Source organism: uncultured Friedmanniella sp., assembly GCF_964244005.1.
Lineage (GTDB): Bacteria > Actinomycetota > Actinomycetes > Propionibacteriales > Propionibacteriaceae > Microlunatus.
Map to the genome: position 1 here is coordinate 1 of NZ_CAXTHG010000037.1, position 42,182 is coordinate 42,182.

Below are 42,182 nucleotides of genomic sequence, written 5' to 3' on the forward strand. Positions count from 1 at the left end.
GGTGTCACTTGCGCCAGAGGCGGTGTCACTTGCGCCAGAGGCGACGATCGTCAACCCCGCTGGGGGGTTGCGCGGATGATCATGGTCAGTTGATCATGGTGGCCCGAGCGCCGTTTGCTCCTCTGACTCATGCGGGAGGGCGGTCATCAGCACAGGAGGCGGCGGTGTCGGACACCCTCACCAAGGGATCGCGCATCACCGGAGCCGACCGGACCACGCTCGGCGCGTCGCTCGCCGAGCGCTACCAGGCCGGAGAGAGCATCCGTGCCCTCGCCGAGGACATCGGTCGCTCCTTCGGCTTCGTGCACGGGGTGATCACCGAAGCCGGGGTGCCGCTGCGCGGCCGAGGTGGGCCGACCCGGGGCGCTGCGGCCACCGCGAGCGCGTCGGCCGCGACGACGACCTCGACCCGCCCGGCCCCGACGAGGAAAGCTTCCGCAGCGGCCACCCCGGGGCCAGGCCCAGCCGACCGCACGGCCCCGCCCGCCGAGCCGTCCCCAGGTAAGAAGGCGACCGGCAAGAAGGCGACCGGCAAGAAGGCGACCGGTAAGAAGGCGACGGGCAAGAAGGCGACCGGTAAGAAGGCGACAGGCAAGAAGGCGACCAAGAAGTCGGACGGCGAGACCACGAAGGCGGACAGCAAGAAGTTCGCCGGCACGAAGGGCCGCCCCTGAACGCGTTGGCCGGTCTGGGCCCCGACGGCGCCGGCGCCCGCCGGTTGCCCGGCGGGGTCACGGTGGTGACTGGTGCCCGCGTCACGGCCGTCTGGCTCGACCGGCCGGAGGTACGCAACGCCCAGACCTTCAGCACCTGGGCGTCGCTGGCTGAGGTGTGCGCCACGATCCCGAACAGCTGCCAGGTCGTCCTGCTGCGTGCCACCGGTCCCGACTTCAGCGCGGGGCTCGACCTGCGGCAGCTGCGACCCGACGGGACCGACGAGGGCTCGGTCCCGGCCCTGCTGGCGGGGTCCGACGGCCAGGTCGAGGCGGCGATCGCCCGGTTCCAGGAGGCGTTCATCGGCTGGCGTCGGCTGCCGGCCGTCGTGGTCGCGGTGGTGCAGGGCCGCGCCATCGGGGCCGGCCTGCAGCTCGCCCTGGCTGCGGACCTGCGGGTCGTGAGCGCCGACGTCGCGCTCGTGGCCGCGGAGTCCCGTCTCGGTCTGGTCCCCGACCTGGGCGGGACCATGCGGCTGGTCGAGCTCGTCGGCTACCCGACCGCGCTCGACCTCTGCCTGACGGCGCGCCCGGTGGGCGCGGAGGAAGCCGTCCGGCTGTCCCTGGCGTCGCGCCGGGCCGAGCCGGACGCGCTGGACGCAGGAGTCGACGCCCTGGTGGCGGAGCTGCTCGCCCTCCCGCTGGCGGTGAGCCAGGCCACCAAGCAGCTGCTGGCCAGGGCGTCCGGCCAGTTCGAGGAGGAGCAGCTCGCGGCCGAACGCGAGACCCAGGTGAGCCTGCTGCGAGCGGCTCACACGGTCACCGGTCGCTGGGGCGCCACGTTCTGACGGTCACGGCCACCTCGACCTCGAGCGGGTCCGGCAGCCGGTGCACCTGCTCGGCGAGCCGGTCCGCGTCGGCGTGGAACGCGTTCGGGCCCATCGCGACGAGGTCGATGAGCACGTCGGCCGGCCAGCCGGCGCGTTGCTGGATGCGACGTTCGTCGAGGGGGTCGAACCAGGGGGCCAGGGCTGCGCCGAGCCGTTCCTGCTTGTCCTCCACCACCGCCATCAGACCCAGCGACTCCCGAAGGCCGGCGAGGTGGGTCGGTAGCGGGCTGACCACCGCCAGCACGCCGTCCGGCCGCAGGACGCGAGCGAACTCGGCCGGGTTCCGTGGAGCAAAGACGCAGGTCAGCACGTCGAGGACCCGGTCGGCAACCGGCAGCGGCTGCCAGGTGTCGGCGACCACGGCCGCGATCCGGGGCGAGGTCCGAGCCGCCCGGCGGGCGGCGGCGACCGAGATGTCCAGCGCGACCCCGCGGCCGGGTAGTGCGTCCAGCAGGGTCTGCAGGTAGTAGCCGGTCCCGGCCCCGACCTCGAGCACGCTGAGCGGGGCCAGCGGATCCGGTCGTCCACCCCGGAGACCAGCGTGGACGGCCTCGACCAGCCCGTCGGCGATCGCGCGGTAGTGACCGCCGCCGAGGAACCGTTCCCGGGCGGCCACCATAGCCGGGGTGTCCGCGTGCTGCGGCGGTCGGCTCTGCAGGAGGTTGAGGTAGCCCTGCCGGGCCTGGTCGAAGGTGTGGCCCTGCGCGCACCGCACGCCGCCCTCGGTGGGGGTGAAGGGCTGCCGGCACACCGGGCAGCACAGCAGGTCCAGCACCCGGCCGAGGCTCACCGCGTTCGCCTTGGGCGGCTCACAGCCAGGGCCCTGGGAGACTCACAGCGAGCGCAGCGCGCCGCCCTCCACGGGCAGCACGCACCCGGTGAGGTAGGAGGCCGCCGGGGACAGGACGAAGGCCGCGACCCGGCCGAACTCCTCCGGCCGGCCGGACCGGCGCAGCGGGATGGTGGCCTCGGCGGCCGCTCGGGCGGCGGCCGGGTCGTCGCGCAGCGAGTCGAGGTGTCGGACGCGGTCGGTGTCCACCCGGCCCGGCATCAGCCCGACCACCCGGGTGCCGTCCGGCCCCAGCTCATCGGCCAGCTGCTTGACCAGCAGCCCGAGGCCCGGCCGAAGTCCGTTGGAGGCGGCCAGACCGCCGACCGGCGACTTCACCGAGGTGGACAGGACCCAGCCGATCGCCAGGTCGGCGGCGGTCCCGTGCTCGACCACGGCGCGGGTGACCCGGAGCGCCGGCAGGAAGACCGACTCGAAGGCCCCCCGCCACTGCTCCTCGGTCGTCCCGAGGGCGCTGCCGGCCGGCGGACCGCCGACGCTGACCAGCGCCCCGTCGAGTCGGCCGAAGGACTCCAACGCGGCCGTGCTGGCTGCTGCTGCGGTCGTGGGTTCGGCAACGTCGGCGGTCAGGGTCACGGCGCGAAGGCCGTCCGGCGGGTTGAGCTCAGCGGCGGCTTCGGCCAGCACGTCGGCGCGACGCGCCACCAGCACGACGCGAGCCCCCTCACCGACCAGGGCGACCGCGGTGGCCCGGCCGAGACCGCTGCTGGCGGCGGTGACCACGAACACGCGGTCCTGCAGACCCAGATCCATGCCGTGATCCTGACACACCAGCCCAGGTGGGTCAGGGGCCGGCGGACACGGGCTCGGCCGGGACGACCGGCGTCGCGGCCGCCTCCTGCTCCTCCTTGCGGGCCCGCAGGTCTCCGCGGATGAACACCACGACCCCGGCCAGCCCGATGCCGGCGAACATGAACCACTGCACCGCGTACCAGAAGTGCGGGCCGTCGGAGATCTCCGGCAGCACGACAGGGACGAAGCCGCCGGTCTGGAGCGGGTCGACGGTGAGCAGGCCGATGTAGCCGTTGACCACCGGGTACGGCAGGGTCGGCCCGATCGCGTCGGAGCTGATCAGCCGCATCTGGCCGTCGACCGGTTGCGTCGCCGACGAACGTCCGCGCTCGTTGCGGCGGACGTGACCGACCACGGTGACCGTGCCGGTCGGCGGGGCGGGGGCCGCGGCGGGGATGGGCTGGCCCTGGTCGAGCTTCACGAAGCCCCGGTCGACCAGGACGTTGCCGACCGACGTGCGCAGCGGGGTGACCACCTCATAGCCGTCGGCGCCACCGTTGCTGCGGTAGCGCAGCAGATACTGGTGGTCGGCATCGAAGGTGCCCGTGGCCTGTACCCGCTGCCATTGGTCAGGATCCCCGATGGGGTGGGTGAACACCTGGTCGAAGCCGATCACCGGGTTCCGCTCGTTGGTGACGGTCGAGACGTTGCGCTGCTGGCGTTGGTCCAGCCGCCGCAGCTGCCAGTCCCCGAGGTTGACAAACGCCGTGCCCAGGACGGCCACGAAGAGGATCAGACAGGTCCAGCGGACCCACAGGCGACGCACGAGACCAGGCTAACCGCCGGGCCCACGCCCCGCCTCCTGCTCAGGCCGGTTCGTCCAGCAGCGCGACCACACCTGCGGCCGTGGCGGCAAGCTCAGCGCCGCGACCCACGGCCACGCCCGCCAGGAACGTCGTCAGCGGAGCCGCCACCCGTTCGACCCCGTGCGCCGCGTCGCCGGCCAGGGCCAGCAGGGTCGCCACGGCCGGCTCGTCGAGCTGGACGTCCTCGACGCCCAGCTCCCGCGCCACGGCTGCCAGCCAGGTGGGGAGGTCCATGTCAGGATGATGGCATGGGACGTGTCACCCGGCTGCACCCGGTTCTCCGGCTGGGGCCTGACCAGGCCGTACGCCGCAGTGACACGCTCGCGGTCGAGGAACCGCTGGAGATCCGGCTCGGCGGCGAGCCGTTCGTCGTCACCATGCGGACGCCGGGCGACGACGTCGACCTGGTGCACGGCCTGCTGCACAGCGAGGGCATCGTGGCCGACGTCGAGGACATCGTCGGAGCCCGGTACTGCGAGGGCGAGGGTCCGGACGGGCTGAACACCTACAACGTGCTGGACGTCACCCTGGCCTCCGGCGTGACGCCGCCGTCGGCCGACCTGCGACGCAACGTCGTGACCACCAGTGCCTGCGGGGTCTGCGGCACCACCAGCATCGACCAGGTCGTCCGCCAGACCAGCCACCCGCTGGAGGCCGGGCTACGGATCCCGGTCGAGCTGATCTCGGCCGCACCGGACCGGCTGCGGGAGCAGCAGCGCACCTTCGCGAAGACCGGCGGTCTGCACGCCGCCGGCCTGATGACCCCGGACGGGGTCCTGGTCTGCGTACGCGAGGACGTCGGTCGGCACAATGCGGTCGACAAGGTCGTCGGCTGGGCCATCCGGCAGCAGATGCTGCCGCTCGGCCAGTTCATCCTGGTGGTCTCGGGCCGCGCCTCGTTCGAGCTGACCCAGAAGGCCGTGCTGGCGGGGATCTCGATGATGGTGGCCGTCTCGGCGCCCAGCTCGCTCGCCGCCGAGCTCGCCGAAGAGGCGGGGCTGACGCTGGTCGGCTTCGTCCGGGGCCAGACGATGAACGTCTACTCCCACCCCGAGCGGGTGTTGACCCCGGCCGCGGAGGCCTGAGCCCTGCTCGGCTAGCCTCGGGCGAACGACGACGCCGTCGGCGACGGCGAAGACGAAGCACGACGAGGAGGACCTCCCATGGGTAAAGCAAGTGACGTCGGTCTGCTGATCATCCGGCTCGGGGTGGGCGCCGCGTGCGCCGCTCACGGAGCCCAGAAGCTGTTCGGTTCCTTCGGTGGCGGCGGCATCAAGGGCACCGGCGCGTTCTTCGACTCCGCCGGCTTCGTCCCCGGTGAACGCAACGCCCAGCTCGCAGGCCTATGCGAGGCGGGCGGCGGCGCCCTGCTGGCGCTGGGTCTGGCCGCCGGGCCGGCCGGTGCTGCGTTGGCGGGCAACATGATCGTGGCGAGCTCGACCCACGGGCCGAACGGGTTCTTCAACATGGGCGGCGGCTACGAGCTGCCGGCCACGTACGGGCTGGTCGGTGCGGCGGTCGCGGTCGGCGGTCCCGGCCGCTACTCGATCGACGCGCTGAGCGGTGACGTGCTGAACAAGCCGTGGATGCGGGCGGTCGCGCTGACCTCAGCCGTCGCGGCGGCCTACTACCTCATCGGGCAGCGCGCCAGGGTGCTCGCCGACCGCGCCGCCGCCGCACCGGCTGAGGAGCCCGAGGAGGCCTGACCTCTGCGGCCCGAGCCTGTCGACGCGACGTCGACAGGCTCAGGCCCTTCGGCCAAGCCGGGGAACGGGTCAGCCGCCCGTACGGACCGAGGCTCCGTAGACGGCGGCCTGGGTCCGACGCTGCATGCCCAGCTTGGTCAGCAGGATCGAGACGTAGTTCTTCACCGTCTTCTCGGCGAGGAAGAGCTTGTCGCCGATCTGCCGGTTGGTGTAGCCGTCGGTGATCAGGTCGAGGATCTCCCGTTCCCGCGGGGTGAGAGCGTCGAGCTTGGACACCTCACGGATCGGGTTGCGGAGCCGGTCCAGCAGCTTCTGGGTGACGGCGGGGTCGATCAGCGAACGACCCTCGGCGACCTGCCGGATCCCGGCGACCAGGCTCGAGCCGCCCACCTCCTTCAGCAGGTAGCCCGAGGCGCCCGCCATGATGGCGGAGAAGAGAGCCTCGTCGTCGTCGAAGGACGTGAGGATCACGCAGCGGATCTCCGGGTTGCTCGACCGGATCTCGCGGCAGACGTCGATCCCGCTGCCGTCGGGGAGCCGCCCGTCGAGCAGGGCGACGTCAGGATGGGTGCTCGGGATCCGACGCAGCGCCTCGGCGGCGGTGCCGGCTTCACCCACCACGGTGATGTTCGGCTCGGACTTCAGCAGGTCGACCAACCCGCGGCGCACGAGCTCGTGGTCGTCCATCAGGAAGACGCGGATGTCGGTGTGTTCGGTGGTGCCGTCCGCGTCGGTGGTGGTCACAGAGGAATCGCCCATGAGAGGGTCAGGCCTTTCGGTTTGTTGTCGATGCTGAGTCGACCCCCGTACCGCTCCGCCCTGCGGCTCAGATTGTCCAAGCCGCTTCGTCGTGCGCTGTCTTGCATGCCGATCCCGTTGTCGGCAACCGTGATCTCCAACAGACAGCCGTCGGTGACCACCCGGACCTGGACCTGCGTGGCCCGGGCGTACTTGCGAACGTTGGTGAGGGACTCGCGCAGCACGGCCTCGACGTCACCGGAGAGATCGGCGGTCGCCGGGAGGTCGAGTGGTCCGTCCAGGTCCAGGTCCAGGTCGAGGTCGAGCACCGGGGCGACGTCCTCGACCACGCCGAGCACCACCTCCTGCAGGGTGCGCATCACCGGCCCGGGGGGCACCAGGCTGAAGATCGAGGACCGGATCTGCCGCACCGTCTCGTCGATGTCCTCGACGTTCTGCAACAGCCGCAGCCGGACCGGCTCCTTGAGCACGCGCTGCGCGATGGCCTCGACGCTCAGCCCGATCGCGAACAGCCGCTGGACCACGTGCTCGTTGAGCTCCCGGGCGATCTGGTCGCGCTGCTCCATGCCGCTCAGCCGCTGCTGGTCGGCGCGGGCCTCCACCAGCTGGATCGCCACCGCCACCTGGCCGGCGAAGGTCTCGGCCATGTCCAGGTCCGCCTGGGTGAACGGGCTGACCCCGGGGCGGCGGATGGTGAGGATCGCTCCGTGGCAGTGGTTCTCTCCGCGCAGCGGCAGGATGAGCATCGCCCCCATCGGCACCAGCATCCGCAGCTCGGCCTCGGGTCCCTCCGGTACCCGTTCCATGTCCTCGTGCAGACCGTGGCCCAGCTCCATCGCCCGCCAGGCGATGCTGTTGCGGGTGGGCAGCCGCAGCCCGAGCAGGTCCCGGCTGCCGCTGCCGTCGGCCGCCACGATGGCCAGGCTGGTGTCGACCTCGTCCGGGACCAGCACCGCCACCGTGTCGGCGTGGAGCAGCTCGTGCACGATGGCGGCGGTGCGCTCCAGCACCGTCATCACGTCCTTCTCGCTGCCCAGCAGGTCCCGGCTCAGCCGGGCCGCGGCCCGCAGCCACTCCTGGCGACGGCGGGACTCCTCGTAGAGCTGGGCGTTCCCGATCGCGATGCTCGCCGTCGCCACCAACGCCTCGGCCAGCTCTTCGTCCGCGGCGGTGAACGGGCGGCCCGAGACCTGGTCGGTGAGGTAGAGGACGGCGTAGAGCCGGTCGCGCTCGAAGATCGGCACGCCGAGGAAGCTGGTCATCGGCGGATGCCCCTCGGGCAGGCCGCAGGAGTGCGGGTCCGAGGTGATGCTGGTCCGCCGGGTGGTAGTGGGGTGGTCGATCATCATGCCGAGCACGCCGCGTCCCTTGGGCAGCTCGCCGATCTCGGCGGCCGTCTCGGCGTCCACCCCGCTGTGCAGGAAGGTGTCGAAGTGGCCGTCCGCACCCACCACGCCCAGGGCGGCGTACCGGGCGCCGACCACGTCGCGGGAGACGTCGACGATCCGTTGCAGCAGGGTGCTCAGGACGAGCTCGCCGACGATCTGCCCGTACGCCTCGTGGAAGCGACGCAAGCGGTGGTGGGACTCGGCCACCTCGGAGGCGTGGTCCACCAGCTGCGCGATCAAGGTCTCGATCGGCAGATGCGGCAAGTCTGGCTGGCCCCCGGCAGCGAGCGTGCCGATACCTGTGGTGCTATCGGGGGAGCTCATCCTGGGCTGAGGATATGTCCTAATTCCAACCGCCGCCAATTTTTCGTACCGATTGTTGCCGATTTCCTGTGTGGGCTGAATCGCCTTCAACGGGGCCTTCCGCCGAGGGGCTCGACGGCGTGCTCCCGGGCGTGCGTTCCGCGCCGGGCGGTGGGGGGTCGGGCGCCGCTCCCACCACGCAGACGACTCCGGCACCGGGGGAGGTTCCCTCGGTACCGGAGTCGGGCTGGCCGTGCGGGTGGGGGCCGGTGGGCCCCCGGTGGGTCAGCTCTGGGCGGCGCGGGCCCAGGCGCCCAGGTTCTTGACTCCGGTGGGCTGACCGGCCTTGGCGGCGATGTCGGCCGGGGCGGCCATGGCGACGGTGGCGGCCTTGGCGGCGATCGAGCTCTTGGGGGCGTAGGTGCTGTCGACCGGGCTGGTCATCAGCGGGTTGATGCTGGTCGACTCCTGGCCGGTGGCCCCGCGGAAGTCGTCCAGCAGGACGAAGGCGTAGGGCTGAGCGCTCTTGCGGGCCCAGACGGCGGCGGAGTTCGGGATGCCGAGAGCCGGCTGGGAGTAGACGTTGCCGTTGGAGGCGATGTTGAGGTCGTTGGCGTTGAAGGCCAGCTCGTAGGACTCGACGGCGAGGACGGCGGTGGCGTCGGGGCCGGCGGCCATGATGTTGTTGACGATCGTGGAGTTGCCGATCACCCAGGGCATCGTCAGGTCGGGCTGGGTCCGGCGGGGGTCGTGGCCGGCGACGCTCAGCTGCTGGATGCGGCGGGAGTCCTGGGCCATGGCCACGGCGCGGCGGTTGTTGACGATGGTGTTGTTCCAGATGTTCACCTTGTCGGTGTCGGCGATCATGATGCCGTCGTAGGCGTTGTTGGCGACGATGTTGTTGACGATGGAGGCGGTGGAGGAGATCTCCACGAAGATCCCGTAGCGGTCGCCGTCCATGATCTCGTTGTTGGCGACGGTGATGTTGTAGGCGGACTCGTCGGCCCAGAACTGGTTGCCGACCGAGCGGCGGATCTCGCTGTTGGAGAAGACGACGTTGCGGGTGGTGGTGATCTTGACGCCGCCAGCCGAGGGGCCCGGGTTGAAGTGCTCGTCGTTGCTGTCGGTGACCGAGACGTTGTTGATGGTCAGGTTGTCGGCCTTGCTGGCCTGGATGCCGATCTGGCCGCTGCCGTCGACCGTGGTGTTCTTGATGGTCGTGTTCGGCTTGAAGAAGCCGAGGCCGGCGGTCGCGCTGTCCAGGATGGTCATGTTGTCGAGGGTCTGGTTCTCGTAGTAGCTGGTGATGGCGCCCTGCTGGTAGACCGAGTCAGCGAAGCGGCGGACGCCGAACCCGCGGAGCACGGTGCCGGGAGCGCGGAGCGAGAAGGCCCACTGCAGGTCGGAGGCGCGGACCGTCTTGCCGGTCGGGTCGCTGCCCAGGTAGAGCTTGCTGTTGGCGTCGTCGACGTAGAAGGTGCCGGGGACGACCAGGCTGCGGCTGGCGACCTCCTTCTGCTCGGTGTTGTTGAGGAAGATCATGTCGGGGTGTGACGCCATCGGGTAGGCCGGGTTGATGAACTGCCAGCCGGCGGCGGTGCCGTCCGGGGCGCCCTGGGTGTAGGTCGGGCCCGAGTCGAGCTTCAGGTCGTAGTTGGCGGACCAGGCGCCGCTGGAGGCGGTGAAGCCGTCGAGGACCTTGGTGCCGTCGAACCAGACGGCCTCGTTCGGGTAGGGCTGGATGGTGGCCGCGTGGTTCGGCGGCACGACGACCTGCTCGTGGTAGGTGCCGGCCCGCAGGACGATCGTCTGGCCGTTGGTGTTCTTGGCCAGCGCCTTGGTGAGGGTCTTGAAAGGGCTGGTGATGGTGCCGGTCCCGGTGTCGCTGCCGGTGGGGGAGACGTAGAGCGCGTTGGCGGGGGCCGGGTAGGTGGCGCTGCCGACGGCGCCGGCGCCGTGCGGGACGTTCAGCTCGGTGGTGCTACCGCCGTCACCGGTGCCGGTGCCCGGGTCGGTGGCGGCCGCGGTGACGTCGGTGGTGGTGAAGTTCTGGGTGGTGACCTCGACCGTCGGGTTGGACGGGCCGTTGTAGAAGGTGAGGCCGGTGTAGCCGGGCACCTTGACGGCGTTGGCCGCGCTGTCGAGCGCCGTGGTCTGCCAGGACGGCTCGGCGGCGCCGGTCGCGTAGACCTTGCCCTGCACGACCACCGGCGAGTCGCCCTTCGTCGAGATCTTCATGGTCAGCTTCTGGCCGACGGCCACCGGAACGGCGTCCATGTAGGAGCCCTTGAGCAGGGACAGGGTGCCCGCGGAGTTGCGCAGCAGCTCCAGCGAGAGCTTGCCGGTGCTGTCGATCCGGATCCGCGCCACGTAGGAGGAGCCGTCAGCCTGCTTGCGGGACTCGATCGTGTACTGGAAGTCCTTGGCCACCGGGAGGGTGAAGTCGACCCGAACCTCCGCGTCCTCGGCGGAGACCGCGGCCTGGTAGGCGCGGAAGGTGCGGCCGGCGACGACCCCGGACACCTTGGCCTCACTGTTGGCGACCGACATCGTGGTGTAGGCCGGGACGGTCCAGGCGCCACCCGTGCTCGCCGTGCCCCAGCCGGAGGCGACGGTGCGGTCGAAGCCGTCGACCACCAGGGGGGTGTCAGCGGCGGCCTGGCCGGGGACCAGGAGCGGTGCGGCGCCGGCGGCGAGGGCCAGGGCGGCGGTGACGAGGATCTTGGCGGAGCGGCGGAACGCGGTCATGGTGGCCTTCTCGGGGGAGGTGGGGGAAGCCGGGGAAGTGGCGGTGCGAGTGGCGTTGCGAGACATGGCGAACTCCTTGTAGGCGTGCGACAGCGCTTGAGGGGGGTGTGCGGTGTGGCCGTCGACCGGCCTGCGGAGATCAGCGCCGGGGAGGCGCTGGAAGCTGATACCTCAATACTGTCGAGACCCGGCTCGGGCTTGCAGGGGAGAAAGAACCGACCCCCGCGGGCGAAAGTCCTGTCCTCGCCCGGCCGCCCGGACCGTTGGTCCCAGGACCTTTGCGTCCAACGGACCCGGGCCGATCCGGGCCCTGACCCGGGTCAGATCCGGGCAGCGTCCGGGTGCCGCCGCAGGGCGGCCAGAGCCGGCTGTGCGTTCCGGGAAGGGCTCAGACGCTGACCCCTAGACTGAACGGGTGACCACTCTGCTGGGGATGCCCGTGCTGCGGCGCCCCACGACCGGCTCGGGGCGCGGCCCGCTGGCCGACCGCTTCGGTCGCGTCGCCACTGATCTGCGGCTCTCGCTGACCGACAAGTGCAACCTGCGCTGTACCTACTGCATGCCGGCCGAGGGTCTGGACTGGATGCCCTCAGCCCAGCTGCTCGCCGACGACGAGGTGGTCCGGCTGGTCCGGGTGGGGGTCGAACGGCTCGGCATCACCACCGTGCGGTTGACCGGCGGCGAACCGCTGCTGCGGCGGAACCTCGAAGGGCTGGTCACCGAGCTGGCCGCGCTCAGCCCGCGCCCGGTGCTCGCCCTGACCACGAACGGGATCGGGCTGGCCGCGCGCGCCGAAGGACTCGCGGCTGCGGGGCTCGACCGGATCAACATCTCCTTGGACACCTTGCAGGCCGAGACGTTCGTGCAGCTGAGCCGGCGTCGCCGGCTGGCCGACGTCCTGGCCGGCGTGCGCGCCGCCCGCGAGGCCGGACTGGACCCGGTCAAGATCAACACGGTGCTGCTGCGCGGCGTCAACGACCACGAAGCCGTGCCCCTGTTGGAATGGGCCATGGCCGAGGGGGTCCAGCTGCGCTTCATCGAGCAGATGCCGCTGGACGCCCAGCACGCGTGGCAGCGCCGCACCATGATCACGGCGGCGGAGATCTGGGCCCGCCTCGATGCGCACCACCGGCTGGTGGAGGACCCCGCGGACGCCCTCGCCCGGGGCAGTGCGCCCGCCGAGCTGTTCCGGGTGGCCGGGACCTCCCACACCGTCGGCATCATCGCGGCCGTGACCAAGCCGTTCTGCGGCAGCTGCGACCGGGTCCGGCTCACCGCGGACGGCCAGGTGCGTACCTGCCTGTTCTCCCAGTCCGAGACCGACCTGCGCGGGGTCATGCGCGCCGGGGCCAGCGACGGCGACCTCGCCGACATCTGGATCACCGCCCTGCGGGGCAAGCAGGCCGGGCACGGCATCGACGACCCGTCGTTCCTGCAGCCCGACCGGCCCATGTCCGCCATCGGCGGCTGACGCGTCCCGAGCGTGTCGAGGGCCTCGAAGAGGTTGCGATCGGCCTTGCTGACCCGCAGCGCTACCCGGGGTCAGCCGCCCCGCTCGCTACGCCGGCAGGTTCGCGGTCTCGCGCAGGAAGCCGCGGGCGGACAGGAAGCTGCTCAACGAGCCGCGGTGCTCGTCGCAGGCCAGCCAGTGCTTGCGCCGGTCGGCGGTGTGGATGGTGGGGTTGTTCCACTGCAGGTCCGTCGTCGCGTCCGTCCGGCAGCCCTTGGCCGAGCAGACGAGTCCGTCGGGACCGGTCGGCAGCGGGTCGACGCCGTGCCGAGGTGCGGTCTGGTCCGGGTCAGGCAACGCGGCCCTCGGGCTCCTCGTCGCCGTCGGGCTCGGTGACGACGGTGCCCTCGATGATCTCGCCGGGGATGAGGTCGACCGGCTCGCCGGTGGTGAGCTGCGGCGCGTCGGCCGGGGCGCCGGGCTCGACGGTGTGGTTCTTGGTGCGCTGGTCGGACTGGTTGGCCAGCACCACCGCGATGTAGGGGAGGAAGACCGCAAAGGCCAGCAGCGCCCAGCGGAACCACCCGTGCACGAACAGCATGCTGAGGAAGCAGGCCATCCGGAAGGCCATGGTGATCGTGTAGCGGCGTATCCGCTGGCTCATCTCGGCGCTGGTCGCTGAGCGAGCGTTCGTGATCACCGCCCGTGAGCCGCGGGAGGAGGACGATCCAGGCTGCTCACGGTCCCGAGGATCCTCATCGGGGCCGCGCGTCGGGTCTACCACCGCGCCAGGGTACGCCTGGCACAACACCGTCAGCCGTGACCACTAACGTGAGGGCCGTGACGACCGATCTGCCCGCTGTGCCGCCCGCCCCGACCCCCCGGACCGTGCTGGTCACGGGGGGCAGCAAGGGCATCGGTGCCGGGGTCTCCGACCGACTGGCGCGGGCCGGCCACCGGGTGGCCGCGACCTACCGCAGCGGCGGGGTCCCGGACGGCGTGCTGGGCGTGCGTTGCGACGTGACCGACCCGGAGCAGGTCGACGCGGCGTACCGTGAGGTCGAGGCAGCGCTGGGTCCGGTCGAGGTGCTGGTGGCCAACGCCGGCATCACCCGGGACACGCTGGTGATGCGGATGTCGGATGACGACTGGGACGCGGTGCTGGCCACCAACCTGACCGGCGCCTTCCGGGTGGCTCGACGGGCCGTCCGACCGATGGTCAAGGCCCGCTTCGGACGACTGATCTTCATCTCCTCCGTCGTCGGCCAGCTCGGCTCCGCCGGTCAGGTCAACTACGCCGCGTCGAAGGCCGGGCTGGTCGGGATGGCCCGCTCACTCGCCCGCGAGCTCGGGTCGCGGGGCATCACGGCGAACGTGCTCGCTCCCGGCTTCATCGAGACCGACATGACCGCCGAGCTGGCTGAGGAGACGGTCAAACGGTACGCCGCCTCGATCCCGCTGGGCCGGCTCGGGGCGGTAGCCGACGTGGCCGGGGCCGTGGAGTTCCTCGCCTCCGACGCCGCCGGCTACATCACCGGCGCCCTGCTCCCGGTCGACGGCGGACTGGGCATGGGACACTGACCGCCGCCTCAGCCATCCGTACGGCCGCGGCAGACCGACCCGATCACAGGAGCACGCAGTGGGAATCCTCGAAGGCAAGACCATCCTCGTCGCCGGGGTCACCCTCGACACCTCGATCGCGTTCCACGTCGCCCGGGTCGCGCAGGCCGAGGGGGCGACCGTGGTGGTCTCCAACTTCGGTCGGGCGATGAGCCTGACCCGCCGGGTGATCAAGAAGCTCGACCCCGTCCCGCCGCTGCTCGAGGTCGACGTCACCAACACCGACCACCTGAGCGGCCTGGCCGAGACGCTCGGCCAGCACGTGGACCACCTCGACGGACTGGTCCACTCCCTCGCCTTCGCCAACCCCGAGACCGCGCTCGGCGGCAAGTTCCTCTCCACCCCCTGGTCGGACGTGGCCACCGCGCTGCAGGTCTCGGCCTACTCCCTCGCCTCACTCACGATGGCCTGCAAGCCCCTGCTGGCGCCGTCGTCGTCGGTGGTCGGGCTGACCTTCGACGCGCAGGTGTCCTGGCCCGTCTACGACTGGATGGGAGTGTCGAAGTCGGCGCTGGAGAGCACCAGCCGCTACCTCGCCCGCTATCTCGGGCCCGAGGGCGTCCGGGTGAACCTGGTGGCCGCCGGACCGCTCGAGACGTTGGCCAAGCGGGCGATCGGCGGGGCCGACACGTTCAACGAGGTCTGGGGCTCCCGGGCGCCGCTGGGCTGGGACCCGCGCGACATGGAGCCGACCGCCAAGGCGGTGGTGGCCCTGCTCAGTGACTGGTTCCCCAAGACGACCGGTGAGATGGTGCACGTCGACGGCGGCCTGCACTCCACCGGCGCCTGAGCAGTCCCCGACCAGTGTCTCCGCCGGTGTCGGTGACCGAGGGTCCGCCTCCGACCTCGCTCGTGGAGCTGAGGCTGCTGACCGGGCCCAACCTGTACTTCCCGCGGCCGGCGATGAAGCTGACGCTGGACATCAGCGCGTTGCTCGGGCTGCCGACGGACCGGGCGCAGGAGCTGGCGGCCGGCCTCGGCCTCGGCGGCGCTCGACCGGGACCGCCCGCGTCCTCGTTCCGGCAGCGCTTCGCGGCGCGCTGGGTCGGTCGGCTGGTCCGGCGGCTGGCCGCAGCCGCCGGGGTGTCCCGACTGGCCGTACGCTCACGGCCCGGCTCCTCGACCGCCGAGCTGGTGGTGGCGTTCCCGTGGCGGCACTCCGGCCGGGCCGAGGCGCTCGGCGAGGCGGTCGTCGAGGTGCTGGACGCGCTGGCCGGTCAAGGCTCTACCGGCGACGTGAGGGCCGCCGAGCTGGCCGCCGTGGTCGCGACGGCGGGGGAGCGGGTCCGGACCGCGCCGCTCGGTCGTGAGCCCGCGCTGATCCGGCCTCGCGTCCCGGTCGCGGCGGTGACCGGCACGAACGGCAAGACGACCACGTCGCGGATGCTCGGTCACGTGGCCCGCCGTGCCGGCCGGCTGGTCGGCTGGTCCAGCACCGACGGGGTCTACCTCGACGGCCAGCTGGTCGAGCCCGGTGACTATTCCGGCCCCAGCGGGGCGGCCCAGGTCCTGCAGCACCCGGGCGTGCAGCTGGCGGTGACCGAGACCGCCCGCGGCGGCATCCTGCGGCGCGGGGTGGGCGTCGCCTGGAACGACGTGTCCGTGGTCACCAACATCAGCGCCGACCACCTCGGGGTGGACGGGATCGAGACCCTCGACCAGCTGGCCGAGGTCAAGGCGGTGATCACCAAGATCACCAAGCCGACCGGTTGGTGCGTGCTGAACGCCGACGACCCCCGCACCTTCGCGATGCGTCTCGGTACCCCCGCCCAGATCTGGGTGTTCAGCCGCGACCCCGACTCCCCGTCCGGGCGGACCGTCCTCGACGCCGGCGGCCGGGTGACCACCGTGCTCGACGGCCGGGTGACCGTGCTGCGAGCCGGCGCCGACCCGCTGCCGGTCGTCGAGGTGGCCGACGTCCCGATGACCCTGGCCGGGTTGAGCCGGGTGAACGTCGAGAACGTGCTGGCCGTGACGTCGGCAGCGCTGGCGCTGGGCTTCACCGCGGCCGAGGTGGCCGACGGGCTCACCTCGTTCCTGCCCGGGGAGGACAACCCCGGCCGGATGAACATCTGGACGCTGCCCGTCGGCGGGGCCGCCGGAGCCGGGGAAGCGGTGAGCGTCGTGATCGACCTGGCGCACAACGAGGCCGGACTGGCCGCGCTGCTGGAGGTGCTGCAGGGTCTGCGGTCGCCGGCCGGACGCCTGCTGCTGGGCGTCGGTACGGCCGGGGACCGCGGCGACGACGTGTTCGTCCGGCTCGGCGAGCTGGCCGCGATGGGCGCCGACGTGGTCGAGGTCGCGCGTAAGAGTGAGTACCTGCGCGGACGACCGCCGGAAGAGATGGGTGCGCTGATCAGCCGTGGCGCCGCGCACGCCGGGATGGCGACGCTGGTCGAGCATGCCGACGAGCTGACCTGCCTGCGGTCGCTGGTCGGCCAGGCCAGGCACGGTGACGTCGTCGCGCTGATGACGCACCAGGACCGGCGCCCGGTGGATGAGTGGCTGCTGGCCGCCGGCGCCACTCAGGACGGTGCCGACACCTTGCGCGCGAAGGTCCGGGCCGCCGCCTCCTGAGCCGAATGAGTCCCCTGAGCCGGCTCGGGCTCAGGGAACGAAGGAGTCAGGCGCCGGCGGCGTCGCCGTCGAGCTCCGCCTCGGGGTCTGATGACTCGTCGAGGACGTCGTCCAGCGCCTCGCGGACAGCCTGCCGCGTCGCGAGCCGGACCGAGGCGGCCCGCTGCAGGTCGGCGTTGTCGGCCTCGGCGAGCCGCTTCCGCTCGGTCCGTTCGGCCGCCAGGGCCTGGTCGCGGGCGTAACGGATGCGTTCGAAGATGTCCATCGGGTGTTCCTCTCGAGCGGGATGTGACGATCGTGCGTCTGCTCTCTTACCCCGTTTGAGCCTCCTTAGATGCGGATATCGGATCCGGGCAGACGGCCAGCGACACCTGCCGGCATCAGCCCGGTGACCGGTAGCCGTGGTTTACGCTGTAAAGGCCTGTCAGGACCACTGCCGGGCACGGCGTTCCTCAGCCAGGAAGTTGACGCATGACACAAGCTGCCACCCAGAACGACAAGCAGGCGGCCGGAGTCCCCGGCGGCACGGCGGAGAAGCCCACCCAGGTACCGGCCAAGGGCTGGTTGCAGATCGCCAAGCGCGGCTGGGCCGAGGCCAAGGTCGACAACGTGCCGCTGCTGGCCGCCGGCATGGCCTACTACGCGTTCCTCGCGATCTTTCCCGCGCTGATCGCGGCCGTGCTGCTGTACGGGTTCTTTGCCGACCCGACCCAGATCACCAAGCAGATCGACGCGCTGGGCTCCGCGATCCCGGAGAACATCAAGCAGACCATTGCCGACCAGATCGCGATGACCGCCGGCAACGGCAAGGCCGGCTTCGGGGCCGTGGTCGCCATCTTGCTCGCACTGTTCAGCGCCTCCGGCGGCATGGGCAACCTGATGACGGCCATCAACACCGCCTACGACGAGGAAGAGAACCGCGGCTTTATCAAGAAGCGGGCCATCGCCTTGGCCCTGACGCTGGGCGCCATCGTCTTCCTGCTGCTCGTCGTGGCCCTGGTCGCCGTCCTGCCCGCCGTGCTCGGCTTCCTGGGGACGAGCACGCTGGTGACCATCGTGATCCAGGTCGTCCGCTGGTTGCTGATCGTGGTGGTGATCAGCGTCGCGCTGGCCGTGCTCTACCGGGTGGCGCCGGACCGGGACGCCCCCAAGCTGCGGTGGGTCTCCGTCGGAGCCGTCATCGCGACCGTGCTGTGGATCGTGGCGTCGGTCGGGTTCTCGCTCTACGTCTCGAACTTCAGCAGCTACGCCAAGACCTACGGCGCCCTCGCGGGCATCGTGATCTTGCTGCTGTGGCTGTTCATCACGTCCTACGCGATCCTGCTCGGCGCCGAGATCAACGCCGAGTCCGAGCAGCAGACCGTCGCCGACACCACCAAGGGCCCGGCGCAGCCCATCGGACAGCGGGACGCGGTCAAGGCCGACTCCGTTCCCGAGCCCGAGGACGGGTCTGCCGGCAAGCAGAAGAAGAAGCACTGACCTTGCGAACAGCGCCGCACGTGCGGCGCCGAAGGAGAACCGCATGACCACCACCCCACCCGAACCCACCACGGGCGCCACCGCCCTCGGCGCCCCGGCCGGCTCGCCGAACCAGTCGCTCGGCGACCTGGTCAGCTCGGTCTCGGCCGACCTCACCCGGCTCGTCCGGGACGAGATGCGGCTCGCGCAGGCCGAGGTCGCCGCCAAGGCGAAGAAGGCCGGCGTCGGCGTGGGCGCGTTCGGCGCCGCTGGCGTCCTCGCGCTGTACGCGGTCGGTGTCCTGCTGGCCGCGGCGGTGCTCGCCCTCGCCTTGGTGCTGCCCGGCTGGCTCGCCGCGCTGATCGTCGGCGTGGTCGTGCTGCTGGTCGCCGGGGTCGCCGCCCTGGTAGGAAAGAAGAAGGTCACCGAGGCAGCGCCGCCCGTACCCACCCGAGCCGTGGCGAGCGTCAAGACCGACGTCGCCGAGATCAAGGAGACGATCCAGCGATGACCGAGCCCGTGCAGCCGGCCCCCGGGGCCGACGCCACGCCCGAGGAGATCGAGGCCGACATCGCCGCCACCCGCGCCCGCCTGGCCGAGTCGGTCGACGCGCTCGCCGACAAGGTGGACGTCAAGGCCCAAGCCCAGCACAAGGTCGACGACGTCAAGGCGACCGCGCAGGCCAAGGTCGCCGAGGTGAAGGCGACGGCCCAGCAGAAGGTCGCCGAGGGCAAGGTCACCGCCCAGGAGCAGGTCGTCCGGGTGAAGGGACTGCCCCGCAACGTGCAGATCGCGCTGGCGGCCGCGCCGGTGCTGCTGGTGGTCCTGCTCGTCGTCCGGAAGGCGCGGGCATCGTGAGCACCAAGACCGCCCAGCTGGCGTACCGTCCGGTCGGGATGCTGACCGGCCTCGCGGCCGGCTCGCTGGCTGGCGCGATCTTCAAGCAGATCTGGCGCCGGGTGGGCCACGACGACGACGCTCCCGACGCCATGGAGCCGGAGCACTCCCTCGGCAGCGTGCTGTTGGCCGCCTGTATCCAGGGCGCCATCTTCGCCGTGGTCAAGGCCCTGATCGACCGCGGCGGCGCCAAGACCTTCGAAAAGCTGACGGGCTCCTGGCCCGGCCGTTAGACCGCTAGCCGCGCCACCCCATCCCCCAACTCGCGCGCCGGGCTACCGCCCGCCCGGTCACTTCACACCCTCACGGCCTTCGTTGCGCCCCTTCTCGAGGGCGCAAGAACGCCCGTCGGGGTGTGAAGTGGGGGTCGAGGCTCCGCCGATGACCACCGATGACCACCGATGACCACCGATGACCACCGAGCCCCGGGGGCCGGGCTCCGCGAGGGCTGGGGTCAGTGCCCGGTGGGGACGTAGTCCGGGTCGGCGACGGAATGACTGCCGTCTTGGCTCTCGCGACTGACACCGGGCTGGGCCTGGTGTCCGTAGGACTCGAGCTCCGACATCACGACGGCGTGCTGGTCGACGCAGATCACGATCAGGTCGCCCGAGTTCGAGCGGGCGATGGCGTGCCGGGTGGCGTCGATCTCGTCGAGGACGGTCTCGAGCTGGCGGCAACGGGCGCCTTCGGCCATCGCAGTCCGGGCGCCCTCGGCGATCAGCCCGGCCACCTCACCGCGGACGCGACCGCGTAGCTGGGCGTCCTCGCGGACCACCACCACGTCGAAGTGCTGCGCCGCGATGTGGCCGAGCTCGCGCATGTCGTCGTCGCGCCGGTCGCCGGCCGTGGAGACCACGCCGATCCGGGAGACCCGGCCGAGACTGCTCGCGGCGGCGAGCTGGTCGGCGGTCTTGTCGACGAAGTCGCCGAGCATCCGCATCCCGGGGGCGTTGTGGCAGTAGTCCACGATCACGGTCCGGCCCTCGACGGTCACCTCGTTCAGCCGGCCGGGCGACAGGTAGTAGGTGGTGGAGAAGGTCCGCAGCCCCTGCCGGATGTCGTGCAGCGAGGCACCGGCGGCGAACGCGGCGGCGGCCGCAGCCATCGCGTTCTGGACGTTCATCGTGGCGCGGCCGCCGAACGTGGCCGGCAGGAGATGGGTCCAGGCGAGCTGCATCGAACGCTTGCCCTCGAGCACGATGATCATGTCGCCGAGGTCGCTGTGCTCCAGCACCACCGCTCGGCCGCCGCGGCGGCAGTGGTCCTCGACCGAGTCCCGGACCTCGCTGCCCGGCTCGGCCATGGTGAACCAGACGACCCGGCCCGAGCAGCGCCTCTGCATCCTTCGGACCAGCGGGTCGTCGGCGTTGAGCACGGCGAACCCGTTGCGTGGCACCGCCTCGACCACGACGGCCTTGACCTCGGCCAGCTGCTCGATGGTGTCGATCCCGCGCAGCCCGAGGTGGTCGGGCTGCACGTTGAGGACCACGCCGACGTCGTTGCGCTCATAGCCCAGACCCTCGCGCAGGATGCCGCCGCGAGCGACCTCGAAGACCGCGAAGTCGACCCGCGGGTTCTGCAGCACCATCTTGGCCGACCGCGGCCCCGAGGCGTCGGAGCGGATCAGCAGCCGCTCGTCCACGACGACACCGTCGGTGGACGTCATCCCGACCTTGCGCCCGATCCCCTTGAAGATGTGCGCGATCATCCGTGAGGTCGTGGTCTTGCCGTTCGTCCCGGTCACCGCGACGATCGGTATCCGGCTCGGCGTCCCCGGCGGGAACAGCATGTCGATCACCGGCTTGGCCACGTACTGCGGATCACCCTCGGTCGGGTGGGTGTGCATCCGGAAGCCGGGCGCCGCGTTCACCTCGCAGATCGCGCCGCCGGTCTCGCGGACCGGCTGGGTGATGTCGGGGGCGATGAAGTCGATCCCGGCGATGTCGAGCCCGACCACCCGAGCGGCCTCCTCGGCGATCTCGACGTTCTCGGGGTGGGCCTCGAACGTCCGGTCGATCGAGATGCCGCCGGTGGACATGTTGCCGGTGAGCGTGAGCTGGACGGTCTGGTCCGCCGCCGGCACGTCATCCAGCCCCAGCCCCTGCTCGGTCAGCAGCGCGACCGCGGCCGCGTCGACCTTGATCCGGGTCAGCACCTTCTCGTGGCCGACCCCGCGCCGGGGGTCGGCGTTGGTCCGCTCGACCAGCTCGGCGACCGTCGCGATCCCGTCGCCGACCACGTGCGCCGGCACCCGCTCGGCGATGGCGGCGATCTTGCCGCCGATCACCAGGCAGCGGTAGTCGCGGCCGGTGATGAAGCTCTCGACGATCACCCACCCGCCGCGGGACTCCTCGTACGCGGTCGGGAACGCCGCGCGCACCGCGTCCTCGTCGCCGAGGTCGAGCATCACGCCGCGGCCGTGGTTGCCGTCCAGCGGCTTGAGCACCACCGGGAAGCCGGTCCGGCTGGCGAGCCGGACCGCCTCATCGACCGTCCGGATGGCCTTCGAGCGCGGCACCGGCAGCCCGGCCGCGGCCAGCAAGGTGAGGGTCAGCTCCTTGTTGCTGGCGATGTCCACCGCCACCGACGACGTCTTGGAGGTCATGGTGGCTCGGATCCGCTGCTGGTGCACGCCCTGGCCGAGCTGTACGAGGGAAGAGGTGTTGAGCCGCAGCCACGGGATGTCCCGGCTCACCGCCTCGTCGACGATGGCCTGGGTGGACGGGCCGAACGCCGTCCGCTCGCCGCGCACGATGAAGCGCTCGAGCTCGGCGGCGAAGTCGAACCCAGGATCGGGGGCGACCAGGTCGTTGACCAGGGCGACCGCGAGCTCACCCGCAGCCAGCCCGACCGACTCGTCGTAGTAGGCGTAGATGACGTTGTACTGGCTGTGCTCACCGGTGACCTGGCGCGTCTTGCCGCGCCGCATGTCGTGGCCGACGGCTTGCTGCAGCTGCAGCGCGATGTGCTCGGCCACGTGACCGAGCCAGGTGCCCTCGTGCAGCCGCTCGACGAAGCCGCCACGACGGCCTCGGCTGCAGCTGTGGCCCGCCAGCCCGGGCAGCCGCTCGACCAGCGCGTCGGCGAATCCCGGCAGCAGGTTGGTCGGGAGCTCCTCCAGCACGCCCAGGTCCACCACCAGGTGGATCGCCTGCTCGTAGTGCCACACGTTCGGCCCGCGGTACACCCGGCTGGAGACGATCCGGAGGTCCGGTTTGGGCACAGGGGTGGCGAGATCGTTCACAGGGATGGCTCCTCGCGGGTCGGCTGGCTTGATCCTTTCACTCCTCCTGCTCAGCCGGCACCGGCGCCTCGACAGGTGACCAAGAGGTCACCTCTGACCCTAGACAGCGACGACGATGCCGTCTTCCGGGCGCTGACCGACCCCACCCGCCGGGCCGTGCTCGACGCGCTCTTCTCCCTCGACGGCTAGAGCTGGGTGCCGTCGAGCCAGGCATGAGCCGGTACGGGGTGACGAAGCATAGATCTACCTCGCCGCCTCACCGACCAGGTGTGGGCCGCGATCACCGACTCCGCCTGGACGCAGCGGTGGTTCCACGCGACCGCCTTCGTCACCCCGCCGCTGGCGGGGCAGCCGTACCAGACGGTGCTGCCCGATGGCGGCCGAGCCGCCCGGCCGGGTGGAGTGGACGGTCGAGCTGCTCCGGACGGCCTACACCGCGGCCTACCACTGGGACCGGGAGATCGTCGAGGCCGACTTCGCCGACGCGCCGGTCTGAGGGCTAGCTGCGGCTGCCGCGGCGCAGGTGCCGGGCGTAGGTGGTCGGCGAAAGGCCTTCGGCGGCGATGTCGAGCGCAAGCCGGCGCAGGTCCGCCTCGGCCGCCCGGGTCTCCTCGACCTCGGCGTCGGCGACCGGGACGGCGTGGGCGACCAGCGTCCGCGTGCTCAGGTCGAAGACGCTGCCGGCGGGCAGCACGTGCAGCACAGCACCCGACATCAGCAGCGGCGCGGTCCGCTGCGCGCTGAAGGCGTTCGAGACCAGTCCGCGGCCGTCGACCAGGGTGACGGCGCCGCGGCCGACCACCTCGAGCTGGTGGCCGCTGCGGACGACGGCGGCGGTGTCCTCGTCCACGCCCATCCCGAGCAGCGACGGTGACTGGGCCACGAGGGAGAGCAGCCGGCCGTAGCGGTTGCGCTGCTCGAAGTGCTGGTCGATGACGACGCCCCGGATCAGGCCGAGCCCGACCGACAGCTGGCTCATCCGCTGCCGGGGGGTCGACCCGCCGACGCCGAAGGCGATCATGTGCTCGGCGAGGATGCTGGCCCCGGCTGACGTGCCGCCCACGACCGCGCCGCGCTGGTAGGCGGCGATCACCGCGTCACCGAAGGTGGTGCCGGTGATGAATGAGCTGAGCTTGAGCTGGTTGCCGCCGGTCATGAAGACGGCGTCCACGTCGGCCAACCGGGCGGCGAGCTCGGAGTCCTGCGCCTCGGCCCGGCTCTGCGGCCGGAGCGGGACCACCTCGGCCGCCCCCAGGCTGGTGAAGACGGCCCGGTAGACCTCGATCACCTCGGGACCGAGGGAGGAGGCCGTAGGCACCACAGCGATCCGGGCGCTGCCGCCGCCGGCCGCCGCGACGAACGAGCGCAGCACGCTACGACGGCGGAGCTTCGCCTCGGCGCCGCCGATCGCGTAGAGAGTGCCCAGGGGGGAAGGAGCGTCGTGCATGCGGTCCACCCTACGGACCGCCGGTGACAGTTCTCGCTGGTCGGACGCCGACCTTCGTCGTCAACCGATCCAGCTGGCGGCTGCGCAGAGCGCGTCGGCGGCGGCGCGGTGCAGCCGCCGGAGCTCTTGGGCGCGGACTTCTGCCTCGTACGCGCTGACCGCGGCACCGTCGGAGTCCAGCGCGGTCTCGCACGCCAGCAGCAGCCGCGCCGCCCGGTCGGCGGCCAACCGCTGGCGCGAGCTGTAGCCGGGCGCGAGGTCGGCCGGCGGGTCCGACCGCGGCCGGCTGCCGGCCGCCACGTCGAGCCGGGCCAGGGTGGCGGCCGCGCTCAGCACCGTCTCGTTCAGCGCCCGCTCGGCGTCGTAGGAGGTCGGCGGGGTGAAGGGCCGTTCGGCGGCGTGGACGCGCCACTGCACGCCGCGGCCGACCGGGTGCGGCACCAGGGCGAGACCGCCGCTGCTCGCGACCACCGCCTCACCCACCTCCAGGGCGGCGCGGTTGAGCGCGACCGGTCCGCGCAGGGCCCCGAGCGAGCCGGGCTGCGGCAGCACCAGCAGCCACATCTCGTGCTCGTGGGCGGCGAGGGCGGGCAGGGCGTCGGTCAGCGCGGTCGCGTTCAGCGGGTCGAGGTCCAGCAGGTTCTCGGGATCGACGACGTGGTGGGCGACGTCATGACCCACGACCGCCGCGGCCGCCCGGGCCGGGCTCAACCGGAAGCGCAGGACCGCGTTCAGGTTCGCCGTCATCCGCAACGAGGGGAGCGCCTGCACCCGACCACGATAGGGGGCGCCGTCCAGAGGATCAGCCGGGCCGGAGGATAGGTTGGCCGGCATGGCAGCAGTCGTGGACCTGGCCGGCGTCAGCATCGTCCGCGGTGGCGCGACCCTGCTCGACGACGTCGACTGGAGCGTCGACGAGTCCGAGCGCTGGGTGGTGATCGGCCCGAACGGGGCCGGCAAGACCACCCTGCTGCAGCTGCTCGCGGCCCAGATTCACCCCTCCAGCGGGGTCGTCGGACTGCTCGGTGAGGTGCTGGGCACGGTCGACGTCTTCGACCTGCGGCCCCGGATCGGGCTGACCTCGGCGGCGCTGGCCGAGCGGATCCCGCGCGGTGAGCGGGTGCACGACGTGGTCGTGTCCGCCTCGTACGCCGTGCTGGGTCGCTGGCGCGAGGTCTACGACGACCTCGACCACGCCCGCGCCGCCGAGCTGTTGACGTCGCTGCGGATCGACCACCTCGCCGACCGCACCTTCGGTACCCTGAGCGAGGGCGAACGCAAGCGGGTGCAGATCGCCCGGGCGTTGATGACCGACCCGGAGCTGCTGTTGCTGGACGAGCCGGCGGCCGGGCTCGACCTTTCTGGCCGGGAGTCGCTCGTGCGGACGCTGAGCGAGCTGGCCCGCGACCCGTACGCGCCCGCCTCGGTGCTGGTCACCCACCACGTGGAGGAGATCCCCGTCGGGATCACGCACGCGCTGCTGCTGCAGGGCGGCCGGGTGGTGGCGGCCGGGCCGCTGCGCAGCACGCTCACCGCAGCAAACCTCACCACGACCTTCGGCCTGCCGCTGACCCTGACCGAGACCGACGGCCGCTGGAGCGCCCGTGCGGTCTGAGCCGGCCTCGCGTTCGGTCGCGCCGGCGCTTCGTCGGTCTGGCACCATGGGGAACAGGCTCGATGCGCCGCACCGGACCGTCCCTACGACGTCCCACGAGGCCCGGGGGGCACCATGGAGGTGAACTTGACCGACTGGCTGGGCGACCACGCCTGGGCGATCTGGCTGAGCCTCGCCTTCCTGCTGGCCGTCGCGGAGATCGTGTCGCTGGACCTCGTGCTGATCATGCTCGCGGTCGGCGCGTTGGCCGGCAGCCTCGTCGCCGTCGCCGCGCCTGACCTGTGGTGGCTGCAGGTGCTGACCGCGGCCGGGGTCAGTGTGGGCATGCTGTCGCTGCTCCGGCCCTCACTGCTCGCCAAGGTCAAGAACATGCCCGGCTACCGCTCCTCGACCGCGAAGATGGTCGGCAGCTCAGGCGTCGCCCTGTCTCAGATCGACCGTTCCGGCGGCGAGATCAAGGTCGACGGCCAGAGCTGGTCGGCACGGCCGTACTCGACCGACGTGGTGATCGACGCCGGCACCGACATCGAGGTCTACGAGATCGACGGAGCCATCGCGGTCGTCTATCCCAAGTACGGCCAGCTTCCCTAGCCAACTGCTGCAGGACGGTTCCGACCGATTGCCCTGATCACGGGGCACACTGGAGGAGTGGATACCGCCAGCTTGATCGTCCTGATCGCCGTCGTCGTGGCGCTGATCGCGTTCCTGAGCAACGCCGTGCGCGTCGTGCGCCAACAGCGCGTGGCCATCGTCGAACGGCTCGGAAAGTTCAACCGCACCCTTGAGCCGGGGCCGCACCTGCTGGTGCCGGTGCTGGACAAGGTGCGGCACAACCTCGACATGCGGGAGAACGTCGTCCCGTTCCCGCCGCAAGGGGTCATCACCGAGGACAACCTGATGGTCAGCATCGACTCGGTCATCTACTTCCAGATCATCGACCCGGTCCGGGCCGCCTACGAGGCGCAGGACTACATCAAGGCCATCGAGCAGCTGACCATGACCACGCTGCGCAACATCATCGGTGGGCTCGACCTCGAGCAGACGCTGACCAGCCGCGAAGAGATCAACCAGAAGCTCCGGATCGTGCTGGACGAGGCGACCGGCAAGTGGGGCATCAAGGTCAACCGGGTCGAGCTGCGAGCCATCGAGCCGCCGGCCACCATCCGCGACGCGATGGAGAAGGGCGCTCGCGCCGAGCGTGACAAGCGGGCCTCGATCCTGATCGCCGAGGGCCAGCGGCAGTCCCAGATCCTGTCCGCCGGCGGTGAGAAGGAGTCCGCGATCCTGCGAGCCCAGGGTGACCGCGAGGCCGCCGTGCTGCGCGCCCAGGCCGACCGGCAGGCGCAGATGCTGCGGGCTGAGGGTGAGGCGCAGGCCATCAGCACCGTCTTCGGCGCCATCCACGCCGGTCAGCCCGACCAGGCGCTGCTCGCCTACCAGTACATGCAGATGCTGCCGGCGCTCGCCAAGGGCGACGCCAACAAGGTCTGGATCGTGCCGTCCGAGTTGAACAAGGCGCTCGAGGGTCTGGGCAGCGCGGTCGGTTCGATCACCTCCGGCATCCCGGCGCAGGCCAAGGGCGACTTCGCGGCTCCGCCGAAGATCGACGTCCAGGGCGAGATCTCCGCGCAGAACGCCGTCGAGGCTGCCGCCGCCGAGCGCACCATCCAGGAGGCGATCGCCGCCGCCCAGCAGCTGGAGAAGCCCACCACGTACACGCCAGCGGCGCTGGAGACGGGCCCAGCCGGCGCACCGAGCAGCGAACCGGCCACCAGCGGGGCTGAGTTAAACGCGGCTGGGTCGAACGGGCCTGGGTCGAACGCGGCTGGGTCGAACGGGCCTGGGTCGAACGGGGCTGGGTCGAACGGGGCTGGGGCACCGGTTGGGCCTGACTACGCGGAGCCCGTCCAGCGGTAGCCCGCCCAGTGGTAGTGCCCCCGGCCGGCTCCTCGGAGTGTCCGGACCGTCGGCGACCACGACACGAGCTTGTCGGGATGCCGCAGTGCGGTGGGGACGGTGGAGGGCTCGCGGGTCGGGCCAGCGTCAGCCGACCCTCGATCGGGGGGGTTCACCTACCGCAGCAGGACTGATGGCGGCTGCCTCAGCTCGAGCACCTCGGCCCCGGGCAGCCGGCCGCAGTCGGTTCCGGCGACGAGCAGCTTGCTGCCGCGGCTCCCGCTGCCGACCACGACCCACGGGGTGGCGCCGACGGCGTCGTCGACCAGCAGCGGCCAGCCGGCGGGCAGCCCCACCGGGGTGATCCCGCCGTACGCCATCCCGGTCTGCGCGACCGCGTCGGCCATGCTGGCGAAGGAGATCTTTCGCACGTCCAGGTGGCGCCGGACCGTCTTGTTGATGTCCGCGCGGTCGGTGGCCAGCACCAGGCAGGCGGCGGTGGTGGTCGTCTCGCCACGTCGGCCGGCCACCACGACACAGTTGGCCGAGACCTCCAGCGGTACGTCGTACGCCGCACAGAACGCAGCGGTGTCAGCCAACGCCGCGTCGATCGGGGCGACGAAGCACTCCAGGTCGAGGTGGGCGAGGGCGGCGGCGACCGGGTCGGCGAGCAGCTCAGGGTGCTGGAGAGCCGGCTGCCAGGGGAGGCGGCCGAGAACGGGCGGAGTCACTCCGGCACTCTACGGACGGGTCAGCACGAGGGCGAGACCGGCGCAGGCCGCGGCCCAGCCGAGGCTGGTGAACGTCCCGATGATGAAGCGTTCGATGGCTCCGCTGTTCTGTCCGGCCTTCAGCTCGGGATAGCGCGCGAAGGCCTTCACGGCCACGATGGCGGCCATTCCCTCCGGCCAGCCCGCCGTGACGGTGGCCGTCATCACCAGTCGTTCGAGGGCCCCGATCCAGGTTCCGCCGCGCAGCACCGTCCGCTGCACCCGCGGGCCTTGCGCCCGCGACGAAGCGTCGGCCAGCGCGAGCACCGACGAGGTGACCGCTCCACCGCAGAGCACCGCAGCGAGCCCGGCGAGCCCGACTGCGGTCCACGACCAGGGCGCCGTCAGCGCCGGGCCGCTCGCGGCCAGCCAGCCGACGGCGGCGGTGGCGGCGACCTCGACCGCCACGACCCCGATCAGCACCCGGGTGCGCGTCAGCGGCGTCCGCGGTCGGTCGGCGGCCGTCCAGACCCAGACGCTCGCGAGGCTGAGCAGCAACCACACAGCGCAGGCCAGGCCCGGCAGAAGCGTCATCGGGTGACCGCCGGAGTCGTCGCGGCATCGTCGGCGCGACCCAGCAGCCGGGTCAGCACGGGCAGCGTCTGCTCCTCCAGGGCCCACGCCGCCGCGCGTAGCCGCTGACCGACCGCCTGTCGGCTGATGCCCAGAGCGGTCGCCACCTCGGCCTGGCTCGTCGCGGCGCGCATGGCGTCCACCGCCTCCCAACCCTGCGCGCTGCGTCGCTCGTGCGCCGCGAGCAGCAGTCGGAGCACCACAGCGGCGTCCTCGGCCTCGGTCGCGGTCGGGGCCGCCGACACGACGGCGAGATGGCTGGGCTCGCGCTTGGCCTGCTCGACCGCGGACCGGGCGGCGACGAAGGCGGGGCCGCGGGCGGACCGGGAGTCGGTGGGCAGCGGCCGTTCGACGGGACCGATCCCGAGGCCGAGGTGCCACTGTCGCGAACGCATGAGGATGAGGATGGCAGCCAACACTGACGATTCCTCCTGGACGGCACCCTGGAACTCGTCGCCGAGCGTCCGGGTGAAGGGGACCGCCGCCGCCACGTCGGCCAGCGAGGTCAACGCCTGGTCGACGAGGTCCGGCCGACGCCGTGAGGCGACCTGGTCAACCGTCAGTACGAACATTCGTCAAGCCTAGAGGCTTGATCTAGGCGAGCGCAAGCCTGTGTGCTTGACGGAAGTGTGGGCGCTGCGGCCGTGCGTGATGATGGTGGCGTGCCTCCTCCGGAACCGCCGGCCGGCCCCACCCGACCGCCGACGCGCGTGGAGCAGGCCGACGACCATCGGTTGTCGGACTACGTCCGGTTGCGCGAGACCTCGCTGCGCCGGTCGCTGGAGTCCGAGCAGGGCTTGTTCATCGCCGAGGGCGAGAAGGTGATCCGGCGGGCGGTGGAGGCTGGTTACCGGCCGCGCTCCTTCCTGCTCGCCGCACGCTGGCTGGCCGGGCTGGACGACGTGCTGCGTCGCTGGCCAGACGTCCCGGTCTACCTGGTGACCGAGGAGCTCGCCGAGCAGGTCACCGGCTTCCACGTCCACCGCGGCGCCCTCGCCTCGCTGCACCGAGAGGCTCGGCACGCCGTGCCGGAGCTGCTGGCGCTGACCCGGCTGGTGGTGTGCGAGGACATCGTCGACCACACCAATGTCGGAGCCGTGCTGCGCAACGCGGCGGGTCTGGGCTGGGACGGCGTGCTGCTGTCCCCCCGGGCCGCGGACCCGCTCTACCGGCGGTCGATCAAGGTCAGCATGGGATCAGTGTTCTCGCTGCCCTGGGCCCGGCTGGCCGACTGGCGCGCCGCTCCCGACCTGCTGCGTGCGGCCGGCTTCACCACCGTGGCCCTCACCTTGGCCGACGGCGCCGTCGACCTCGCCGAGGTGGCCGCCGACCTGGTCGCGCGTCCCCGCAAGGTGGCAGTGCTGGCGGGCACCGAGGGAGCAGGACTGTCGCCACGCTGGTCCTCAGGCGCGACGGTCCGCGCCCGGATCCCGATGGCGGCGGGCATCGACTCCCTCAACGTCGCGGCCGCGACGGCGATCGCCTGCTACGCCCTCGGACCCGCCGCAACGGTCGCTGCCCAGTCCTCGTCGTCGAGCCAGTCCTCGTCGTCGAGCCAGTCCTCGTCGTCGAGTCAGTCCTCGTCGTCGAGCTCGGCCGACCGCGGCGAGACGGGCCAGTCGTCGGGGTAGCAGTCGGCGAGGTCTTGGTGCAGCGCGTACAGCTTCTTGCGGGCGCGCCCAGACAGCCGGTCGCCGAAGACGGTGCCGTTCAGGTGGTCGGTCTCGTGCTGGAGGCAGCGCGCGAGCAGGCCTGTCCCCTGCACCTCCACCGGCTCGCCGAGGGCGTCCTGGCCGCGACAGACCGCGAAGTCGGGCCGGGCGAGCTCGATGTAAGCACCCGGCAGCGACAGACAACCTTCGTCGATCGTCTCCAGATGACGCTCCTTGCCCTCCGGCAGCTCGACCACCGGGTTGCAGACGACCCCGGAGTGCCGGACCTGGTCGTCGTCGGGGCAGTCGAAGACGAAGACCGCCAGATCGACCCCGACCTGGGTCGCGGCGAGCCCGACGCCCTCCGCGGCGTACATGGTGGCGAACATGTCGTCCACCAGCGACTGCAGGGTCTCGTCGAACTCGGTCACGGGCCGAGTGCGGCCGTGCATCACGGGCGTCCCCCACCGCGTGATGGGCAGGACCTGGCCACCGGTGGTCACTCTGGTTGTCACAGAGATCACGGTAGCGCGGAGTGGCAGCGCCGGGATCGAGCGCCCAGCGGTCAGCCTGGGAGGGTGGATACCGACCCGGACGACGCCGCGGACGGTCCGTTCGCCGCTCCGCTGGCGGACTACGCCCGGCACCTCGCGCTGCAGCGTGACCTGTCACCGCACACCGTCCGGGCCTACTGCTCCGACGTGTCCGGTCTGCTCCAGCACCTGCAGCGGCTCGGCCTGACCTCGTTGGAGGAGGTCACCGTCCGATCGCTGCGCAGCTGGCTGGCTCACGAGCAGACCCGCGGCCAGTCCCGGGCCACCCTGCAACGCCGGTCGGCAGCGGCGCGGGTGTTCTTCGACTGGGCCGCCCGGTCCGGTCGGGTGCCGACCGACCCCGCCCGCAGCCTGCGTTCGCCTCGGTCGGCCCGCGCCCTGCCGCCGACGCTCGGGCAGCACGAGGCGGTGCAGATGCTGGACGTCGCCGGGGGCGGGACCGCGGACGGGTCGCCGGCGTCGGCGGCGTTGGGGCTGCGGGACGTCGCGATGCTCGAGACCCTCTACGCCACCGGCATCCGGGTCGCCGAGCTCTGCGGTCTGGACGTCGACGACATCGACGGCGAGCGTCGTTTGCTGCGGGTGCTGGGCAAGGGCCGGAAGGAACGGTCCGTACCGGCCGGAGCCCCGGCGTTCCGGGCCGTCGACGCCTGGCTGACCGACGGTCGCCCAACGGTCGCGGTGGCCGGCTCGGGTCCCGCCGTCTTCCTCGGGGCCCGCGGACTGCGGATCGACCAGCGGGTGGTCCGCCGCGTCGTGCATCGAGCACTCGGCCGCGTGGACGGGGCGCCCGACCTCGGCCCGCACGGACTGCGGCACGCCATGGCCACCCACCTGCTCGAAGGCGGCGCCGACCTGCGCAGCGTGCAGGAGATGCTCGGCCACGCCTCGCTCGCGACCACCCAGATCTACACCCACGTCACCGACGAGCGACTGCGTCAGGCCTACCAGCAGGCCCACCCCCGCGCCTGAGGTCCTCACGGTGAGAACCAGGTCATCGGGTTGGTCAGGCCGCCGTCGAGCCAGACCATCAGGTGCAGGTGGCAGCCGGTGGCGTAGCCGGTCTGGCCCACGTAGCCGAGCAGCTCGCCCTTGGCGAGGCGCTGTCCGGGACGGACGACGTAGCCCGCGGCGTGGTTGTACCCCGTGACGACCTGACGGCCGTCGACCCGGCCGTGGTCGAGGAAGAGCCGGTTCCCGTAACCGGCGCTGCGGGTCTCGCCGGTCACCCGACCCGCGGCGGGAGCGCGGATGGGTGTCCCGCAGGCCGCCCCGAGGTCGGTGCCGTCGTGCAGCTTCCAGACGTGCAGCACCGGATGCAGGCGGAGTCCGAACGCGGACGTGATCGGACCCGGCACGGGATCCTCGAAGCCGTGCCGGCCGCCGGGGCCCATCACCCAGCCGGCGCCCAGCCCGGCGGTGGCCGCGGCCGCCAACCGGGCCCGTTCCGCCGCCTCGCGCTGCACCGCCGCGCGGTCGGCGGCCGCCAGCAGCCGGACCCCGCCGCCCGCGCCGACCAGCAGCAGCGGGTCGAGGTAGTCCTCACCCGCGCGGAGCCCCCAGTGCAGGCAGCTGCGAGCGCAGTGCCCGCCGGCGCCGAGCACGCCGAGCGGGTCGCCGGCGCCCACCCGTTGACCCACCCCGACCTGCGCGGCCACCGGCTCGTACGTCGTGCGCACCGCGCCGTGGTCGACCACGACCACGCCCCGGCCCGCGACGAGACCGGCGAAGCTCACCGTGCCGGCCGCGGCCGCCAGCACCGGAGTGCCGCGGGCCGCGGCCAGGTCGACGCCGCGGTGCCCCGGTCCGTAGCGGGTGCGGGGCGGCTCGAAGCCGCGCAGCACCTGCGGCGACCCCGGCAGCGGCCAGCGGCCCCGAGGCAGCGTCGGCGCCGCCGAGGCCGGCGTCGCGGCCGCCAGCAGCGCCGCCAGCACCAGTGCGAAGGCGAGCAGGCAGAGCCAGCCGCCGGAGGAGGAACGTCTCACGGCTGAGAGTCTCCGGACGTCGGGGCCCGGTGTGCCGCTTCCGCCTCGGCCTGTGGACGACGCACGCGCAGCTCGCTGGCTGTGGACAACCCCGGACCGCTCCAGGCCCCGCGACCGGTCTCAGCTGGGGCGCTGCTGCTCGGTCCAGGTCGGTCCACGGGTGGTCGGTCCGGCGTCGGACCAAGACAGCGCGTCAATGCACATCCAGCGTCGCGACATCGCCTCGTCCCAGGCGTGGTACACGAGCACGTCGGTGCCGCCGAAGGTCGTCACCACGCTGTTGTGCCCCGGCCCGCGGACGTGGCCGGGCACCGTGGCCAGCAGCCGCGGAGCGCCGACGGTCTCGGTCCAGGGTCCGAGCGGGTGGTCCGCCCGGGCCCAGCCCACGCCGTAGCCCTCACCGAGGTAGGACCCGCCGGAGTAGAGGCAGTAGTAGACGCCGTCGTGCTCGCGGACCGTCGGCCCCTCCAGCGTGTGCCAGTCCACGACGCGGTCGTAGATCGCCCGTTGCCGCTCGAAGATCTGCCAGTCGGCGCTGGGGGCGAGCACGGGTCGCGGAGGCCCGGCCCACGAGGTCATCGTAGCCAGCGGCGCCACCGCCAGCTGGGTGCCGACCCGTTCGCCGTCCAGCACGTCGCGGGCGTAGTAGAGGTACCAGCGGCCGTCGAGGTCGCGGAACGGGTGCGGGTCGATCGCGAACGTCTCGTCCGGGGTCAGGTTGACGCCGGTGTCACGGAACGGCCCCAGCGGCCCCTCGGCCCGCGCCACCCGGAGCTGGTGACCCCGGTCCCCGTGCCCGACCGAGTAGTACATCCACCAGCCTCGGTCGGCGTGCACCACTTCCGGCGCCCAGTAGTCGCTGCCCAGCTCGGCCGGGGGCAGCTCGAGCGACCCACCCACCGACGTCCAGCTGACGAGGTCGGAGGACGACAGGACCCGGAACGCACGTCCGTCCACCTGGTCACCGGTGCCGTAGGCGAGGTAGCGGTCCTCCCAGCGCAACACGAACGGATCGGCGAAGTAGCCGTCGTAGACCGGGTTGCGGTAGCGGCGGCGGCTCCTGTTCCCGTCGGACCGACGCCCGTTCGGGCCGGTCACCGGTAGAGGCGGAGGTAGTCGAAGCGGGCCGTCGCCCCGGCCCCGCCGTGGGAGACGAGCCCGACTCGGACGTCAGCGCCGGCTGGCAGGGTCCAGACGCCGCCCTTGACCCAGGTCCGGCCGTTCCGGCTGCTCCAGGCGCGCAGCTCGTGCTCCCCGTTGGCCGGGTCGACCATGTGCGTGAGGCGCAGCCAGGTGGTGGCGGCCGGTGGGCCGACGATCGTGCCGCCGTAGGACAGCCGGCCGGCGTACGGCATCTCGTGGCCGAACTCGGTCTGCCGGGTCCGCTCGATGGCCACCGTCGACAGCCGGGCGAACTCGTCGTCGTCGACGTAGGCGATCAGCCCGGCCTGGGAGTAGTTACGGACCGTGTCGACCCCCAGGTCGGTCGTCACCTTGGTCTGGACGGTCCACGCGCCCGCGCCGGGGGAGCGCAGCAGGACACCGGCGTTGTTGCCGTCCCCGGTGAGGTCGGCCGCCTCGGTGGGCCAGCGGAGCCTGCCGTTGGTCACCGTAGCCGCCGCGTCCTCGCGCACCCAGCTCCAGCCTGCGCCGACGGTGTCGCCGCTGAACTCATCGCTCGCCGCACGGTCCAGCCGGTGCGGCACCCGATCACCGACGAGGTGCCGGACGGGGGTGGCCGCGGGCAGGGCGCTCAGGTTGTCGACCTCCACCCCCGCTCCCGCTGCGTACGCCCCACCGGAACGGACGGAACCGGTCGCGCCGCGTAGTGACGTCTTCGTGACGGCCACTGGGTCACCCAACCGGGCCGCGGAAACCTCCGCGACGGCGCGACCAGCGCGCACCTCGAGAGAGAGCGCGTGCCAGCTGCTGGCAGTACCGGCCGGCAGCGGTCGCGTGGTCGAGGTCAGCACGTGGCCGCGTCGGGTCTGGCTGAGGGTCAGCCGGTGACGACGGGGGTCGACCACCGCCCGGACCCGGGTGCCGCCGACGGTGGCCTGCACCCCGTAGCGGGCGCCGGCCGAACGCAGGTCGGCCTCGACCCGCACGCTCGCCTTCGCCGGACCGGTCGACGTCAGGGTGCCGGCGGTGACCGACCGGGCCAGCGCTCCGGACTGGTCGTCGGTCGCTGTGGCCCAGCGGCCGGTGGTGGCGTAGGAGCGGGGGATACCGGCGCTGAGGTCGGTGACGCTCGCGCCGTCGGTGGCGGGTCCGCGCTGCTGCCGCTCGCTCGGGCCACGGCCGGCGCGGACTGCCGGCCATCCGTTCACCCAGTCGAGCCGGTCCATCAGCATCGGCCGCTCGTTGATGCCGTCGGTGTCGTTGAGGTACGGGTCGGCCCGGTCGATGCCGTGGTAGACGATCCAGTCCTGGCCGGCGCGGTCGCTGACCACCGCGTTGTGGCCGGTACCGACCCACGCGTTCCCGTTCTGGACCAGCGTCGGGGTGCCGCCGGCGCGGGAGGCGGTGAGCGCGACCCCCTGGGCGTCGACGTAGGGGCCGGTCACCGAGCGCGAGCGGCCGACCTGGACGCTGTAGCCGGTCGTCGGGCCGGCGCAGCAGTTGGCGGTCGAGGCGAACAGGTACCACCAGCCGCCGCGGTGCACGGGGTAGGCGCCCTCGAACTTGTCGCTGATCGCCACCTGGGTCGGTGTGCCCACGGCCTCGCGGCCGTCCGCGCTCAGCCGAACCGCGGAGATGCCGCCGTAGTAGGAGCCGTAGAACAGCCACTGGCTGCCGCCGGTGTCGGTCACGGCTGCCGGGTCGAAGGTCCAGAGATCGCTGTCCGCGCCGCTGGGGCCGCGACGCGGGCTGACCACCGGCGCGCCGCTGTCGGTCCACGGTCCGGTCGGGGTGGGTGCGGTGGCCATCCCGATCGCGCTGTCGTTCCGCTCGGGGGTGAGGAGGGTAGCGGTGACGACGTAGTACATCCGGTACTCGCCGTCGACGTAGCGGACGTCCGGGGCCCACAGCGAGGCGTCCACGTCGGCCCACGACGGAACGTTGCCGAGGGTGAAGGCGTCCTCCTCGTGGGTCCAGTGCACGAGGTCGGTGGAGCGCGCAACCGGGATCCTGCTGGTGTACGCGAACTCGTACAGCGGGTCGGAGGTGCCGTAGGCGTACCAGGCGCCGTCCAGCCCGCGGACCAGCGACGGGTCGGCGAAGGTGTCGGCGAAAGAGCGCGAGATCGGGTTGGTGTACGGCGCTCGCACCACCGCCGCCCGCGCGTCGGCGGGGGGCGTCGGCCCTGCTGAGGCGGGGGCCGCGAGGGTGGCCCCGAGCAGCCCCAGCACGCCGACGGCGGCGGCCGCGGCTCGCCGTGGGGACGTAGCCCGTGGGGTCCTGCGGTCGGCGAATCGTCGAACGGGCGGCGCAGGACGTCTCGGGCGTGGGCGCATCAGGATCCTGTCGTCGGTGACGGAACGGCCTCCTCGTTATACCCCGGCTCTTGCAACGATGTAAAGAAGGGCGCAGTTGCCGCAGTGACCCAGGGCAGGGCGCGGGCTCAGCCGCCGCTGCTGCCCCGGACCAGCAGCTGGTGGGCCACGGTGACCTCCTCGGCGGGGGCCTGCGGACCTGGTCGCAGCCGAGCCGCCAGCCGCGCCACCGCCTGCCGCGCGATCTCGGCCTTGTCGGGCGCGACCGTGGTGAGCTCAGGCCGGTGGTAGCGACTTTCCTCGATGTCGTCGAAGCCGGCGACGGCGATGTCGTCGGGGACGACGACGCCCTCGTCAGCCAGCGTGCGCAGCACCCCCAGGGCCAGCAGGTCGTTCAGGCAGAAGATCGCGTCCGGCCGGTCGGGCCGGTCCAGGAGCGTCCGGGCCGCCTCGGCTCCGGCCGGTCGCCGCCACTGCCTCACCGGCACCACCAGGCTCGGGTCGTACGTCAGCCCGGCCTCAGTCAGGGCCGTCCGGTAGCCCGCGAGGCGGAGTCGGGCGGTGTGCCCGTACGGCGGTCCCTGCGATCCGACCACCGCGATCCTGGTCCGGCCGCGGGCGATCAGGTGTTCGGTGAGCTCACGGGCGGCGGTCTCGTTGTCGATGGCGACGTGGTCGGCCGAGCCCGAGCCGAACCGTTCCCCGAGCAGCACCAGCGGGACGGCGGACGCGCCCTGGTCGAGGTCGGACTCGTGCAGGGCGAGCGGGCTGAGCAGCGCGCCGTCGATCATTGATCCCCGGATGCCTGCGACCACGGCCCGTTCACGGTCGCGGTCACCGCCGGTCTCGTCGATCAGCACAGTCCAGCCCACCTCGATCGCCGCCCGGACGACGTGGGAGGCCAGCTCGGAGAAGTAGGGCGCGTCCAGCTCGGGCACGGCCAGGGCGATCACCCCGGTCCGACCGCTGCGCAGGTGCCGGGCGCTGAGGTTGGGCTGGTAGCCGAGCTCGTCCAGCACGCTCTGCACCCGGGCCCGGGTCGAGTCGCGGACGTAGGGGAAGTCGTTGACCACGTTCGAGACCGTCTTCACCGAGACCCCGGCGCGGTCAGCGACGTCTTTCAGCCGCGTCGGCGGGCGCCCTGGGCTCACGCGAGCACCGTAGCAGCGCTGGCGGTGGCCGGGCCGTGTCCGGCAGGCCGTACGGGGGGTGCGTGGCGCATTTTCTTTCATCGTTGTAAGGTCGCGGCAGGCTGAACACCGATCTCTCCCAGAAAGCGAGTCGAGATGACGACGACGTCTTCCAGCGCCCTGACCCGGCGATCCTTCATGGCCCTGACCGGCCTGGCCGGGACCGGGCTGGCTCTGACCGCCTGCGGCGGCGGCACCAAGGTCGGCGCCGGCCAAGCCGAGGCCCCCGACACCGGCTCCGGCGGGACCGAGTACACCGGCCCGGCCGTCGAGCTGGCGTTCTGGAACGGCTTCACCGGCGGCGACGGCGACGTGATCAAGAAGATCGTCAGCGAGTTCAACGCCCAGGCGACGAACGTCAAGGTGACGATGAACATCTACCAGTGGGCGGACCTGTTCCAGAAGCTGCCCGCCGCCGTCACCACCGGCAAGGGCCCCGACGTCGGCTGTCTGCACATCGACGACATCCCCACCAACGCGGCCCGCAACATCATCGCGCCGATCGACCAGGTCGCGACCGCCCTGAAGCTGCAGGAGTCCGACTTCTCCCCGGCCGTCTGGCAGGGCGGGGTCTACAAGGGCCAGCGCTTCGGCATCCCGCTGGACATCCACCCGCTCGCCTTCTACTGGAACAAGGACGTGGTCAGCAAGGCCGGACTCGACCCCGAGAAGCCGCCGACGACCAAGGACGACTACGAAGCCGCCCTGGAGCAGATGAAGGGCAAGGGCATCCAGGGCTTCTGGGTCTCCCCGTTCCAGTTCACCGGCGGGTTCACGTTCCAGTCCCTGATGTGGCAGTACGGCGCCGAGCCCTTCAGCGAGGACCTGTCCAAGGCGACGTTCGACGCCGACGGCTCGATCCAGGCGCTGCAGTGGCTGGTCGACATGATCAACAAGGGCTACAGCCCCAAGAACGTCGGCCAGGACGCGGACTACATCGCGCTCAAGAACAGCAAGAACGCGTTCAACTGGAACGGCATCTGGCAGATCAACGACCTCAAGGCCCAGAGCACGATCGAGTGGGGTGTCGCGCCCGTGCCGCAGATCGGCAGCGAGAAGGGCGTCTGGGGCAACTCGCACCAGTTCGTCCAGCTGCGCCAGATCAAGCCCGACCAGAACAAGCTGGACGCCTCCCGCTACTTCATCAACTGGGTCAGCCAGCGGTCGGCCGAGTGGGCCACCAGCGGCAAGATCCCGGCCAAGAAGAGCGTCGCCGAGAGTCCGGAGTTCAAGGCCCTGAAGGAGGAGTACTCCCTGGCCCCCGAGGCCGAGTACGTGCACTTCCCGCCGGCCGTGCCGGGCATCGGTGACGCGCTCGCCGAGCTGTACACCGCCGTCAACTCCGCGGTGCTGCTCAAGGCCACGCCGCAAGCCGCACTCGCCGCGGGTGCGGCGAAGGCGACCCAGATCCTGCAGTCCAACCAGAAGAAGTACGGCGGCTAGGCATGGCCATCCAGTCTGACCCGCAAGTCGTCGCGGTGGCGGCGGCCCGCGGGGCTACGCGACGTACGCCCGCGCGGCGGCAGGAGGGGCTGGTCGCCTACCTCTTCTTGGCGCCGTACCTCGTGCTGTTCCTCGGCTTCATCGCCGCGCCGGCGGTCTTCGGGATCTGGATCAGCCTGCACGACTACGACTTCGCGCTCTTCGACAAGCCGTGGGTCGGGCTCCAGAACTACGTCGACCTGTTCACGCCGAGCTCGCGTGACTTCGGGGACTTCTGGCAGTCCATGAAGGCCACGGGCATCTTCGTGCTGTTCAGCGTGCCGTGCCTGGTGGTGCTTCCGCTGGGGATCTCGCTGCTGCTCAACCGGTCGTTCCCGGGGCGCACCTTCTTCCGGGCGGTGTTCTTCCTGCCGTACGTGCTGGGTGTCGCCGTCATCGGGCTGCTCTTCCGCTACATGCTCGACCCCAACATCGGCGTCGTGAACTACTTCCTCGGCCGCACCATCCCGTGGACGACCGACCTGCCGTGGGCCTGGATCAGCCTCGTCGGGATGACGGTCTGGTGGACCCTCGGCTTCAACGCGCTGATCTACCTCGCCGGCCTGACCGACATCTCCCCCGAGCTGTACGAGGCCGCCGACATGGACGGGGCGAACCGCTGGCAGCAGTTCCGCAACGTGACCCTGCCCGGTCTCAGCCCGGTAGCCGTGTTCGTCATCACCACCACGATCCTGGCGTCGGCGAACATGTTCGGGCAGTCCTACATCTTGACCAAGGGCGCCCCGGGGACGGCGACGCGGACCGTGATCGGCTACATCGCCGACGAGGGTCTGCGGAGCTTCCGGATGGGCTCCGCCGCCGCCATGAGCTACGTGCTCGCGGTGATCCTGTTGATCATCAGCGTGATCAACTTCCGCGTGCTGCAGAGGCGGGACAGCTGATGAGCACCGCGGTCTCCGCCGGTTCGACCCCGGCCACCACCTCCGCCGCGCCCGTCTCCAAGCGCGGTCGCGGCGGCCGGAACGGCACCCCGATGACCAAGCTCCTCTTCGCCCTGACCCTGGGGATCTTGACCCTGGTCTTCCTGGGCCCGCTGGTGTGGATGTTCCTGACCTCGTTCAAGACCCCGGACGGCGCGACGGCGATCCCGCCGCGCTGGATCCCCGACCCGGCGACCACCGCGGGTTACACGCCGCTGCTCAACACCTCGAGCGAGACCCCGGTGATCCGGTGGTTCATCAACAGCCTGGTGGCGGGGGCTGCGAACGCCGTGCTCGTGACCGCCACGGCCGCTCTCGCCGCGTACGCACTGGCCCGGCTGGACTTCCCGGGCAAGAAGGTGGTCTTCGCGGCCATCATCGGCACGCTGTTCATCCCGGGGTTCCTCTTCCTGATCCCGAACTACATCATCGTCAACTCCCTCGGCTGGCTCGACACGTTGTGGGCGGTGATCGTGCCGGGCGCCGGCAGCGCCTTCGGGGTGTTCTTCCTGCGCCAGTTCTTCCTGTCGCTGCCGATCGAGCTGGAGGAAGCGGCCGCGATCGACGGCGCCGGCCTGTGGTCCACGTTCATCAGGGTGGTGATCCCGCTGTCCAAACCTGGGCTGGCGACGCTGCTGGTGCTGTCCTTCCTGACCAACTACAACGACTTCCTCTGGCCGGTGTTCGTGCTGTTCAGCCCGAGCAACCTGACCCTGCCGGCCGGGCTGTCGATCCTGCAGGGTGCCTTCACGATCAACTACCCGGTGGTGATGGCCGGTGCGGCGATCGCCAGCATCCCGGCGATCGTGCTGTTCATCCTGGCCCAGCGCTCGATCGTCGAGGGCGTCTCCCGCAGCGGCCTCAAGGGGTGAGGCGACTCGTCGCGGTGGTCGTCCTCGCCCTCGGACTGCTGCTGGCCGGCTGTTCGTCGGGCCCGTCGCCCTCCGGTGAGCCTCCGGTCGCGGCCCCCGCCTCCTCGGCGGCCGGGGCCTCCTTCACCAACCCGGTCCTCGGTCAGGGGGCCGACCCGTTCCTGACCGTGGTCGACGGCCGCTACTACTACGTGCAGTCCTCGACCAGCGGCCAGGGCGTCACGCTGCGCTCGTCGACCTCGCTGACCACGCTCGCGTCAGCCCCGGCGAAGACGATCTTCACCGGTGGCGACGACGGATCGCCGTGCTGTGAGTGGTGGGCGCCCGAGCTGCACCAGATCGACGGCCGCTGGTACGTCTACGTCGCCGCCGACGACGGGGACAACGAGCACCACCGCTCGTACGTGCTCGAGTCCTCAGACATCGACGGCCCGTACACGTTCGCGGGCCGGCTGCGGCTGCCGGGTGACCGGTGGGCGATCGACTCGACGGTGTTCGCGGTGCCGGACGGTCGCTCCTACGTCTCCTGGTCGGGCTGGCCCGGGGCCAACAACGGTCAGCAGGACCTGTACCTCGCCGAGCTGGCCACGCCGACGACCACCAAGGGCAAGGCGGTGCTGGTCTCGAAGCCCGAGCTCGACTGGGAGACCAAGTCGGGCACGGTCGGGGTGCTGGTCAACGAGGGTCCGGCGGCGCTGGTCCGCGACGGCAAGGTCTTCCTCAGCTACTCCGGCTCGGGCTGCTGGACGCCCGACTACGCCCTCGGGCTGCTGACCGCCGACGCGTCAGCCAACCTGCTGGACCCGAAGACCTGGGCCAAGTCGCCCGAACCGGTCTTCGCCGGCAGCGAGGCGAGCGGTGAGTACGGCACCGGGCACAACAGCTTCTTCACCTCACCCGACGGCAGCCAGACCTGGTTCGCCTACCACGCCGTGACGACCCCGGAAGGCAGCTGCGGCGACGACCGCGAGGTCTACGTCCAGCCGCTCACCTTCGCCGACGACGGCACCCCGCAGTTCGGCGCCCCGTCCGGTCAGGAGACGGCCATCCCGCTGCCGGCGGGCGATCCCGGCTCTTGAGCCACACGCGTTCTGAGTAAGAGCTCAGCCATACGCGCCCCGAGCCTGTCGAGGTCTCCGAAGGGGTTGCGAGGACTCTCCCCGACGATGAGCGCAACCTCTTCGAGGCCTTCGACAAGCTCAGGGCGCGTGTGCCCGTGCCTGCACACATCTTCGGCCACCAGCAGGCGGCGAAGACGCGCGCTCGCTCAGGGCGCGGCGGTCCGTTCGGGCGCGAACCCGCCCGTTGCGCCGGTGTAACATGAGCCCAGCAACCCACCAGGGTTGACTTCGCATGTCCGCTCGCCGGCGTCAACGCCGGGCGACACCCCCGGTCTCGATCGTGTTCGAGCTGGTGTCGCGCGGACGTCAGGCGGCTCCGAACAGCTCGGAGCCGGACACAACCGCACGCCGGCGCCTCCGTGAGGGCCGGCAGGGAAGGAATACGGCCATGGCCGTCGTCACCACGCGCCAGCTCCTCGAGAGCGGCGTCCACTTCGGGCACCAGACCCGCCGCTGGAACCCCAAGATGAAGCGCTTCATCTTCACCGAGCGCAACGGCATCTACA

43 protein-coding genes and 1 pseudogene are annotated in these 42,182 nt (G+C 71.6%); 23 read left to right on the forward strand and 21 right to left on the reverse strand.

The window, feature by feature from the left end:
• Positions 1 to 164 precede the first annotated feature (164 nt).
• Entirely contained in the window at positions 165 to 674 is a 510-nt protein-coding gene (locus ACFE76_RS18230; protein WP_375433205.1) for a helix-turn-helix domain-containing protein, read from the forward strand.
• A 5-nt stretch (positions 675 to 679) separates the two neighbouring features.
• Positions 680 to 1,501, forward strand: coding sequence for an enoyl-CoA hydratase/isomerase family protein (locus ACFE76_RS18235; RefSeq protein WP_375433206.1), 822 nt, complete (start codon positions 680 to 682; stop codon positions 1,499 to 1,501).
• Here the strand turns inward: ACFE76_RS18235 and ACFE76_RS18240 are convergent.
• Genes ACFE76_RS18240 through ACFE76_RS18255 form a run of 4 tightly spaced genes read right to left on the reverse strand, consistent with a single transcriptional unit; the run spans position 1,473 to position 4,225 of the window.
• Positions 1,473 to 2,333, reverse strand: coding sequence for a putative RNA methyltransferase (locus tag ACFE76_RS18240; protein WP_375433207.1), 861 nt, complete (start codon positions 2,331 to 2,333; stop codon positions 1,473 to 1,475). The two genes, ACFE76_RS18235 and ACFE76_RS18240, sit on opposite strands and share 29 nt — an antisense overlap.
• Before the next feature lie 42 nt (positions 2,334 to 2,375).
• On the reverse strand, positions 2,376 to 3,146 hold the full coding sequence (locus ACFE76_RS18245) for an SDR family oxidoreductase (RefSeq protein ID WP_375433208.1): 771 nt from the start codon (positions 3,144 to 3,146) through the stop codon (positions 2,376 to 2,378).
• 31 nt (positions 3,147 to 3,177) lie between these two features.
• On the reverse strand, positions 3,178 to 3,951 hold the full coding sequence (locus tag ACFE76_RS18250; protein WP_375433209.1) for an SURF1 family protein: 774 nt from the start codon (positions 3,949 to 3,951) through the stop codon (positions 3,178 to 3,180).
• 40 nt (positions 3,952 to 3,991) lie between these two features.
• Positions 3,992 to 4,225: a DUF6457 domain-containing protein gene (locus ACFE76_RS18255; protein WP_375433210.1), complete on the reverse strand. Its 234-nt coding sequence runs from the start codon at positions 4,223 to 4,225 to the stop codon at positions 3,992 to 3,994.
• A gap of 14 nt (positions 4,226 to 4,239) precedes the next feature.
• Between ACFE76_RS18255 and fdhD the strand changes: the two genes are divergently transcribed.
• Together fdhD and ACFE76_RS18265 are read left to right on the forward strand one after the other, a co-directional pair.
• Positions 4,240 to 5,076, forward strand: coding sequence for a formate dehydrogenase accessory sulfurtransferase FdhD (gene fdhD / locus ACFE76_RS18260; protein ID WP_375433211.1), 837 nt, complete (start codon positions 4,240 to 4,242; stop codon positions 5,074 to 5,076).
• A gap of 78 nt (positions 5,077 to 5,154) precedes the next feature.
• Entirely contained in the window at positions 5,155 to 5,697 is a 543-nt protein-coding gene (locus tag ACFE76_RS18265) for a DoxX family protein (RefSeq protein WP_375433212.1), read from the forward strand.
• A 69-nt stretch (positions 5,698 to 5,766) separates the two neighbouring features.
• Here ACFE76_RS18265 and ACFE76_RS18270 read toward each other — a convergent pair whose 3' ends face one another.
• The 3 genes from ACFE76_RS18270 to ACFE76_RS18280 form a co-directional block, all read right to left on the reverse strand.
• A complete protein-coding gene (locus tag ACFE76_RS18270) occupies positions 5,767 to 6,384 on the reverse strand; it encodes a response regulator (protein ID WP_375433243.1) in 618 nt (205 codons plus the stop codon).
• A 53-nt stretch (positions 6,385 to 6,437) separates the two neighbouring features.
• Entirely contained in the window at positions 6,438 to 8,168 is a 1,731-nt protein-coding gene (locus ACFE76_RS18275; RefSeq protein WP_375433213.1) for a GAF domain-containing sensor histidine kinase, read from the reverse strand.
• Between the two features lie 264 nt (positions 8,169 to 8,432).
• Complete coding sequence (locus ACFE76_RS18280; protein WP_375433214.1) at positions 8,433 to 10,961, reverse strand: right-handed parallel beta-helix repeat-containing protein; 2,529 nt, start codon at positions 10,959 to 10,961, stop codon at positions 8,433 to 8,435.
• Between the two features lie 367 nt (positions 10,962 to 11,328).
• Here ACFE76_RS18280 and moaA point away from each other — a divergent pair, with 367 nt between their 5' ends.
• Positions 11,329 to 12,366, forward strand: coding sequence for a GTP 3',8-cyclase MoaA (moaA, locus tag ACFE76_RS18285; protein WP_375433244.1), 1,038 nt, complete (start codon positions 11,329 to 11,331; stop codon positions 12,364 to 12,366).
• Positions 12,367 to 12,453: 87 nt separating this feature from the next.
• Here the strand turns inward: moaA and ACFE76_RS18290 are convergent, their stop codons facing one another.
• On the reverse strand, positions 12,454 to 12,702 hold the full coding sequence (locus tag ACFE76_RS18290) for an acetone carboxylase (protein WP_375433215.1): 249 nt from the start codon (positions 12,700 to 12,702) through the stop codon (positions 12,454 to 12,456).
• Positions 12,695 to 13,156 carry a DUF3099 domain-containing protein gene (locus ACFE76_RS18295; protein ID WP_375433216.1) on the reverse strand — a complete coding sequence of 154 codons (462 nt, stop codon included), beginning with the start codon at positions 13,154 to 13,156 and terminating at the stop codon, positions 12,695 to 12,697. Before ACFE76_RS18295 ends, ACFE76_RS18290 begins: the two co-directional genes overlap by 8 nt.
• A gap of 50 nt (positions 13,157 to 13,206) precedes the next feature.
• Between ACFE76_RS18295 and fabG the strand changes: the two genes are divergently transcribed.
• The 3 genes from fabG to ACFE76_RS18310 are packed head-to-tail and all read left to right on the forward strand — an operon-like array spanning position 13,207 to position 16,542.
• Complete coding sequence (fabG, locus tag ACFE76_RS18300) at positions 13,207 to 13,926, forward strand: 3-oxoacyl-ACP reductase FabG (protein WP_375433245.1); 720 nt, start codon at positions 13,207 to 13,209, stop codon at positions 13,924 to 13,926.
• Positions 13,927 to 13,984: 58 nt separating this feature from the next.
• Entirely contained in the window at positions 13,985 to 14,755 is a 771-nt protein-coding gene (gene fabI / locus ACFE76_RS18305; protein WP_375433217.1) for an enoyl-ACP reductase FabI, read from the forward strand.
• Positions 14,756 to 14,781: 26 nt separating this feature from the next.
• On the forward strand, positions 14,782 to 16,542 hold the full coding sequence (locus tag ACFE76_RS18310) for a Mur ligase family protein (RefSeq protein ID WP_375433218.1): 1,761 nt from the start codon (positions 14,782 to 14,784) through the stop codon (positions 16,540 to 16,542).
• A gap of 46 nt (positions 16,543 to 16,588) precedes the next feature.
• Here ACFE76_RS18310 and ACFE76_RS18315 read toward each other — a convergent pair whose 3' ends face one another.
• Positions 16,589 to 16,807 carry a hypothetical protein gene (locus ACFE76_RS18315; protein ID WP_375433219.1) on the reverse strand — a complete coding sequence of 73 codons (219 nt, stop codon included), beginning with the start codon at positions 16,805 to 16,807 and terminating at the stop codon, positions 16,589 to 16,591.
• A 206-nt stretch (positions 16,808 to 17,013) separates the two neighbouring features.
• Here ACFE76_RS18315 and ACFE76_RS18320 point away from each other — a divergent pair, with 206 nt between their 5' ends.
• From ACFE76_RS18320 to ACFE76_RS18335, 4 genes are read left to right on the forward strand one after another with little or no spacing between them, the layout of a single operon-like run.
• Positions 17,014 to 18,021 carry a YihY/virulence factor BrkB family protein gene (locus tag ACFE76_RS18320; RefSeq protein ID WP_375433220.1) on the forward strand — a complete coding sequence of 336 codons (1,008 nt, stop codon included), beginning with the start codon at positions 17,014 to 17,016 and terminating at the stop codon, positions 18,019 to 18,021.
• Positions 18,022 to 18,064: 43 nt separating this feature from the next.
• Positions 18,065 to 18,511 carry a phage holin family protein gene (locus ACFE76_RS18325; protein WP_375433221.1) on the forward strand — a complete coding sequence of 149 codons (447 nt, stop codon included), beginning with the start codon at positions 18,065 to 18,067 and terminating at the stop codon, positions 18,509 to 18,511.
• Positions 18,508 to 18,858, forward strand: coding sequence for a DUF3618 domain-containing protein (locus ACFE76_RS18330; protein WP_375433222.1), 351 nt, complete (start codon positions 18,508 to 18,510; stop codon positions 18,856 to 18,858). The genes ACFE76_RS18325 and ACFE76_RS18330 overlap by 4 nt, the downstream gene beginning before the upstream one ends.
• Positions 18,855 to 19,130 (forward strand): DUF4235 domain-containing protein, encoded by a 276-nt coding sequence (locus ACFE76_RS18335; protein ID WP_375433223.1) that lies wholly within the window; start codon positions 18,855 to 18,857, stop codon positions 19,128 to 19,130. Before ACFE76_RS18330 ends, ACFE76_RS18335 begins: the two co-directional genes overlap by 4 nt.
• Before the next feature lie 221 nt (positions 19,131 to 19,351).
• On the opposite strand, the gene cphA is transcribed toward ACFE76_RS18335, so the two are convergent.
• Positions 19,352 to 22,141 (reverse strand): cyanophycin synthetase, encoded by a 2,790-nt coding sequence (cphA, locus tag ACFE76_RS18340; protein WP_375433224.1) that lies wholly within the window; start codon positions 22,139 to 22,141, stop codon positions 19,352 to 19,354.
• Between the two features lie 373 nt (positions 22,142 to 22,514).
• Here cphA and ACFE76_RS18345 point away from each other — a divergent pair, with 373 nt between their 5' ends.
• Positions 22,515 to 22,637: a hypothetical protein gene (locus ACFE76_RS18345; RefSeq protein WP_375433225.1), complete on the forward strand. Its 123-nt coding sequence runs from the start codon at positions 22,515 to 22,517 to the stop codon at positions 22,635 to 22,637.
• A 3-nt stretch (positions 22,638 to 22,640) separates the two neighbouring features.
• On the opposite strand, the gene ACFE76_RS18350 is transcribed toward ACFE76_RS18345, so the two are convergent.
• Positions 22,641 to 23,588 (reverse strand): cyanophycinase, encoded by a 948-nt coding sequence (locus tag ACFE76_RS18350; protein WP_375433226.1) that lies wholly within the window; start codon positions 23,586 to 23,588, stop codon positions 22,641 to 22,643.
• 60 nt (positions 23,589 to 23,648) lie between these two features.
• Positions 23,649 to 24,359: a hypothetical protein gene (locus ACFE76_RS18355; protein WP_375433227.1), complete on the reverse strand. Its 711-nt coding sequence runs from the start codon at positions 24,357 to 24,359 to the stop codon at positions 23,649 to 23,651.
• 61 nt (positions 24,360 to 24,420) lie between these two features.
• Here ACFE76_RS18355 and ACFE76_RS18360 point away from each other — a divergent pair, with 61 nt between their 5' ends.
• The 3 genes from ACFE76_RS18360 (at position 24,421) to ACFE76_RS18370 (ending at position 27,120) form a co-directional block, all read left to right on the forward strand.
• Positions 24,421 to 25,203, forward strand: coding sequence for an ABC transporter ATP-binding protein (locus ACFE76_RS18360; protein ID WP_375433228.1), 783 nt, complete (start codon positions 24,421 to 24,423; stop codon positions 25,201 to 25,203).
• Positions 25,204 to 25,317: 114 nt separating this feature from the next.
• The gene (locus ACFE76_RS18365; RefSeq protein ID WP_375433229.1) at positions 25,318 to 25,794 is read left to right on the forward strand and encodes an NfeD family protein; all 477 of its coding nucleotides are present in this window, start codon (positions 25,318 to 25,320) and stop codon (positions 25,792 to 25,794) included.
• 96 nt (positions 25,795 to 25,890) lie between these two features.
• Positions 25,891 to 27,120: an SPFH domain-containing protein gene (locus ACFE76_RS18370; RefSeq protein ID WP_375433246.1), complete on the forward strand. Its 1,230-nt coding sequence runs from the start codon at positions 25,891 to 25,893 to the stop codon at positions 27,118 to 27,120.
• A gap of 155 nt (positions 27,121 to 27,275) precedes the next feature.
• On the opposite strand, the gene ACFE76_RS18375 is transcribed toward ACFE76_RS18370, so the two are convergent.
• The 3 genes from ACFE76_RS18375 to ACFE76_RS18385 are packed head-to-tail and all read right to left on the reverse strand — an operon-like array spanning position 27,276 to position 29,014.
• Positions 27,276 to 27,830: a YbaK/EbsC family protein gene (locus tag ACFE76_RS18375; protein WP_375433230.1), complete on the reverse strand. Its 555-nt coding sequence runs from the start codon at positions 27,828 to 27,830 to the stop codon at positions 27,276 to 27,278.
• Between the two features lie 9 nt (positions 27,831 to 27,839).
• Positions 27,840 to 28,403, reverse strand: a complete 564-nt coding sequence (locus ACFE76_RS18380; RefSeq protein ID WP_375433231.1) for a hypothetical protein — start codon at positions 28,401 to 28,403, stop codon at positions 27,840 to 27,842.
• Entirely contained in the window at positions 28,400 to 29,014 is a 615-nt protein-coding gene (locus tag ACFE76_RS18385) for a SatD family protein (protein WP_375433232.1), read from the reverse strand. Before ACFE76_RS18385 ends, ACFE76_RS18380 begins: the two co-directional genes overlap by 4 nt.
• Positions 29,015 to 29,152: 138 nt before the next feature.
• Here ACFE76_RS18385 and ACFE76_RS18390 point away from each other — a divergent pair.
• Positions 29,153 to 29,938: pseudogene (locus tag ACFE76_RS18390) on the forward strand (TrmH family RNA methyltransferase); the annotation flags it as partial.
• Positions 29,939 to 30,015: 77 nt separating this feature from the next.
• On the opposite strand, the gene def reads toward ACFE76_RS18390, so the two are convergent.
• Positions 30,016 to 30,609, reverse strand: a complete 594-nt coding sequence (def, locus tag ACFE76_RS18395) for a peptide deformylase (RefSeq protein WP_375433233.1) — start codon at positions 30,607 to 30,609, stop codon at positions 30,016 to 30,018.
• 63 nt (positions 30,610 to 30,672) lie between these two features.
• On the opposite strand from def, the gene ACFE76_RS18400 reads away from it, so the two are divergent.
• Positions 30,673 to 31,620, forward strand: a complete 948-nt coding sequence (locus ACFE76_RS18400) for a tyrosine recombinase XerC (RefSeq protein ID WP_375433234.1) — start codon at positions 30,673 to 30,675, stop codon at positions 31,618 to 31,620.
• A gap of 5 nt (positions 31,621 to 31,625) precedes the next feature.
• Here the strand turns inward: ACFE76_RS18400 and ACFE76_RS18405 are convergent, their stop codons facing one another.
• From ACFE76_RS18405 to ACFE76_RS18420, 4 genes are all read right to left on the reverse strand, one after another.
• A complete protein-coding gene (locus ACFE76_RS18405) occupies positions 31,626 to 32,633 on the reverse strand; it encodes a peptidoglycan DD-metalloendopeptidase family protein (RefSeq protein WP_375433235.1) in 1,008 nt (335 codons plus the stop codon).
• A 120-nt stretch (positions 32,634 to 32,753) separates the two neighbouring features.
• The gene (locus tag ACFE76_RS18410; RefSeq protein WP_375433236.1) at positions 32,754 to 33,731 is read right to left on the reverse strand and encodes a glycoside hydrolase family 43 protein; all 978 of its coding nucleotides are present in this window, start codon (positions 33,729 to 33,731) and stop codon (positions 32,754 to 32,756) included.
• Positions 33,728 to 35,986: a family 43 glycosylhydrolase gene (locus ACFE76_RS18415; protein WP_375433237.1), complete on the reverse strand. Its 2,259-nt coding sequence runs from the start codon at positions 35,984 to 35,986 to the stop codon at positions 33,728 to 33,730. The genes ACFE76_RS18410 and ACFE76_RS18415 overlap by 4 nt, the downstream gene beginning before the upstream one ends.
• Positions 35,987 to 36,198: 212 nt before the next feature.
• Positions 36,199 to 37,221, reverse strand: a complete 1,023-nt coding sequence (locus ACFE76_RS18420; RefSeq protein WP_375433238.1) for a LacI family DNA-binding transcriptional regulator — start codon at positions 37,219 to 37,221, stop codon at positions 36,199 to 36,201.
• Between the two features lie 135 nt (positions 37,222 to 37,356).
• Between ACFE76_RS18420 and ACFE76_RS18425 the strand changes: the two genes are divergently transcribed.
• The 5 genes from ACFE76_RS18425 to ACFE76_RS18445 all read left to right on the forward strand — a co-directional run.
• Positions 37,357 to 38,703 carry an ABC transporter substrate-binding protein gene (locus ACFE76_RS18425; protein WP_375433239.1) on the forward strand — a complete coding sequence of 449 codons (1,347 nt, stop codon included), beginning with the start codon at positions 37,357 to 37,359 and terminating at the stop codon, positions 38,701 to 38,703.
• Between the two features lie 2 nt (positions 38,704 to 38,705).
• The gene (locus ACFE76_RS18430; RefSeq protein WP_375433240.1) at positions 38,706 to 39,644 is read left to right on the forward strand and encodes a carbohydrate ABC transporter permease; all 939 of its coding nucleotides are present in this window, start codon (positions 38,706 to 38,708) and stop codon (positions 39,642 to 39,644) included.
• Positions 39,644 to 40,555, forward strand: coding sequence for a carbohydrate ABC transporter permease (locus tag ACFE76_RS18435; RefSeq protein ID WP_375433241.1), 912 nt, complete (start codon positions 39,644 to 39,646; stop codon positions 40,553 to 40,555). Before ACFE76_RS18430 ends, ACFE76_RS18435 begins: the two co-directional genes overlap by 1 nt.
• Positions 40,552 to 41,634 (forward strand): family 43 glycosylhydrolase, encoded by a 1,083-nt coding sequence (locus ACFE76_RS18440; RefSeq protein WP_375433242.1) that lies wholly within the window; start codon positions 40,552 to 40,554, stop codon positions 41,632 to 41,634. The genes ACFE76_RS18435 and ACFE76_RS18440 overlap by 4 nt, the downstream gene beginning before the upstream one ends.
• 430 nt (positions 41,635 to 42,064) lie before the next feature.
• Positions 42,065 to 42,182 (forward strand): 30S ribosomal protein S2 (locus ACFE76_RS18445; protein WP_375433247.1); only part of this gene is annotated, 118 nt, incomplete at its 3' end.

Bases quoted from the DNA above. Each gene is read 5' to 3' on its own strand.
- ACFE76_RS18245 (WP_375433208.1), bottom strand. From the start codon at position 3,146: ATGGATCTGGGTCTGCAGGACCGCGTGTTCGTGGTCACCGCCGCCAGC.
- ACFE76_RS18255 (WP_375433210.1), bottom strand. From the start codon at position 4,225: ATGGACCTCCCCACCTGGCTGGCAGCCGTGGCGCGGGAGCTGGGCGTC.
- fdhD (WP_375433211.1), top strand. From the start codon at position 4,240: ATGGGACGTGTCACCCGGCTGCACCCGGTTCTCCGGCTGGGGCCTGAC.
- ACFE76_RS18265 (WP_375433212.1), top strand. From the start codon at position 5,155: ATGGGTAAAGCAAGTGACGTCGGTCTGCTGATCATCCGGCTCGGGGTG.
- ACFE76_RS18270 (WP_375433243.1), bottom strand. From the start codon at position 6,384: ATGGACGACCACGAGCTCGTGCGCCGCGGGTTGGTCGACCTGCTGAAG.
- ACFE76_RS18275 (WP_375433213.1), bottom strand. From the start codon at position 8,168: ATGAGCTCCCCCGATAGCACCACAGGTATCGGCACGCTCGCTGCCGGG.
- ACFE76_RS18280 (WP_375433214.1), bottom strand. From the start codon at position 10,961: ATGTCTCGCAACGCCACTCGCACCGCCACTTCCCCGGCTTCCCCCACC.
- moaA (WP_375433244.1), top strand. From the start codon at position 11,329: ATGCCCGTGCTGCGGCGCCCCACGACCGGCTCGGGGCGCGGCCCGCTG.
- ACFE76_RS18315 (WP_375433219.1), bottom strand. From the start codon at position 16,807: ATGGACATCTTCGAACGCATCCGTTACGCCCGCGACCAGGCCCTGGCG.
- ACFE76_RS18320 (WP_375433220.1), top strand. From the start codon at position 17,014: ATGACACAAGCTGCCACCCAGAACGACAAGCAGGCGGCCGGAGTCCCC.
- ACFE76_RS18325 (WP_375433221.1), top strand. From the start codon at position 18,065: ATGACCACCACCCCACCCGAACCCACCACGGGCGCCACCGCCCTCGGC.
- ACFE76_RS18330 (WP_375433222.1), top strand. From the start codon at position 18,508: ATGACCGAGCCCGTGCAGCCGGCCCCCGGGGCCGACGCCACGCCCGAG.
- ACFE76_RS18345 (WP_375433225.1), top strand. From the start codon at position 22,515: ATGGCGGCCGAGCCGCCCGGCCGGGTGGAGTGGACGGTCGAGCTGCTC.
- ACFE76_RS18350 (WP_375433226.1), bottom strand. From the start codon at position 23,588: ATGCACGACGCTCCTTCCCCCCTGGGCACTCTCTACGCGATCGGCGGC.
- ACFE76_RS18360 (WP_375433228.1), top strand. From the start codon at position 24,421: ATGGCAGCAGTCGTGGACCTGGCCGGCGTCAGCATCGTCCGCGGTGGC.
- ACFE76_RS18365 (WP_375433229.1), top strand. From the start codon at position 25,318: ATGGAGGTGAACTTGACCGACTGGCTGGGCGACCACGCCTGGGCGATC.
- ACFE76_RS18380 (WP_375433231.1), bottom strand. From the start codon at position 28,403: ATGACGCTTCTGCCGGGCCTGGCCTGCGCTGTGTGGTTGCTGCTCAGC.
- ACFE76_RS18385 (WP_375433232.1), bottom strand. From the start codon at position 29,014: ATGTTCGTACTGACGGTTGACCAGGTCGCCTCACGGCGTCGGCCGGAC.
- ACFE76_RS18425 (WP_375433239.1), top strand. From the start codon at position 37,357: ATGACGACGACGTCTTCCAGCGCCCTGACCCGGCGATCCTTCATGGCC.
- ACFE76_RS18430 (WP_375433240.1), top strand. From the start codon at position 38,706: ATGGCCATCCAGTCTGACCCGCAAGTCGTCGCGGTGGCGGCGGCCCGC.
- ACFE76_RS18435 (WP_375433241.1), top strand. From the start codon at position 39,644: ATGAGCACCGCGGTCTCCGCCGGTTCGACCCCGGCCACCACCTCCGCC.